The organism is Metalysinibacillus jejuensis, from assembly GCF_003057615.1.
Lineage (GTDB): Bacteria > Bacillota > Bacilli > Bacillales_A > Planococcaceae > Metalysinibacillus > Metalysinibacillus jejuensis.
This window is the reverse complement of the sequence record NZ_QAFW01000022.1, coordinates 1-41,204: the sequence shown is the minus strand read 5'-3', so window position 1 is coordinate 41,204 and position 41,204 is coordinate 1. Positions and strand designations below refer to the sequence as shown.

Here is a 41,204-nt window from a genome sequence, read left to right as displayed (position 1 = left end):
CTTGAAGACGACAAGGTAGATAGGTTCGGCGTGGAAGTGTGGCGACATACGGAGCTGACGAATACTAATCGGTCGAGGACTTAACCAACTACTTTACAAAAAACAATGAAGTTTATCCAGTTTTGAGTGAACACACTCAAAAGGTCTAGTGATAATGGCAAAGAGGTCACACCCGTTCCCATACCGAACACGGAAGTTAAGCTCTTTAGCGTCGATGGTAGTTGGGGTTAGCCCCTGCGAGAGTAGAACATCGCTAGGCAATAGAAAAAACGAGTAGCTCCTAAGAGTTACTCGTTTTTTGTTGTGGGAAAAATGTTATAATTGTAATGGTTTGGTTAAAGGAGTGAAAATTATTAATACAAAAGATTTGCGTATCCCTGTTAAGCGATATCGACCAGAGATAGAAGGGTTACGCACAATAGCTACATTGCTCGTAGCAATTTATCATATTTGGTTTGGCAGAGTATCAGGAGGAATTGATGTATTTTTCGTGCTATCCGGATTTCTCATTACTACATCGCTATTAGCGCGAGTGGAAAAAGAAGGAACAATTAACGTATTTGATTTCCTTTTGGGCTTAGCTAAACGTTTGTTTCCTCAAGCATTACTCGTGATTTCTTTTATTATGATAGCGGGGTTATTTTTCCTACCACCTCATATGTGGCAAAATTTAACGCCTCATATGCTAGCTTCTGTCTTTTATTATGAAAATTGGCGACTAGCCTTTGATGCGGTAGATTATTTATCAACAGATAGTGATACAAGTCCATTTCAACATTATTGGTCGTTAGGTATTCAAGGTCAATTTTATTTAATATGGCCAGTAGTTATTTTATTTAGTTATTTTATAGCTCGTAAAGTTTTTAAGAAGCCTGTCAGAAAGACTTTTCTTAGCGTTTTATTAATTATCTTTGTTACATCATTATCTTATTCTGTTTATAAAACGACTGTTAATCAGCCAAGGGCTTACTTTGATACATTTGCTAGGGCTTGGGAATTTAGTATTGGGGGCATTCTTGCTTTATTATTACCTTATTTAAAATGGTCAAATATTTTAAATGTAATTTTAGGATGGTTAGGTCTAGCGATTATTTGTTTAACAGGTGTTTTATTGCCTGTATCAACAGTCTTTCCAGGTTATTTAGCATTAGTACCGATAACAGGTGTCTTGTTAATTATTATTACTACAAATCACAACCCTACATACGGTGTACAACACTTACTAACTTACAAGCCACTTATGTATTTAGGTGGATTAACTTATGGCATTTATTTATGGCACTGGCCGTTACTACTATTTTACCAGCATTATAAAAACACCACGGTTTTAACATTAACAGAAGGTGTTATTTTATTAGTAGTTACATTAATATTATCCTTATTTTCTACGAAGGTTATCGAAGCTCGCATTAGGCCGCTATCAATACAAAACCAACGTATTAAAGTAATTAGCGTATTAGCAGCCTCTTTGGTTTTAACCGCTTTTATTGGGTTCATTGCATATAATAAAATAGATGCTGTGCAGGCTCAAAGTTTAATAGCCATGGGCAACACTGAAGATTACCCTGGTGCTATGGCTAAACTTTATGGCATAACACCATCAGAAGTCGAATCTTATCTACCTTCAGAAATAGATATTGTGCAAGATTTTCCTAGCTTTTATCAATATAAAGAGTGTTTAGGTAAAGATGGTGTTGATGTTAAGAAGTGCTCTTTTGGTCAAAAAGAGAATCCAAAATATGTAGTAGCAATGGTTGGAGGGTCTCACTCAGTACACTGGTTCCCTGCTTTAGAAATTTTAGCTGAACAACTTGAGTTTCGTATAGACTCTTACAATCATGATGGTTGCCGATTTACAGATCAAGATAAGGAAAAGCAATTGACTGAAACTTGTTTAGAGTGGAATGAAAATGTTATTGCAGCCTTGCAAGAGAATCCACCTGATTTGGTATTTACAACAGCTACATTAAATAAAAGAGCTGATATTCCTCAAGGTTATATTAACCAATGGACTAAATTACAAGACGTAACGACGATTTTTGCAATTAGAGATAATCCGAGAATGAAAGAAAATATCGCTCAATGCTTAGCTAAAACTACCAACCCTTTAGATTGTGCTATCCCTAGAGATGAAGGTGTATCACCTACAATTCCTTGGGAAACTACACCTAACATACCGAATAATGTGATTTTTGCAGATTTAACAGACTATTTTTGCGATGAAGAAATATGTCCGCCTGTAATAGGAAATGTTGTGATTTATCGAGATAATAATCACATTACGGCAACGTATGCAAAAACTTTAGCACCAGCACTAAAAGCACCACTAGAGAGCGCATTAAAACAAACAAAAGGTAGGTGATAGCGTGGCTATTTGGTATGAAGTACAACAAGATGAAAGCATAGAACAATGTTTAACAAGAATGAAGCAAGATGGTTATATCGCAGTGGCTAGAAGAGAAGAACCGATTTTCCAGCTTGTGGATGGAGAGCCGCAACTTCTGCGCCAAAAAATCGAATTTAAAGCGCTTGCAACCGAAGAATAAAGATTTTGTGTTAAAAATACGAACGATTATATGACTTTAAAATAAAATGTTCGTTTAATTCATTGACGAGATTTATTGTAGTTGATAAAATATGAGGGTAAAGGTTACGCCCCATATAATCCGAAGAATTGGCTTTGGAGTATCTACCTAGCACCTTAATGCTAGACTATGAGGAAAATCAGTCTTTGAGTTAAAGAGCACCTCGTGTTTAATCCTCAAACTACTGTTTTCTCATGGAGATGAAAATAGTAGTTTGGGGAATTTTTTTATGTAACGAAAAGGAATTGTTCAAAGGAGCGAATTATTCATGAATCCGAAAATCGGTATCATTATGGGTAGTACAAGTGATTGGGAAACAATGAAGCATGCATGTGATGTGTTAGATGAGTTAGGTGTTGCTTATGAAAAACAGGTGGTTTCGGCACACCGTACACCTGATTTAATGTTTGAATATGCAGAGGCAGCAAGAGGTCGTGGGATTCGAGTAATCATTGCTGGCGCAGGCGGTGCTGCTCATTTGCCGGGGATGGTAGCAGCTAAAACGACATTACCAGTAATCGGTGTTCCTGTACAATCCCGTGCGTTAAATGGTTTAGATTCTTTATTATCAATCGTTCAAATGCCTGGTGGTGTACCAGTAGCTACAGTAGCCATTGGTAAAGCTGGTGCAACGAATGCAGGGCTTTTAGCCGCACAAATCTTATCTACAACAGACGAAACAATCACAGCAAATTTAGAACAACGACGTGAACGTACGAAAGCACAAGTAATTGAAAGCTCAGGTGACTTATTGTGACAAAAGTGATTTATCCAGGGCAGACAATCGGCATTATTGGCGGTGGTCAATTAGGGCGAATGATGGCCTTAGCGGCTAAGGAAAGTGGCTTTAAGATTGCTGTACTTGAACCTACAATGGATTCTCCTTGTGGTCAAGTTGCGGATATTCGTATCGTAGCAAATTATGATGATGAGTCAGCTTTAGAAGAATTAGCTGAAGTAAGTGATGTTATAACATTCGAGTTTGAAAATATAGATTATGAAGGTCTAAAACGTTTAGGCCAAATTGCCAATGTTCCTCAAGGAGCAGAATTAGTACGCATTACGCAAGATCGTATTATCGAAAAAGCTTCATTAGTAGAAGCAGGTGTTGAAGTTTCACCGTATGTCGTAGCGCAAACTTATGAGGAGTTAGTAGAGCGAGTAGCTACTATTGGCTATCCTTGTGTGGTGAAGACTGCACGTGGGGGTTACGACGGTAAAGGCCAACAAACACTATACAATGAGAAAGATTTAATAAAGGCAAAACCACTCTTTGATCATGCGGCATGTGTAGCAGAGGCATTCGTATCTTTTACGAAAGAAATTTCAGTAATCGTACAGCGCAGTAGCAATGGCGATACGTACTGTCAACCGATCGGAGAGAACATTCATGTGAATCATATTTTACATGAGACGATTGTGCCTGCACGCATTGAAGAGACGACGGCACAAAAAGCAGAACAAGCAGCCATTCAAATTGCTAATGCCTTACAACTCGTAGGCACGTTAGCAGTGGAAATGTTCGTGCTTAAAGACGGTGGCATTTTAATTAATGAATTGGCACCACGCCCACATAATTCAGGGCATTATTCTATCGAAGCTTGTAACGTTTCACAGTTTCACCAACATATTCGTGCTGTCTGCGGCTGGCCATTACGAAAACCTGAATTATGGGCACCTTCTATTATGGTGAATGTACTAGGTCAACACGTTATGCCGTTAACCAATGCTATTGCTAAATATCCGCACTGGTCTATCCATTTTTATGGTAAAAAAGAGGCGAAAGAAAATCGTAAAATGGGACATGTCACAATCATGACAGAAAACATTGACGCGACATTAGAAGAAATTAACGCATCAAGTATTTGGTCTGAGTAACACCTGCTAAATTAGCAGTTACAATATATCCAATTTCTTAGGAGGAAATGAAAATGACGAAAGTAAATGTATATGTAAAACTTCGTGAAAGTGTTGTAGACCCACAAGGAACAGCAGCGAAAGAGGCACTTCAAGCGATGGGCCATAACACGGTGAAAAATGTTCGTATCGGTAAGTTAATCGAGCTAGAAGTAGAAAGCAATACAGTTGAAGCAGACGTTACTAAAATGTGTGATGAGCTACTAATCAACAAAGTTATTGAAGACTACCGCTTTGAAATCGAGGGGGAGTAATACAATGAAATTCGCAATTTTAACATTTCCGGGGACAAGTTGTGAAGTTGATATGCAACACGCGATCTCAACAGTAGTAGGTGGCGATTCAGAAATTATTTGGCATAAAGATGCTGATATTAGTAAGTATGACGGCATTATCGTACCAACAGGTGCAAGCTTTGGCGATTACTTACGCCCAGGCGCATTAGCAAAAAGCACAGAGTTAGCAAAGCAAGTAGTAGCTTTTGCAGCTACGGGTAAGCCTGTAATTGGTGTAGGAAGTGGTTTTCATATTTTAGTAGAGCTCGGTTTATTACCAGGCGCATTTTTAATGAATCCTTCATTGAAGTTCGAAACGGGCAAAGTGAATGTACGTGTTAATAATAATACAAAATTCACGTCAGCTTATGAGCAAGATACAGTCATTGCATTACCGTACGCTCAACAATTTGGTACGTATTATGTTGATGCGGATACAGCAAAACAATTACAAGACAATAATCAAGTTGCCTTCACATATACAGATGAGTCATTTAATAGTACAGCAGCAATTGCTGGTGTCATTAATCAACAAGGTAATGTTTTAGGCATGATGCCATTACCTGAGCGTGCAGTGGAAGAAATTATCGGTGGTACACAAGGTCTACCATTCTTTGCATCTACTTTGAAAAATTGGAGTGAACAATAATGCTTGAACCTACAGCGCAACAAGTAAAAGACGAAAAATTATACTTACAATTAGGTATGACTGAAGAAGAGTATGACTTAGCTGTACAAATGCATGGTCGTCTTCCTAATTACACAGAAATTGGTTTATTTTCGGCTATGTGGTCTGAACACTGTTCATATAAAAGCTCTACGCCTGTATTACGACGTTTCCCTACAAAGGGCGAGCGTGTATTACAAGGTCCTGGTGAGGGCGCGGGTATCGTAGACATTGGCGATAACCAAGCGGCTGTATTTAAAATGGAATCACATAACTCACCTTCTGCTATTGAGCCATTTATTGGTGCAGCAACAGGTGCAGGTGGTGTATTACGTGATGTGTTTTCGATGGGTGCACGTCCTGTTGCCTTAGTTAACTCATTACGTCTTGGTGATTTAACGGAGCCGCGTGACCGCTTCCTATTAAAAGAAGCAGTAGCAGGTATGGCAAGCTACGGTAACATTATTGGTGTACCAACGATTGCTGGGGAAGTTCAGTTTGACCAATGTTACTCAAAACGACCTCTCGTTAATGCGATGGCAGTGGGATTACTTAACCATGAAGATATGCAAAAAGGGTTAGCTTCAGGCGTAGGTAATACAGTATTATACGCAGGTGCTAAAACAGGCCGTGATGGTATTAATGGTGCTACGATGTCTTCTTCAGAAGTTGCAGTAGAAGAAAATGATGAATTACCAGTAATGCAGGCAGGAGACCCTTACCTAGAGAAACTCCTAATGGAAGCTTGTTTAGAGTTAGTACATCACGATGCTTTGATTGGTATTCAAGATATGGGTGCAGCAGGTTTAACATCATCATCAGCTGAAATGGCTGCTAAAGCAGGCTTTGGTGTTGAAATGAACTTAGATTTAATTCCACAACGTGAAGAAGGTATGACACCTTACGAAATGATGTTATCTGAATCACAAGAACGTATGTTAATCGTTGTGAAAAAAGGTAGTGAAGCTGAAATCATTGCGATTTTTGATAAATATGGTATTGAAGCATGTGCAGTAGGACATGTAACAGACGATAAATTATTACGCTTACTACACAAAGGTGAAGTAGTAGCAGAAGTATCTGTAGATGCGTTAGCAGAAGATAACCCTGTGTACAACAAGCCTTCACAAGAGCCAGCCTACTTTGCTGAGTTCCAAGCGATGGAAAATAAAGCACCACAAGTAACAGATTATAAAGAAACATTAGTTGCGTTACTGAAACGCCCTACGATTGCTTCTAAGGAATGGGTTTACAACCAATTTGATACGCAGGCGCGTGCTAATACAGTAGTCGCACCAGGTTCATCAGCAGGTGTCATTCGTGTAGCAGGTACAAACAAAGGCTTAGCTATGACATCAGATTGTAACTCTCGTTATGTATACCTTGATCCAGAAACAGGCGGTAAAATTGCAGTGGCAGAAGCGGCTCGTAATTTAATTTGTTCTGGCGCAGAGCCAATTGCTGTTACAGACTGCTTAAACTTTGGTAGCCCTGATAAGCCTGAAGTATTTTGGCAATTAGAAAAATCAGCAGACGGTATTTCTGAAGCATGTGTAGCACTAAATGCACCAATTATTAGTGGTAACGTATCGCTATCCAACGAAGTGAACGGTAAACCTATTTACCCAACACCAACATTAGGTATGGTTGGTTTAATCCAAGACTTAAATTATGTTGTAACATCTGATGCAAAACAAGCAGGTGACGCAGTGTATGTAGTAGGTGAAGCTAAGCCTGAATTTGGCGGTAGTGAGCTTCAACAAATGCTTGAAGGAAAAATTTCGGGTAAAGCACCAGCGTTAGATTTAGCTGTAGAAGCAAAACGTCAACAAGACGTATTAGCTGCAATTCGTAAAGGCTTAGTACAATCCGCTTCTGACGTATCAGAAGGTGGCTTAGCTGTAGCTTTATGTGAAGCTGTGTTTGGCAATGAATTAGGCCTAGATGTAACACTTACAGGTGAAGCAGTAACAGCGCTATTTAGTGAAACACAATCACGTTTTGTATTAACAGTAGCACAAGAAGATGTACAAGCATTTGAAGCAATCGTAACAGATGCTAAACAAGTCGGCGTTGTAACGAACAACAACACGATTACAATTAACGGTGAAGATGGTGTGCTTGTAACAGGTACGACAGCTGAGTTCCGTGACGCTTGGAAAGGGGCTATTGCATGCTTGCTGAAATAAGAGGCCTAAATGAAGAGTGTGGTGTGTTCGGTATTTGGGGAAACCCAAATGCCGCTCACTTAAGCTATTATGGCTTACATGCGCTTCAACATCGCGGTCAAGAAGGTGCGGGCATCGTCGTTTCTGATGGTCAGCACCTACGCGCGGTAAAAGGTGAAGGACTCGTCAACGATGTGTTTAATGAAGAGAAATTACGTTCAGTAGAAGGAGACCGTGCTATTGCACATGCGCGTTATTCAACAGATGGCGGCGCATCAGGAATTGAAGGGGTGCAACCTTTATTATTCCACTCATCTACAGGTAGCTTATCAATTGCACATAACGGCAATATTGTAAATGCCTCGCATTTAAAACAGTACTTAGAAAGACAAGGTAGTATTTTTCATACATCGTCAGATGCCGAAGTATTAGCGCATTTAATTAAAAAGAGTACACACTCACCATTTCGCGCTAAAGTGAAAAATGCTTTAGGATTATTAAAAGGTGCATATTCTTTATTAGTAATGACAAAGGATGAAATGTTAGTAGCACGTGATCCACATGGTTTACGTCCGTTATCTCTAGGTCAGTTAGGTGATGCTTATGTAGTAGCTTCAGAAACATGTGCCTTTGACTTAATTGGCGCTACTTTTGTGAGAGATATTGAACCAGGTGAACTTTTAGTCATCACAAGTGAAGGATTGAAATCTGAGCAGTTTGCAGACGTTACAAAACGTGCGATGTGCACGATGGAGTACGTCTATTTAGCGCGACCAGACTCAAATATTGATGGTATTAACGTGCATATGGCCCGTAAACGTATGGGTAAGCAACTTGCACGTGAATGCGCTCATATTGAAGCAGATGTTGTAACTGGTGTACCAGATTCGAGTATTTCAGCAGCGATTGGTTTTGCTGAGGAGAGCGGTATTCCGTACGAGCTTGGTTTAATTAAAAATCGTTACGTTGGCCGTACGTTCATTCAGCCAACGCAGGAGCTACGTGAACGTGGTGTAAAAATGAAGTTGTCGCCAGTTATTCAAGTAGTAAAGGGTAAACGAGTAATTATGGTAGATGACTCAATCGTTCGTGGTACAACTTCACGACGCATTGTTACGATGTTAAAAGAAGCAGGTGCTGCAGAGGTGCATGTCGTAATTAGCTCACCACCAATGACAGATCCTTGCTATTATGGCATTGATACATCAACGCATGAAGAATTGATTGCGTCTAATAATACAGTAGAACAAATCCGTGAAAAAATTGGTGCGGATTCATTAACCTTTTTATCCGTAGATGGGACAGTAGACTCGATTGGACGAGAGTATGAAGACGAAAACGGCGGCTTATGCATGGCGTGTTTCACTAAAAACTATCCAACGGAAATTTTCCCAGATACGATTTTACCACACGAAAAAGAACTGTTACGTTAAGGAGGAAATCTGCATGTCAAAAGCATATGAGCAAGCAGGCGTTAATATTGAAGCGGGTTATGAAGCGGTGAAGCGTATGAAGTCACACGTGGAGCGCACAGCACGAAAAGGTATTATGGGTACGTTTGGTGGCTTTGGAGGTATGTTCGATTTATCTGAACTTAACTTAAAAGAGCCAGTACTAATTTCAGGTACTGACGGTGTAGGTACAAAATTAAAGTTAGCATTTATGGTAGATAAGCATGACACAATTGGTGTTGACTGTGTAGCGATGTGTGTAAACGATATCGTAGCTCAAGGTGCAGAGCCATTATACTTTTTAGATTATGTAGCGCTTGGTAAAGCTGAGCCTGCAAAAATCGAGCAAATTGTTAAAGGTGTAGCGGATGGTTGCGTACAATCAGGAGCTGCTTTAATCGGTGGCGAAACAGCTGAGATGCCAGGTCTTTATGATGAAGATGAGTATGACCTTGCTGGCTTTGCGGTAGGTGCTTGTGAGAAAGCGGCTATCGTAACAGGCGAAAAAATTGCTGAGGGCGATGTATTAGTAGGTATTGCATCAAGCGGTGTGCATTCAAATGGCTATTCACTCGTACGTAAGATTGTGTTTGAAGATAACGGCTACGCTATTGATGCTGTAGTAGAAGGTTATGAAACACTAGGTAAAATTGGTGAAGCTTTATTAACACCAACAAAACTTTATGCAAAACCTGTAATGGAAATGTTAAAAGAAGCTGACATTCATGGTATGGCACACGTAACGGGCGGTGGTTTTTATGAAAACTTACCACGTATGATGCCAGGAGGTTTAGCTACAGAAGTTGACCTTGGTACATGGCCTGTGCTACCTATTTTTGAATTTTTAAAAGATAAAGGTCAGTTAGAAGACAAAGATTTATACAATGTCTTTAATATGGGGATTGGCTTTGTCATTGCTGTTAAATCAGAAGAAGCTGACAAAGTTATTGAGATTGCAAAGAAGCACGGAGAAAAAGCATATACTATCGGGCGTGTTGTGAAAGGCGAAGGCGTAATCTTCAATGGCGAGCATGACGGGAGTTTAGTGTAATGGCACCAAAGATTGCAGTGTTCGCTTCAGGTAGTGGTAGCAATTTTCAAGCGCTACATAATGCTATTGAAGCGCAAAAGTTAAATGCGGAACTCGTCGTAATGGTGACAGATAAACCGGAGGCATTTGTAGTGGAGCGCGCGAATAAAGTGGGTGTTGAGGCACTTGCTTTTTCACCTAAAACATATGACACAAAAGCGGCGTATGAACAAGCCGTTATAGCAGCATTGCAACAGCGTGGAGTAGAATGGATTGTTCTTGCGGGTTATATGCGCTTAGTCAGTGAAGTATTATTACAAGCGTATCCAAATCGCATCGTCAACATTCATCCGTCACTACTGCCATCATTCCCAGGCAAAGATGCCATTGGCCAAGCTATAGCACATGGTGTAAAAGTGACAGGTGTTACTGTGCATTATGTTGATGAAGGCATGGATACGGGACCTATCATTGCACAGCGAGCAGTTAATATTATCGAAGGTGACGTAGAGGCGACAGAAGCTGCTATTCACCGTGTAGAACATGAATTATATACAGAAGCGTTAAACCAAATTTTAAAGTGAGTATGAGGAGGAAAAGCGACGTGACGAAACGTGCGTTAATTAGTGTATCAAATAAAGAGGGCGTTGTAGAATTTGCGCAAGCCTTAGTCGAATTAGGATTTGAAGTATTATCAACAGGTGGCACACATAAGTTACTAAGTGATAGCGGTGTAGCGGTAACAGCGGTAGATCAAGTGACAAATTTCCCGGAAATTTTAGGTGGTCGTGTGAAAACATTAAACCCAATGATTCACGGTGGACTTTTAGCGAAACATGATGATGCTGAACACGTAGCGCAAATGAACGAGCACGGTATTGAGCCGATTCAAGTCGTTTGTGTGAATTTATACCCATTCGTTGAAACAATTTCAAAGCCTGATGTAACAATGGAAGATGCTATTGAAAACATTGATATTGGCGGCCCAGCAATGTTACGCGCTTCTGCAAAAAATCATCAGTATGTAACTGTAGTAGTAGACCATAACGATTATGCTACAGTGTTAAATGAATTAAAAACTGAAGGTACAACAACACTAGAAACACGCCGTAAGCTCGCAGCTAAAGTATTCCGTCATACTGCAGCATATGACTCATACATTTCAAATTATTTAACACAAGCAACAGGCGAAATGTATCCAGAAAACTTAACTGTTACGTATGAATTAAAGCAAAATTTACGCTACGGTGAAAACCCACACCAACAAGCAGCATTTTATCAAAAACATTTAGGTTCAGATTTCTCGTTGGCGTCTGCAACGCAACTGCACGGTAAAGAATTATCATATAATAATATTCAAGATGGCAACGCGGCGCTACAAATTGTTAAAGAGTTTGAAATGCCAGCAGCCGTAGCTGTAAAGCATATGAATCCTTGTGGTGTTGGTACAGGTACAACAATTGAAGAAGCATTTGATAAGGCGTATGCAGCTGACCCAACTTCTATTTTTGGCGGTATTATTGCGCTTAATCAAGAAGTCGATAGTGCAACTGCAACGAAGTTAAGTGAAATTTTCTTAGAAATTATTATTGCCCCAGCGTTCTCACAAGAGGCACTCGACATTTTAACGAAAAAGAAAAACATTCGCTTACTTACAATTCCGTTTGAACAAGCGAAAAAAGATGCATTTAATGTCGTGTCAGTAGAAGGCGGTTTATTAGTGCAAGAGCCAGATCGTTTTGGCTTTGCGGATGCAGAAATTAAAGTAGCGACAGACCGTGAGCCAACAGAGGCTGAGTGGGAAGCGCTAAAATTAGGTTGGGCTGTAGTAAAGCATGTTAAATCAAATGCGATTGTCGTGACTGATGCACAAATGACACTAGGCGTTGGTGCTGGTCAAATGAACCGTGTTGGAGCGGCTAAAATTGCTTTTGAACAAGCAGGCGAAAAAGCACAAGGTGCGGCATTAGCATCGGATGCATTCTTCCCAATGGGAGACACAGTAGAAGCCGCAGCAAAAGCAGGCATCACAGCAATTATTCAACCAGGCGGTTCTATTAAAGATCAAGAGTCAATTGATATGGCAAACAAATATAATATCGCAATGGTATTTACAGGCGTTCGTCACTTTAAACATTAATAGGGGATTACGTTTAAACAAATACGATAACAGCGCGATGTGTGAGGCATCGCGCGTTTTTTAACATAGGAGGGTTTTATCAATGAAAGTTCTTGTAATTGGTAGCGGAGGTCGCGAGCATGCGATTGCTAAGCAATTTGCACAATCCGCTTCTGTGGAAAAAGTGTTTGTAGCACCAGGTAATGATGGAATGAAGCAAGATGCAGAAATTGTGGCAATTTCTGCAACGGATTTTGCAGCACTTGCTACATTCGCGCAAGACAACGCCATCGATTTAACATTCGTTGGCCCAGAACAACCATTAGCTGAAGGCATTGTTGATTATTTTACTGCGCGTAATTTGCTTATTTTTGGCCCGACAAAAGTAGCGGCACAAATTGAAGGTAGTAAATCTTATGCGAAAGATATAATGAATAAATACAATATTCCTACAGCTGCGCATGCAACATTCACTGAAGCAACGGCAGCGGTGACCTATATTAAAGAGCAAGGTGCACCGATTGTAATTAAGGCGGATGGTTTAGCTGCCGGCAAAGGTGTAATTGTCGCGATGACAGAGCAAGAAGCAATTGAGGCAGTAGAAGACATGATCGGTAATCAACGTTTCGGTGAGTCATCTTCTCGTGTTGTCATTGAAGAGTTTTTAGATGGCGAAGAGTTTTCATTTATGTCATTTGTGCATAAAGGACAAATTTATCCGATGGTTATCGCACAAGATCATAAGCGCGCGTATGATGGAGATAAAGGACCGAATACAGGTGGTATGGGTGCTTACTCACCGGTACCGCAAATTTCACAAGACATTGTGGATGAAGCATATCGTACTGTAGTAGAGCCAACGGTAAAAGCAATGGAAGCTGAAGGGGCATCATTCACAGGTATTTTATATGCAGGACTTATTCTAACGAAAAATGGTCCAAAAGTTATCGAGTTTAATGCGCGCTTTGGTGACCCAGAAACTCAAGTAGTACTACCACGCATGACATCAGATTTTGGTGCATTTATGATGGCGTTAATGAAAGAGCAACCATTTGAATTAACGTGGTCTGACGAAGCAATGTTAGGTGTAGTAGTAGCTGCAGAAGGCTATCCTGGTGATTTAGAGAAAGGTAACCCTTTACCAGACCTTACACAACTCTCAACAGATGTCGCCGTTTATCATGCGGGTACAAAGCTTGAAGGTGAAACGTTTGTAGGCAATGGTGGTCGTGTAATTTTAGTCGGTGCTAAGGCTGCTACCTTACAACAAGCACAACAGAAAGTATATGATGCGCTTGAAAAGCATACGTGGGACAAATTCTTTTATCGTAAAGATATTGGCTGGCGTACATTTAAATAAAACGAGTGATAACTGAGGTGGGCTTTTGCCATCTCAGTTTTTTTGTTATATAAGTAAGAAGATAAAAATAATAAGGCGACCTTTTTATTTCGTGTGCAAAAAAGCTCGCTTATGTATAAAATATAGTAGTACAATACTGATAATTTTAAAAACTTTAACACTTTGCATTATGAAAGCGCTATGATACGATTAACTAGAACATTTTTATTGTAGTAGCATAGCAAAGTTGTGAGGAGGATGAGGTAAATGGTAGCACCTTTATGGAAAATAGATGAGTTGAGAGAGCATGTAGCAGTAGTCGACGGTAAAGTAGCACCTACATTAGTGTTAGCCAATGCGCGCTATTTGCATAGTATATTTAAAACGTGGATGACTGCTAATATTTGGATTTATAAAGATCGTATCATTTATGTGGGCGAGAAGATGCCGAGTGCTGATGCGTCAATAGAAGTTATGGACTGTACAGGCAAAACGATTGTACCTGGTTATATTGAGCCGCACGTGCATCCCTTTCAATTATATGGGCCTGATAATTTTGCGAACTTTGCAGCTCAAAGTGGTACGACTACATTTATTTCAGATAACTTAAACTTTTTTTTAGCGCTTAAAAATGAGCAAGCATTTGCTGTCATTGACCGATTAAATACATTACCTTATAGCTTTTATTGGTGGGCAAGATTCGACTCTCAAACAGAATTGCCTAATGAAGAGGAACTTTTTACGAGCACCCGAATTATCGAATGGCTCTCTAGAGATGATGTGTTATTAGGTGGCGAATTAACGGGGTGGACGAGGTTAATCCGAGGTGATGATCACATGTTGTCTCGCTTACAACTCGCAAAACGTCTACATAAAAAAGTAGAGGCGCACCTACCCGGTAGTTCACCGCGTACGCTAGCACGTTTGAAATTAATGGGAGCCGACGGTGATCATGAGGCGATGACAGCTGAAGAAGTAGAGAATCGTTTGCACCAAGGTTATGGTGTAACGTTACGTTACTCTTCAATTCGTCCTGATTTACCACTATTACTACGTGGCGTGCTAGAAAAAGAACTCAATGTTTTTGATCATCTCATGATGACGACCGATGGCTGTACACCACTTTTTTATGAAGACGGCATTATGGATAAGTGTATTCGTCTAGCATTACAAGAAGGGGTTGCACCAATTGATGCTTATCAAATGGCTTCTTACAATATTGCACGTTACTATGATATGACTAATTTACACGGTGTAATTGCTACAGGGCGCTTTGCTACACTCAATATTTTACGAGATGAATTTTCGCCGACGCCTGAAAGTGTCCTAGCTAAAGGGACATGGGTAAAGCGTAACAGTGAGAGTTGTTATGACACTTTAATTGAGTACCCAGAGTTTAGTGACTACAGTATAGACTTTGATTTAACATTAGATGATTTTCAATTTTCTACACCTGTTGGTATTACGATGATTAATGATGTAATTACTAAACCTTATACAGTAACGCTACCTACAGATGGCGACTTAGCTACGACTCATGATGAGAGCTATTTAGTACTCATTGATAAGAACGGAACGTGGCGTGTTAATACCTTATTAAAAGGCTTTGCTACAGCAGTTAAAGGTTTTGCTTCAACGTATTCAAATACAGGTGACATTATTATTATCGGAAAAACAATACGCGATATGATGCATGCTTTTGCAGAAGTGAAACGTATGAATGGGGGCATAGCGTTAGTTGAAGATAATAAAGTCATTGCTAAGTTACCGCTCCAAGTAGCAGGGGCCTTTTCGAATGAGCAATTAGACGTAGTAATTGAACAGGAGAGAGAGCTTCGCCAAGCCTTGACGGAGCGTGGATATGAAAAAGGTGATGCGATTTATACGTTGTTATTTTTAATGTCTATCCATCTACCTTATATTCGTATTACACCAAAAGGCATTTATGATGTTATGAAAGATAAAGTGTTACTACCAGCAGTAATGCGTTAATGAGGGAGCGTTTGTTGTGAGGAAAAGGACGATGGCAGTAGCTTTAATAAGTTTAGCGCTACTAGGAGGATGCAGTAGTAAAGAAGAAATACCAACACCTACTAAAAAAATAGAAGCTCCTGCCAAAAAGCAAGTATTTTATACGCCATTTACAGGGGAAGCGGTAGAGCAAGAAGCTACGTTACGCCCTGTTATCGTAACGATTAATAATCACCCTGATGCTAGACCACAATCAGGCTTAAATGCCGCAGATATTATTTACGAGATGGTAGCAGAGGGCAACACCACACGCTTTTTAGCGTTATATGAAAGTGAATTACCTGAACAAGCGGGGCCTGTACGTAGCGCGCGTTCATATTTTGTAGACATTGCTAAAGGCTATGATGCTTTTTATATTGCACATGGTTTTAGTCCAGAAGCTAAGCAAATGTTGCGTGATAATGTAGTAGACAACATAAATGGTATGGACTATGATGGTACACTGTTTAAGCGTGCTACAGACCGTGTAGCACCCCATAACTCTTATATTAGTAAAGATAATATAAAAGAAGCGGCAGTATTAGCGGGTGCAGATTTAACGTATAACGGTCGCACTTACCATGAGTTTTATCATCCTCAAGAAAAAGTGATTGAAGGTACAGAGGCAACGAATATAGCGGTTAATTTTGGAGGAGGCGCAGCATTTATGAGTGCGTTTACGTATAATCCGAGCACGGAAAAATATACGCGTACGTCTAACGGCTACCCTACTACAGATTTACTTGATGGTGAGCAAGTTGCGCTTGATAATGTAGTATTTTATGAAATGAATCACACTACAATTGATGAAGTTGGACGACAAGCGATTGATTTATATACGAGTGGCAATGCTCGTATTTATCAAAAAGGCATGGTGCGTGATGTGCGCTGGGAAATGCGTCAAGGCGTGCCGGTAGCGATCGAGCAAGATGGCTCTTATGTGAAATTAGTGCCGGGGAAAACGTGGATTAACTTTATTTCGACGACGCCAGGACTTGCGACAGCTGTAACGAACTACTAATTTATTGGAGGAACAAAACTATGCAAATCGAAAAAATTAGAGGGCATCAAACAGATCAATTATTTAAAGCTGTTTTAGAGCTGAAAAATATTGAAGAATGCTACGAGTTTTTTGATGATTTATGTACGATAAGTGAAATTCAGTCATTAGCACAACGCTTTGAAGTAGCTCATTTATTACGTTTAAAAAAGACGTATGAAACGATAAAAAAAGAAACAGGTGCTTCTACTGCTACAATTTCGCGCGTGCGTCGTTGCTTCGATTATGGTAATGATACGTATGATAAAATGTTAGGCCGTCTTTATCCAGACGAGAAGCCATTCCAAGCAAAATGATATAATAAGAAACGTTGATAAGTTCAACGTTTCTTTTTTTATGAATAACGAAAAAGGTGGTTAGTGTAATGGAATTTGATTACAAAGCGTGGCAACATGTTTTTAAATTAGACCCAGCAAAAACGATTTCGGATGAGGATTTAGCAGCTGTGTGTGAGTCCGGAACAGACGCTATTATCGTAGGAGGTACGGACAATATTACGTTAGATAATGTGCTAGATTTATTAGTACGCGTAAGGCGCTATGCTATTCCTGTTATGTTAGAAGCTTCTGCACTTGATGCCGTTACACCAGGTTTTGACTCCTACGGCATTCCTGTTGTATTAAATAGCACAGAAGCCAAGTGGATTACAGGCATGCACCAAAAAGCTTTAAAAGAGTACGGGGATATTTTAGTATGGGAAGAATTAATTGCAGAAGGTTACTGTGTGCTAAACCCTGATTGTAAAGTAGCTGCTCTTACTAAGGCAAAAACTGCACTAGATGTAGAAGACGTACGTGCGTATGCACGGATGGCAGAGCAGTTTTTTGCTTTACCTATTTTCTACATGGAATATAGTGGCCAGTATGGAGATGTCGCTAAAGTACGTGCAGCTAAAGATGTATTAACTAAAACTCGGCTGTTTTACGGCGGAGGGATTGCAACATTGGCACAGGCAGAAGAAATGAAGGCAGTAGCCGATACTATTGTAGTTGGCAATGTAATTTACGAAGATTTAAAAGCAGCGCTGTCAACCGTTAAAGTTAAAAATACGTTATAATAAGAACAAACATTCGTAGGAGAGTGATAAATATGGAGCATATTACATCAAGCCTGGTAGCAGGAATGAACCCTCAGCAAAAAGAAGCCGTTATGACAACGGAAGGGCCATTACTAGTAATGGCAGGAGCTGGCTCAGGTAAAACGCGTGTTTTAACGCATCGTATTGCCTATTTAATGGTTGAGAAACAAGTATACCCTTCTAAAATTTTAGCGATTACGTTTACGAATAAAGCCGGTGCGCGCTGTTCTCATACAAACTGATTCAGCAATGAACAATAAAAATGAGAGGTAGTTAACTACCTAACTCTATACCTGAATAGAAAGGTGAAAATCCTTTCCTAGATTTAAGGTTGGAAATCTTGCCTAAGCCCTGCGACATGCGTTAATTACTTACATAGTTAATGTATGAGAGCTCGCTGAAGTCGGCAAACTCCGCCTGAAATGGTGGGAAGTTGTCGGGGTGCTATAAGAGTGCTATGCCTAGAGAATGGTTAACCATTGGAACGAACCTGTGGAGGAAAGGCCCGTAACATATGCCGAATGACAAGGCATATGCTTTATATAACAAGGTTCAGTCGTGATTATGATAGGCGGCTTTATGATAATCATATTACACAAGTAATGTTTTATGTTCCTCCAACCGCGGAGCATAAAATGGCTGACGGGTCATAATAGGAGGCTAAGGTACTTATGTAAAGCTAAGGTATAGGGAACAGCGGAACCATAAAAGAAAATGGTAAAGAGGGTAAGCTCAGATGTTTCTAAACAGGAGGAAATGACTGTTGTATTTATGGGGCAGCAGCCTGTAGTAGTGATGAAGCAAAGTAATGTTTGTGGAGCGAAGGGGCATAGTCATAGTTTGCTATGATGGAACGCCGTATGATGGGAAACCTTCACGTACGGTGTGAAGTGGGGGAAAAGAGCGCCTACCATAACGGTAAAGTTGATGAGGCTGTCTCTTACCTATCACTATCGCGAGAAATGCGAGAACGTATTGATGCTATTTTAGGGGAAGGTACTAGTCAAAGTATGTGGGTAGCTACCTTCCATGCGATGTGTGTACGAATTTTACGTCGAGACATCGATAAATTGGGCTTCCCAAAAAGTTTTACAATTTTAGATGCAAGCGATCAATTAACTGCAATTAAAAATGTATTAAAGCAATTAAATTTAGACGCTAAGCGTTACGACCCACGCAGTTTGTTAATGACGATTAGCTCAGCTAAAAATGAAGGGATCACCGCTAAACAGTTCCGAGCGAATAAAAATGATAGCAATCCGTTCGAAAATGTCGCGGCAGATGTTTATGACGCGTATATGAAGTTGTTGCGCATGAATGCGTCTTTAGATTTTGATGATTTAATTATGAAAACACTAGAATTATTTAAGCAATATCCTGATGTTTTAACTTATTATCAAAATCGTTTTCATTATATTCATGTGGATGAATATCAAGATAGTGCGACACGTTGCTAAATGAAAAGTTTAGCCACTAGTAAAACTAGGAGAACTAAGAAACCTGACGAGTCGAATGATGCAGTAACGTGCAGAAAGGCTCGGTCTAATACTCCGAATTGCATCGCCACGGGCAGTCGAGGTGGTGTAATAAGCTCGGTGAAGACAGTCGAATATCACCCTCATTATAGGAAACTAAAGCATAGCTTTACGTGATAGATAGACTGGGGCTCTATAAAAATACACATGGTTAGTATGTCGTAAGGACTGACGAAATTCTGAATGTACGGCTCTAGAGATATACGCATTCGAAAGGGTGCGACCGAATACGGGGTTAGTGAGGTAAAGTAAAACTTATCTTTATGAAATACCTTATAGCGTTACAGGCGCTATCACGCTAACAGGGCTAGAGGAATGACCTACATGTATTATATGTACAGATAAGATTTCTTGGAACGTGGTAAACCAACTACTTTGAGCGATTGCCTGCTAGGACAAGGTATAAGGGAAACCTTTAGGATAACCTTATTTTAAGTTGGTGAAAGTGGTGGCACAGTACCAAAGAAGCCGTCATAATACGCGGTGGAGGGATAGCCACTAGTCTGCAATTATGCAGATGGAACGCCGTATGAGGGGAAACTCTCACGTACGGTGTGAATGGGGGGAAAAGCTAGCGCATAGACAAAAGCTTACCTATCCATATCCAATCATTCACAATATCAACTCGTAACCCTACTCGCAGCAAAATTTAAAAATTTATGTGTAGTAGGTGATTCAGATCAGTCTATTGTGCGCCCATAAGGTAAAAATAAATTGTGCAATTTGGTTGCACCTGAGCAGAAACAACTCAGCTATCAGCCACCTTATCTCAGCAGGAAACGAATGAGGGAGTGTAGCATGGTGGAAAAGCTTTAAGTTGGCTTATTCGGAAAAGCCACGACTAAAAAGCAAGATAGAAAAGAAAAGGATAAGGAAGAAAGCTAAACTGCTTGAAGAATAGACCGAGTGAGAAGATGATCGCTAACTAGGAAAGCCGAATGTCACCTAGTTGTAAGGAGCCGCAACACTTATAAATAGAAAGTGCTTGTGTTTGTTTCATTAACGCGCCTTACCACACTTTAATAAAAAGAAAGGTCGACCGTTCCTTCCGCTACCTTATCATTACCAGTTTATTTTGTACTAAATGGGGATAACCTACGTAGCATAGTGCTATAAGGTTACGGAGCTCTCGTAGTAGTCAGCGGTAGGGAAAGCCTACTACAAGGCGAAGGAGAGTAGCTTATCTTGTAGAGAACGAAGATGAAAGGGGCGCAATGCCTTATGCAAAGTTCAGAAGTTGTTCTACACAACCTATCCAAACAAGCTGTAAAGCAAGACCATACATTTCATAAAATTTACCGTCATTTATATAATGTAGATTTTTATCAAGCTACATTAACAGTTAAGCAAATGGACAATTTAATTGCGATGTTACGCGATGAATCTTATCAGCCGTTATGTGATGAAGTGCTAGATGACGCGCTAAATGAGGCGCTTACTCAGCTATTGCAAGCCATTTATCAGCCTGCTGCTAGTAAGGTATCACACACGGGTGCGACGAGCCGCCAGACAAAATTTCGTTATGTTAAACAAAATTTTACTCAAGCGACTTGGCTACTCAGCGGTGCTATTCGGCCATTAGATGACGCACTGCATCATACCTTAATCGATTGGCTTACGTTACGTATAAAGGACCAAAAGATGATTCGATTATTGTGGAAGTTACGTAAATCATACGAAAGTAAAAAAGGAAGCTTTCAATCGCTTCTTCAGCAATTGAACTTTTACTCGTTTGACGCTCGCGTAAAGTCGAACGCTGGAATCACAGCTTATGTAAGGCATAAAGGTGATTATTTACTAGCGGTTACAGGACATAAAAAAAATGCGCAAGCGGTGCACCAATGCTTGGTAAAAGAAGGTGCGTCCATTTGTATAATCAAGCATAGTAAACAAGGTGTGCCATTTTTACAGCACCATATTCGGGTGCGTAAGCGAGCAACATGTGACACACCACGTGTGCAACTATTAATACCTAAAGGTACGATTGAAAAAATTATCGTTCAGCAGCGTATTGTAAAAGATATAAATGCTAAATCCTGGGTACCGCTTCATCGTACAACACTCGTTACAGCACCAGCAGATGTGATTGTAAAGACGTATAATGAGCAATTAAGAAAATGGTATCGCATTTATCAGTATGCGGACAATGTCACACCTAAAATGCAACAGTTGCACTATATGATGGAGTACAGTTGCTTAAAAACACTGGCAAATAAATATAAAACGACGGTAAGTAAAATAAAAACGATGTATCGCGAAGGTAAAACATGGGGCGTACCAAATGGCACAGGTACAGCACGTGTGTATTTTTACAATGAAGGTTATGCGAGAAAGTCTGTTTTCAACAATGGATAGTTGATAAGTGGAGAGCCGTATACGCTGAGAGGTGTACGTACGGTTCGGGGAGAGGCAGCGCTTGCCTACTCTACTATCGTTGGCGTGGAGCCGATATTAAAAATATTTTATCATTTGAAAAAGATTACCCAGATGCCAAAGTAATTATGTTAGAGCAAAATTATCGTTCGACTAAAACGATTTTACATGCGGCTAATGAAGTAATTAGTAATAATACATCACGCTACCCTAAAGCATTGCGCACAGATAATGCCCAAGGTGAGCGTATTGTCGTATACCGTGCTTACAATGAGCAAGAAGAAGCACGCTTTGTCGTACAAACCATTCAAAGTTTAATGAAAAAAGAGCATTATAAAATGGGGGATTTTGCGATTTTATATCGTACGAATGCGCAGTCACGTGCGATGGAAGAAGTGCTCGTTAAGGCAAATCTCGCCTATCAAATTGTAGGTGGCACACGATTTTATGAACGTAAAGAAATTAAAGATTTATTAGCATACTTACGATTAATTGCTAACCCAGCGGATGATTTATCATTAGCTCGTATTATCAATGAACCGAAGCGTGCTATCGGCGCAACGACTTTCGAAAAAATTGCGACTTACGCTTTCGAGCGCGAACAGCCTATTTTTGATGCGCTCGGTCAATCTTTATTTATGGGATTAAGTGCACGTGCCGCTACAGCTGTAGAACAGTTTTATCAGCTGATGACAGAGTTAATGGCGTTGCAACATACGATGCCACTGACGGCTTTTGTGAAAGAAGTGATTAAGCGTACGGGCTATAAAGAGATGCTTGAGCGCGAAAAAACAATAGAAGCGCAGAGCCGTTTAGAAAATATCGAAGAGTTTTTAACGGTTACGCAAGCTTTTGAACAACGAGGGGAAGAGCAAACGCTCATTGCCTTTTTAACAGACCTCGCACTTATTGCTGATATTGATAAGTTAGAGGAAGAAGACAGTCAAGGTGAAATCATTTTAATGACGATGCATGCAGCTAAAGGGTTAGAGTTCCCTGTTGTATTTATTATTGGTTTAGAGGAAAATATTTTTCCGCATGCACGCACTTTAAGTGATGATGAAGAACTAGAAGAAGAACGACGCTTAGCATACGGTATGAAACGTTTGTTAGAAATCGCTAAAGGCGAAGGATTAACAGGGTGAGGTTATCTCATCTAACTCATGTTGCGATACCACGGCGGAAAACCGAAAATTTCCGTGACGCGATTGGAGGCTAATACTCCCACAAGCAAAAAGGTAACGATTTGTTTGAAGTTGGGTAAAGGCGCACTCAGTAGCCCTCATCAGAGGAAAGGTTAAACATACTGCGAATATAGTGCGGGCCGGGAAGCTGTATAAGGTTAGGCAACGAATCACTGTTTGACATCTCGTAAAGCGCACAATAGTAATGTTGATTACTATCTTCCAAAGCGACTAGCGTATGGGTTGTGATGGATAGAACGAAACGGTTGTTCTAAAAAGATAGTCGGGATAAAGGTGAAACCTACGTACAGTAATCTACCTAGCAACATGGGAACGTTTGAGACCCCTAACGTAACAGTAACGAAGCGGGATTGAACATTCATGAAAGCGAGTGAATAGGGGAGTCAGCGAGGGTATAGTACTGATGAAACTTTGTAATGAAAGTGGAGGGAAGGCCCTTAGTCTATCACATATAGATGGAACGCCGTGTGCGAGGAAACTTGCATGCACGGTGTGGGGTGGGGGAAAAGCTAGCGATTACTTCAAAAGCTTACCTATCACCATTAGGACTTACAAGAGCAGAACAACGACTTTATTTAACACATGCACAAACACGTGCGATTTTTGGGCGCACGAGCTATAATCCACCATCACGCTTTTTACAAGAACTACCTAATGACATTGTAGAAAGTATTTCAAAAGCACAGGCAACACCACCACCGTTTAACTCGACCAAAAAACGCCGCGTCAATTACACAGGACCAAGCGTTACTGAGCGTAAGTCGAGCTTAGAAGCAACAGGAGCTGCCGGCGAAGTTTGGCGTGTCGGTGATAAAGCAACGCACAAAAAATGGGGTACAGGAATGGTGGTAAGCGTTAAAGGAGAAGGCGAAAGTACAGAGTTAGATATCGCTTTCCCTAATGATGGTATTAAGCGATTACTCGCTAAATTTGCCCCAATTACGAAAGATTAAGGAGTGAGTGCAAATGAATGACATAGAAGCACGCATTGTACAATTAAATCAGCGATTAAAAGAATACGGCCATGCCTATTACGTATTGGATCAACCGCTTGTTGCGGACGGCGTGTACGATCAATTAATGCAAGAATTAATTGCACTTGAAACCGCTAACCCTTCATTAATTTTTCCTGATTCCCCAACGCAACGTGTCGGGGGTCAGGTGCTTCCTGGCTTTACAAAAGTGACGCATGATACACGGATGTTAAGTTTAGGCAATGCTTTTAATGAACAAGACTTACGTGAGTTTGACCGCAAAATTCGTGAGCAACTAGGAACAGTTAATTATGTGTGTGAATTAAAAATTGATGGTTTAGCTATTTCACTGAAATATGTTGACGGTTTACTCGTGCAAGGTGCTACGCGCGGTGATGGCACTACAGGAGAATTAATCACCGAAAACCTTAAAACGATTTACGCGATTCCACTACGCTTAAAAGAGCCAATTACAATAGAAGTTCGTGGCGAAGCATACATGCCAAAATCTTCTTTTCTACGTTTGAACGAGCAACGGTTAGCTAATGAAGAAGAGCCGTTCGCCAATCCACGTAATGCAGCTGCGGGCTCACTACGTCAGCTAGATCCTAAAGTGGCAGCCAAACGTCACTTGTCGACATTCATTTACGGTGTGGGAGGCGATACTGAAAGTTACGGTATCGCTTCTCATAGTGAAATGCTAGCGTATTTAGCGGAGCAAGGTTTACCGATTAATGATACGTCACGTCGTTGTGCACATATCGAAGACGTGCTTGCTTTTATTACAGAATGGACGGAAAAACGCGATGACTTAGCGTACGAAATTGATGGTATTGTAATTAAGGTTGACCGCTATGATCAACAGGAAGAGCTTGGCTATACTGCGAAGAGCCCACGCTTTGCTATCGCTTATAAATTCCCAGCTCAAGAAGTAGCAACAACATTACTCGCTATTGATTTAACGGTAGGACGTACAGGCGTTGTGACTCCTACGGCTATTTTAGCACCGGTACAAGTAGCAGGTACGACAGTACAACGTGCTTCATTGCATAACGAAGATTTAATTAAGGAAAAAGATATTCGTATAGGGGACCGCGTCATTATCCGAAAAGCTGGCGACATTATTCCGCAAGTAGTAGATGTTATTCTAGCAGAGCGACCAGCAGATAGCGTACCGTACGAAATGCCGGCGTGTTGCCCTGTCTGTGCTAGCGAACTCGTACGCATTGAAGGCGAAGTTGCCTTGCGTTGTGTGAACCCAAAATGTTTCGCGCAAATTGCTGAAAGCATTAAACACTATGTATCACGTAATGCAATGAATATTGACGGGTGTGCGACACGTTCTTGTGTCAGCAAGTAGTGGTCAACACTCCTTGGTAAAACACAGGAGCTAATTCACGAAATTAAAAAGGTGAATTAGTATAACTATTATTCCGATTAGTCAAATGAAGGCGTAACGTCCTGAAGAGCTAACGCGATACCGAATGGCATGGAAGTAGGCAAGTACAGAAATGTCATAAGCTCGGTGTAAAAGTGGGAGCACCTACCGTAACAGATAAAGCTGACGAAAGACAGTAGAGGTATATGTTGTAGGTCATACTGCGAGTGTCCGAATAAATATGGTGAGAATGCTTAAAAAGGTTAATTTTTTAACCTAAGCTGACGAACTTTCGAATGTACGAGTCTAAACAATAAATATATCGAAAGGTATATGCACGCTCACTGCGTGGTTAGTGTGGATAAGTAAGAATACCCGTTATGAAAGTCCATAACATGTTACAGGCATGTTCAAGCTAACAGGCTTAAAGAAAGCACCTAAGTTTATTCAAATGTGATAGGAATAATGGAACGTGGTAAGCCGTTAACGTGGAGAGCTTGCACTCTATGAAGCGTTGATAAGGAAAGTGCTAAAGCATATAACTTATCTTAATAACGGGGAAAGTGATGGCATAGTACCGACGAAACCATGATAATAAATGGTGGAGGGATAGCCATTAGTCTAGCTTGATAAAAGTGAACAATATAGTATAAAGAACTCATAAGTCGAAGAACGCAACGATAATTTTTAATCAATTGAAGATATATACTAACAATCATAATTGTTCTAAAGCGTCTTATTTTATCAATAGTTAGATGGAACGCTGTATGAATAGAAATATTCGCGTACAGTGTGAATGGGGGGAAAAGGTGGAGATAACTTCAAAACCTTACCTATCCATATTAGGTGAACGTGCTGTGGAACAGTTGCTAACAGCCGGGCTTATACATGATGTTGCTGATTTATACGAGCTAAACAAAGCAGATGTCATCGCCTTAGAGCGTTTTGGGGAGAAGTCAGCTACGAAGCTACTAGAAGCGATAGAAGCTTCTAAACAAAACTCTTTAGAGCGCTTATTAGTAGGTTTAGGCATTCGACATATTGGCGAAAAAGCAGCCCAAATTCTTGCGATGCATTACGAGACGATGGATGCGTTAATGGCAGCGACGGCAGAAGAGCTGACGACTATTTTTGAAATTGGTGACAAAATGGCAGAATCTCTCGTTGCTTATTTTTCGAATGAGGGAGCGCGAGATGTTATCGAACATTTGCGCAGTAAAGGCGTCAATATGACATATACCGGTAAGCGCCAAGCGACAGTTGAACAAGGAGGCGTGTTTACTAATAAAACGATTGTTTTAACAGGTAAACTTACGCAATTGACACGAAGCGAAGCAAAGGCGAAAATAGAAGAATTAGGTGGTACTGTGACAGGCAGTGTCAGCAAAAAAACCGATATTGTTGTGGCGGGGGAAGATGCGGGATCAAAATTAACGAAAGCCGAGCAACTTGGTATCGAAATTTGGACGGAGCAACAACTTCTTGAACAACTATAAGGAGGAGAACGTAGCGTGAAGTGGAACCGGTTTGTACCGATTATAACAGCTGCGATGGTAATGACCGCATGTGCCTCACCCCAGCAAGTTGGGGATGAAGAAGTCGTACAAGAGGCCGAGAAAAAAGTAGAAACGACAAAAATTCCGAGTGTGCAGTTGAGTGATGATTATTATAAAACATTGCTTCCTGTCAAAGAAAGCGCGAGTCGTGGCTTAGTCGTAACTAACCTATATACAAAGTATGATACGCGTGAAGTAGAAACGGGGCTTATGCGATTATCACAACGTGAGTACCCAACGAGTGACTACTTCATTCAAGAAGGCCAGTATTTAGCTAAAGGTACTGTGCAAAACTGGTTAGGACGTAGCAATAAAACAGAGGAAGGGCTTAACCCTTCTGATGAGGGACTGAGTCCTGAGCAACGTGCCATACAAGCACCGATTTATTTAGCGCATATTGTAGAACAAGATTATTTAACAAAAACCAAAGATAATAAAGTCACGCTTGGTGGTGTCTCAATTGGCTTAGCGTTAAATAGCATTTATTATTATCAAAAAGAGCAGTACGGGGAATACTATGAACAACCGATTGAAGATAGCAAGTTACAACAAGAAGGCAAAAAAATTGCTGAAGAAATTTATAAGCGTTTGCGTGGAAGAGACGAACTGAAAAATGTACCAATTATGATTGGTCTATATAAGCAAAAGGCAAGCAATGATATTGTCCCAGGTAGCTATATGAGTTACAGCATTGGCAAAGCAGATGCCAAAAGTTTAGGTGACTGGACAGACATTGACGAAGAATACGTCTTATTCCCGTCGAATGATAATAAAGATGAGCATCGTGCAATGAATACAAGTTTCCAAAATTTTAAGTTGGAAGTTAATAAGTATTTTTCCAATACGACGAGCGTAATTGGACGAGGTTTTTATCAAAATAAAGATATTAAAAAGCTCAGCTTAGAAATTCCTATTCAGTTTTTTGGTGCAACAGAAACAGTGGGCTTCACCCAATTTGTTGTAAGTGAAATTCCTAAGCATTTCCCTAATAATATTTTATTAGAAATCTCCATTAAATCGATGGATGGTCCAGAGGCATTGATCGTACGCAAGCCTGATGAGAAAATGCCGTTTGTACACATGTATAATGAATAAGCCGTGTTGCCCATCTAATAAGGGTGGGCAACACCTTTTCACGTTGTTGAAAGATTTTTGTATTTTTACGCAACGCGCTGTTTTTTACATTAAAAAATGGTATCATAAAAGGCATGGTTACTGAATTCGGAGGTGTGAAAAATGACAAAACTAACAACGGAAGAAGTTAAGCACGTAGCGACATTAGCACGTCTTGCAATTACTGAAGAAGAAGCGGAAAAGTTTGCGGAGCAACTTGGTAAAATTACAGGTTATGTTGAGCAACTTAGCGAACTAGATACAACAAATGTAGAACCAACGACGCACGTATTACCACTTGTAAACGTAATGCGTAAAGACGTAGCGGAAAAAGGTCTAGATCGTGACAAAATGTTACTAAACGTAAAAGAACACGAAGATGGACAAGTAAAAGTTCCAGCAATTATGGACTAATTAAAAGGAGGCTATACGTTCATGACGTTATTTAAACGTTCAGCTCAAGAGTTGCAAGCTGCTATACATAATGGCGAGCTAACAATTGTTGAATTAACGAAAGAAGCGTTTGCGCGCATTGAAAAATTAGACGATAGCGTAAAAGCGTTTTTAACACTTAATAAAGAAGCAGCATTAACACAAGCTGAAGAAATGGATAAAGTGCCAATGGCAGAACGTGGTCCATTATTCGGTTTACCAATCGGAATTAAAGATAATATCGTAACAGAAGGCATCGAAACAACATGTGCTTCTAAAATGCTAGAAGGCTTTATGCCAATCTATGACGCAACTGTTATGGAAAAAATTAAAGCAGCCGGCATGATTATTATCGGTAAAATTAATATGGACGAGTTTGCGATGGGTTCTTCAAACGAAAACTCGGCATTCAAAACAACTACCAACCCATGGAATAGCGCACATGTACCAGGCGGTTCTTCAGGTGGCTCGGCAGCGGCAGTAGCAGCAGGCGAAGTACCATTTGCACTTGGTTCAGATACAGGTGGCTCTATCCGCCAACCAGCAGCATATTGTGGCGTAGTCGGTATGAAACCAACTTACGGTCGCGTATCGCGCTCAGGTTTAGTAGCGTTTGCATCATCACTTGATCAAATTGGTCCTATTACAAATAATGTTGCAGATAATGCTGCATTACTTGAAGTTATTGCAGGGCTTGACGCTAAAGATTCTACATCAGCAAATGTTGAAGTAGCAAAATACACAGAAGCACTTACAAATGATATTAAAGGCTTACGCGTAGCTGTACCTAAAGAGTTTTTAGGTGAAGGTGTTGGCGAAGCAGCTAAAAAGTCAGTAGAGGAAGCAATTGAAGTACTTAAATCTTTAGGCGCTACCGTAGAAGAAGTGTCATTACCACACTCTAAATATGCATTAGCAGCTTACTACATTTTATCTTCTTCTGAAGCTTCTTCTAACCTTTCTCGTTTTGATGGCATCCGTTACGGTTACCGTACAGAAAACGCGAAAAACTTATTAGAGCTTTATACAAAATCACGTGCTGAAGGCTTTGGTGACGAAGTAAAATTACGTATTATGTTAGGTACGTACTCATTATCAGCAGGTTCTTATGATGCTTATTATAAAAAAGCACAACAAGTACGTACATTAATTAAAGAGGATTACGACAAAGTATTTGAAAACTTTGATGTAATTATTGGACCAACAACACCAACACCAGCATTTAAAATTGGTGAAAATGTAGATGATCCACTAACGATGTATGCTAACGATATTTTAACAATCCCAATGAACTTAGCTGGCGTACCTGCTATTTCAATTCCATGTGGTTTTGAAGCAGGTCTACCATTAGGCTTACAAATTATTGGTAAACATTTTGACGAGGCAACTATCTACCGCACAGCTCACGCGTTTGAGCAAGCGACAGCATTCCATAAGCAAAAGCCTCAAATGTGGGAGGGAAACTAACATGAACTTTGAAACAGTTGTCGGTTTAGAAGTACACGTTGAGTTAAAAACCAATTCAAAAATCTTCTCACCAGCACCAGCGCACTTTGGTGCTGAACCGAATACAAATACTACAGTAATCGACCTTGGTTACCCTGGCGTATTACCTGTACTAAACGAAGAAGTAGTTAACTATGCAATGCGTGCAGCGCTTGCATTAAATATGGAAATCGAACAAGAAACAAAATTCGACCGTAAAAACTACTTTTATCCAGACAATCCGAAAGCTTACCAAATTTCACAATTTGATAAGCCAATCGGTAAAAATGGCTGGGTAGACATTGAAGTAAACGGCGAAACAAAGCGCATCGGTATTACACGTCTACACATGGAAGAAGATGCGGGTAAATTAACACACGCAGGCGACCATTCATTAGTTGACTTTAACCGTCAAGGTACACCGCTTGTTGAAATCGTTTCTGAGCCAGATATTCGTACAGCTGACGAAGCTTACGCATACTTAGAGAAAGTAAAGTCCATCATCCAGTACACAGGCGTTTCTGATGTGCGCATGGAGGAAGGTTCATTACGTTGTGATGCCAACATCTCAATTCGTCCTTATGGTCAAGAAGAGTTTGGTACAAAAACAGAGCTTAAAAACTTAAACTCATTTAACTTTGTACGTCGTGGTATTGAGTTTGAAGAAAAACGCCAAGCGGAAGTATTAACTTCAGGTGGCGTTATTGAGCAAGAAACACGTCGCTATGATGAGAAAACAGGTAAAACATTATTAATGCGTGTTAAAGAAGGTGCGGATGATTACCGCTACTTCCCAGAGCCAGACTTAGTACACTTATCAATTAGTGATGAGTGGCTTGAAGAAGTACGCGCTTCTATACCTGAATTACCAGACGCTCGTAAAGCGCGTTATGTGAGTGAACTAGGTTTAACAGACTATGATGCAGGTGTACTTGTTGTGTCTAAAGATATTTCAGACTTCTTTGAAGCGATGATTGCTGAGAAAGCAGATGCTAAATTAGCGGCTAACTGGCTAATGGGCGATGTTTCGGCTTATTTAAATGCAGAGCAAAAAGAATTAAAAGATACAGCATTAACGCCGCAAAATCTTGCGGGTATGGTGAAATTAATTGCTGATGGCACCATCTCTTCTAAGATTGCTAAAAAAGTTTTCACAGAGCTTGTGAAAAATGGTGGCAAAGCAGAAGACATCGTAAAAGCAAAAGGCTTAGTCCAAATTTCTGACCCAGCGGTATTATTACAAGCAGTAACAGAAGTGCTAGACAACAACCCACAATCAATCGAAGACTTTAAAAATGGTAAAGACCGTGCGATTGGCTTCTTAGTTGGACAAATTATGAAGGCAACAAAAGGTCAAGCGAACCCACCTCTAGTAAATAAAATTTTACAAGAAGAAATCGCTAAACGATAATAATCAAAGCCGACAACTACATCTGTTGTCGGCTTTTTTAATTGTCAGAAACCGCTTTTTGATGCACAATAAAAGGATAATGATTGAGGAGGCGTTGACTTTGAAAACAGAACAACAGTATTTTGAAGAAGCAAAACCAATCGCAACGTATATGCAAGAGATGACAGAGCTTAAAGATGATAGCCATGCCATCTACGAAAAATTTGATGTGCCGCATGATGGTTTTATTGAGCGCTTAGCTGAGCAAGACTGGCATATTCTCGCAATTACTGAGGATTGGTGCGGTGACGCCATGTTGAATAATCCAATTATTCGTAAAGTGACAGAGGCAGCTAATGTGCCGATGCGTGCTGTACTACGTGATGCGGATACTGATTTAATTGATCGTTATTTAACAAATGGTGGTCGCGCCATTCCTATTTATATTATTTTAAATGCAGCAGGAGAGGTTGTTGCTACATGGGGCCCCCGTGCACCTGAACTTCAGCAAGAGGTCATGGACAAACGTGCCGAGCTGCCAGCACAAGACGACCCAACATTTAAAGAAGCACAGCTGGCTATGTATACAGCCATTCGCAATGAAAATGTAACGACGCCAATGAAATGGCAATATGTATATCAAGATTTTAAACGCGTAGTAGAAAAAGCATTCGTTAAGTGAGTGCGAGGAGAGACGAACATGAAACGAGCACGAATTATTTATAATCCCACTTCAGGCCGCGAAATTTTTAAGCGTCATTTGCCTGAAGTATTAGAGCGCCTTGAAGTCGCAGGCTATGAGACATCTTGCCATGCTACGACATGTGAGGGTGATGCAACGCAAGCTGCGAAAGAGGCAGTACGCCGCAAATTTGATATTATTATCGCTGTTGGTGGCGATGGTACATTAAATGAAGTAGTAACAGGGGTAAGTGCTTTTGAAGAACGACCAAAAGTTGGTTTAATCCCAATGGGTACTACAAATGATTTTGCGCGCGCTACTCATATTCCTCGCACGATTGATGAGGCACTCGATATTATTATTAAAGGAGAAACAATGCCTATCGACGTCGGTTTAGTAAATGACGAGCGTTATTTCATTAACATTGCTGCAGGTGGTCGCATTACCGAGCTAACGTATGAAGTGCCGAGTAAAATGAAAACTGTGTTTGGTCCACTTGCGTACTATTTAAAAGGCATTGAAATGATGCCATCAGTTAAAGCATCACATATGCGTATTGAGTATGATGATGAGGTATTTGAAGGTGAGACCATGATGTTTTTATGTGGGCTCACTAACTCTGTCGGTGGTTTTGAAAAGCTAGCCCCAGATGCGATTTTAAATGATGGTAAGTTTACGTTAATCATCCTAAAAAAATGTGGCATTGCGGACTTTATGAAATTAGCAACAATGGCTTTGCGTGGTGTGCATTTACAAGACGAGCGTGTGATTTATACAAAGGCTAGCCGTATTAATGTAACTTCACTAGAGGAAGTTCATCTTAATTTGGACGGCGAGTATGGCGGCGATGCCCCAGCTAAATTGGTGAACCTAAAGCAACATATTGAGTTTTTCGTACCTTTAGATCAAATGTTAGAAGAAGAAAGAAACTATAAAGTTTTGTCATAACATAGCAGGCTATTTAGGAAGTACACAACTTTCTAAGTAGCCTTTTTGTTAGCATTATAGGAGAAAAAACAGTACGTGTATGAGAGGGGTTGTAGCTTATCTGCTATGCCTTTTTTACCTATCATTATGGTACAATGTAGGGATTGAAATGGAGGAACGAAGCATGTCTACACCTGTAAAAAAGAATGAGCAATTAACGGTTTATATAGAGGATCTTACGCATGATGGCAATGGCGTAGCTAAGGTAGATGGCTACCCACTATTTGTACGCGATGCACTACCGCAAGAAGAAGTTAAAATTCATGTAGTAAAAACATTAAAAAAATACGGCTTTGCTAAAACAATTGAGGTCATTACACCATCACCTGACCGCGTTGAGGCGCCTTGTGAGTATTTCGCACAATGTGGTGGCTGTCAGCTACAACATTTGTCTTACGAAGGTCAACTAAAATGGAAACGCTCGATGGTTGAAAATGTTATGAAACGCATTGGTAAAATTGATGTCCCTGTACATGAAGTAAAAGGTATGAATGAGCCGTGGCACTACCGCAATAAATCACAAATTCCTTTTGTGCAAAGTGCAACAGGATTAGCTGCAGGATTTTATCGCCCGCAATCACATGATGTGGTAGATATGGAGCGTTGCTTAATTCAAAGTAAGGAAGCAGATGCCGTATTAGCAAAGCTCAAGTATGACTTGGCTCGCCTAGATGTTACAGCCTACAATGAACAACAACACCGCGGTGTACTGCGTCATGTCGTAGTGCGTACGGCACGCGCGACGGGTGAAGCTATGGTTGTATTAGTAACAGCACAAAAAAAATTACCACAGCGTGACGCTGTAATTGAAGCGGTGCGCAAGGCAATCCCAACAGCTACTTCAATTGTGCAAAATATTAATAGTGCCAAAACCAATGTTATTTTTGGTAATGACACACAAACGTTGTGGGGCAAAGATACGATTGAAGATACTATTGGTGATGTGCGTTTTGCGATTTCAGCACGTTCATTTTACCAAGTTAACCCTGTACAAACAGAGGTGCTTTACAAGCAAGCGCTTGATTATGCACAACTTACAGGTAACGAAGCAGTAATTGATGCGTATTGTGGCATTGGTTCGATCTCATTATTTTTAGCACAACAAGCTAAATTTGTAATGGGTGTAGAAATCGTACCGCAAGCCATTGAAGATGCTAAAAAGAATGCCGCACTTAACGGTTTAACAAATACGTTATTCGAAGCGGGTGCAGCAGAAGATGTTATTCCACGTTGGTTTAAAGAAGGCAAAGAAGCAGACGTACTTGTTGTAGATCCACCGCGTAAGGGCTGCGATGAAAAATTGATCGCTACTATTTTAAGCGAGCGCCCTAAGCGTGTAGTTTATGTGTCATGCAATCCCGCAACACTTGCGCGTGATCTTCGCCTACTTGAAGACGGCGGCTATAAAACGCAAGAAGTGCAACCAGTAGATATGTTCCCGCATACTACGCACGTGGAGTGCGTAGCATTGATGTCTAGGTAAGTGTCTAATTAAAAAAACAATTGGCAGTCATAATAAACTCTTGCTAACTTCACCACCAATTCTGTAAGAATAAACATTTGCTTTTTCAATTTAAAATTCATCAAAAATTCGGGTTTTCCTCACCAGGAGCCCGAGCTTTTCATGTCTTTTTCCAATAACTTTTCAATACAGTTATGTTCCTAACCCATTGATATTACTAGCTTTGTCCAATATCCGATTCAATACTAATTCAATAACAAATCAATACTTATCCAATAATTCCTCTTTGTTCTTCATCTCTTATGTCCATTACTTTTCTTCAATCCATTCCTAAAACTATTGTTTATTGCAAAATAAAAGTGCAGACTAGTGCAAAGAATTTGTACAGAGTCCTGCACGATTTTTGTGCATAAAAAAAGACTTGCCAGCCACCCCAAGTCCCTCTACTGTTTTAGGTGTCGAAGCCGAAACAGGGAGGAAAGAAAGGATGCTAGCAATGTCTGAAGTTAATTGTATCAAAACATTACGAAATGAAAAAGGATTATCAATTACAGAAATCGCAAAAACAATGCAAGTTAATTGGCGCACCGCTAAGAAATACGGCGATGGGGATCAGCTCCCTCAAGAGAAAACCCATTTGAAAAAAGGCATGATGTACGATGAAAAATGGGGCGAAATTGTAATGGACTGGTTAGAAGAAGATGTAAAGCTGAAGAAAAAATTGCGCCGTAAAAATAAAAAAATATATGAGGACCTAGTAAAAGATGGATTCCAAGGTTCTTACAGAACGGTGTGTAATTTTATTCAAGAATGGAAAGCATCACAAGAAGATGAGGCAGATAAAGGCTATGAACGTTTAGATCATCCAGAAGGAGAAGCACAGGTAGACTTCGGTATCATGGAGGCCGTTCATGATGGTGAGTACATGCATTAATCATGTCCTTTCCAGCAAGTAACACAGCCTTTGCCGTACCAATGCCAAGTGAAAATTTAGAATGCTTTTTAGGTGGATTACAAGTGTTATTTAAACAGGCTGGAGGCGTTCCGTTAAGTATTCGAATTGATAATCTAACACCTGCGGTGAGGAAAGTGAGAAAAGGCGATTCAGAAGCGCAATTAACGGATGCCTTTCGACATTTCCAACAATATTATGGATTTAAGGTTCAAGTGTGTAATCCACGCAAAGGGAACGAAAAAGGTCATGTAGAAGGCAAAGTGGGATATGTCCGTTATAACTTCTTTAGCTTACCGCCTGTCATAAAGGATTTTGAAGACTTAACCAATCAATTAGAACAACAATTAATAGCTGATCGCCAACGTATTCATTATAAAAAAGAGGTGCTGATTGATGAGCTATGGCAGCAGGAGCAAAAGCAATTAATTAAATTACCTGAGGCGCCGTATCCTGTATTTAAGCAGTTTTCAATCAAGTTTAATAAATATAACGAGTTCAAGCTGGATGGGCATTTGATTCATGTACCGAAAGCGAAGAATTACGTACAGCTTTCTTGTGTGACGTACTGGGATTCATATAAAGTCATCACGAATGACGGTGAGATAGTATTATCGGATGCCCGTCCTTATATGAAAAAACGTCGTTTTATTCCGTGGCAAGATATTTTAAAGGATTGGTTGAAAAAACCACGTGTCGTAGGTCATTCGCGTTACGCAACGTATCTACCAGTACGTGTGAAAGAGTATTTAACCGTACCTTCGCTGGCATTAAGAAAGCAACGAATTAACGAATTACCAACGCTTCTACTTACCCATGATATGAATGATATTGGGCAAAACTTTTATAGCTATATTGGCCGTGAGACAGAAGAAACAGAACACCCTTACGGTGTAAATTGGACGGAATATGACGCTTTATCGCCAAAAGGAACGGAGGCGTTGCATCATGAATGAAGCGATTTTAACACTCTGTAAGCAATTAAGATTAGCCCATGTGGCTGAGGCAATTAAAGAAGTGCCATTTACCGATCCAGAGGAATATATGTATCAAATTTTATTGAAAGAGCAGCAAGGCAGAGAACAGGCAAAAATAGCCCGTAACTTGAAGCAAGCTCGCTTTATCGATACGAAGACGCTTGAAAGCTATCAGTGGCATAAAGATATTTGTTTACCTAGCCATTTAACGAAAGATGAATTAGAGCAATTGAATTTTATTCGTAGAAAAGAGAACGTCATTTTAGTGGGCGCACCTGGCACAGGCAAAACCCATTTAGCTTCTGCACTTGGCCGAAAGGCTTGTGAGCAAGGATATGAAGTACGTTTTTATCGCGTTTCGCATTTGGTTGAAGAGTTAGAGCAAGCGCTGTATGCGGGGAAATTAAAGCCATTTAGAAGTAAATTAGAAAAAGTCGATTTAATGATTTTGGATGAAATGGGCTATCTCCCTTTCGGCAAAGAAGGAGCAAAATTACTGTTTCAAATTATTTCAGAGTTCTATGAACAAAAGAGCCTGATTATCACGTCAAATCTAGAATTTAGCCAGTGGAACCGCATTTTCTCGGATTCACGTTTAACGGCAGCTCTGGTGGATCGTTTGATTCACCACGCCCACATTATTTCATACACGGGCCAAAGCTTCCGTTTAACAAACGCATTGTCGAGAAAATATTGGGTGGCAACACTCTGTATTTTTCGTTGCAATTCTCTGCACTTTTCTGTTGCAAAACACAATTAGCTGTACCAAAAGTTAAAATACTTAACTTTTGGTACAGCTTTTTTTATTGAATTAAGTAGTGTAAGACATTTTTGTTTGTGAATTTCACTACAAAAAATGTTCTGAAAAGCCGCAGAATTAAGCTTTTTTATCCAATATTAGGATTAGAAATCCATAATATGAATGGTTAGAATTATTTAATTGATAACAAACTATTAATTATTTGTATATCTCTTAATTTTAATTTTTAATAAAAATATTAAAATTTAGTATTTACAATACTAAATTTATGTATTATATTTAATTCAATAAATCAAACAGGAGGTTTTTCATATGGAAAATAATTTTTTTAAAATTCGAGATGAAATGAGAGCTATTCATTCGAGAGGAAACGTAGAGGTAGAATTAGTAATATGGGGTACATTGTTAGCGTTATATAAAGAACAAGGTGAAAAAATTTCACAACTTCTTAAAACGAATGATGCAACAGAGCAAATAAAAGGGTTAATCAGTAATTTATCAGTTGAAGACCAATTCAAAGAGGTAATGGTGCAGCAGTACAACACAACCTTTACAGTGAATTATACAAATGCACTAGTTAGTATTTTATTGAACTTTGAAAACATGATTAAAGAAAATCAAATCGGTACTATTTTCGATAACATAATTGAAAACATCGGTATGAATACAATGAGTGGTCAACATATGACACCAGATGCAATTAACGCAATTGCAATCAATTATTTAAAGAGCGAATTACCGGTTACATTTTATGATGGAACAGCTGGATATGGACAAACGGCTATAAGGTTTGCGCAAGCTAACACTAATTCGAATTTAGCATTGCAGGAAATTAATCCATTAGCGGCAACTGTATTACGTTTACGACTTTATTTAAATGACATGAATGGAGACGTGGTGTTAGGAGATGTAATTTCAAATCCGGCTTTCATTCAAAATGAGCAATTGATTAAATTTGATCGAGTATTTATGTCACCGCCATTAGGGGGAGTCTTTAACGAACATGTTCAAAATCTGATTGCTAATGATCCATATAATCGATTTTCATATGGTATTCCACCGAGATCAAAAGGTGAATTAGCATTTTTAAGCTGTGGGTTAAGTGCAACTAAGGAAGATGGAAAAGCGGCGTTCTTATTATCACCGGGTGCATTTTTCCGAGGCGGTCCAGAAAAAGAAATTCGTCAAAGGTTAATTGATTTGGATTTAATTGAAGCAGTTATTGGTTTGCCATCATTATTACAACCATATACAGCAATTAAACCAGTGTTATTGCTTTGCAATAAAAATAAATCCGAGGAACGTAAAGGCAAGATTTTAATGGTGAATGCTGAGGATTTAGGTACTTCTAATAAGCGTGAAGTTTTATTAAGTGAAGAAGATATGCATTTAATTAATGAAATCGTTAGTAAGGGACTGGAAACAGACGGAATTAGTAAATTCGTAGAAAGAAACGATATTCAATTAGCACAACTGACACCAAGCAACTACGTTTTCAAGCAACAAACACAGCTACATGAAGTAGGAGAAGTAATGGTGGAAATGGATGGATTAAATAAAATCGTCACAAAGCCATTAGCAGAGTTAGTGAAAATTTATCGTGGATACAATGCATCGCCAAAAGACGAATCAGAGAATGGCGAATACGCAGTTGTTAAAATTTCCAATGTTCAAGATGGTGAACTAAATGTTGACGAATTAACACGCTATTCGATTACAAATAATGCTAAAATTGAAGCAAACCGTATTCAACAAGGAGATATTTTATTATCGGTGCGCGGTGTGAATCGAAAGACAGCGTTATTTACAAGCAATCGTGATGATGTATTATTATCTCAAAACTTTGCCGGTATTCGTTGTGGTGAACTTGTAGATCCTGAGTTTTTAATGATTTACTTCGAGTCACCAGTAGCACAATATTATTTTGAAAAACATACAGTTGGAACAACTATTGCAACATTAGCTATTAAAGACTTAGGCCAATTGCCAGTGCCACTTTTACCATTAAATGAGCAGCGAAATCTTGTTGAAACATATAAAGTAGAGCAACAGGCGATTAAAGAACAGCTTGCACAATTACAAGCGCGCCAAACACAATTAAAATTACAAGCATACGAAACTATGGGAATCGATAAAGCCTTTACGATTTTGTAAAGGCTAGTACCCTAAAAGAAAGAAGGAAAATGAAATGATCACAGGCGAATTAAAAAACCAAATCGATAAAATTTGGGAAACGTTATGGACGGAGGGGAACGCAAACCCTTTAACAAATATTGAACAAGTTACGTATTTGTTATTTATAAAAGATTTAGATGAAATGGAATTAACGAAAGAAACTGAAGCGGAGTTTTTAGGCTTACCGTACGAAGGTGTTTTTTCAAAAATGCCAGAGAGCTTCAATGAAACACAAAAAGAGCATTGGACAAAAATGCGTTGGACACAGTTTAAAAACTTACCAGCACAAGAAATGTTCGATGTGATGACAGTAACAATTTTCCCATTCATTAAAACATTAGGTGCAGAAGATAATTCAGCATTCTCAAAATATATGAAAGATGCTTCATTCCAAATTAATAAAGCAGCTACATTACAAAAGGTAGTAACAGCTATCGATAATTTAAAAATGGTTGATCAAGATACAAAAGGTGATGTGTACGAGTACTTATTATCCAAGTTAGCGACTTCTGGCACGAACGGTCAATTCCGAACACCGCGTCATATTATTAAAATGATTGTTGAATTAATGAAGCCAACACCAGAGGATACAATCATCGATCCGGCGATGGGGTCAGGAGGTTTCTTAGTTGCAGCGAGCGAATATTTACGTAAAAACAAACATGACTTGTTTTTAATGCCGGATTTAAATAAACACTTCCATAACACAATGTTTTACGGAAATGATATGGATCGTACAATGTTACGAATCGGTGCAATGAACATGATGTTACATGGTGTAGATGCACCGAACATCGACTATTTAGATTCGTTATCAGAAGAAAATGATCAGAAGGAAAAATACACATTAGTATTAGCAAATCCTCCGTTTAAAGGCTCTTTAGATTATGAAGCGGTTTCAAATGACTTATTAAAAGTAGCGAAAACGAAGAAAACGGAGTTATTATTCTTATCTCTTATTTTACGTATATTAAAAGCGGGTGGACGTGCAGCGGTCATCGTGCCAGATGGCGTGTTATTTGGTAGCTCAAATGCCCATAAAGCTATTCGAAAAGAAATTATAGATAACAATAAATTAGAAGCTATTATTTCAATGCCGTCCGGTGTATTTAAACCGTATGCAGGGGTTTCAACAGGAATTATGATTTTTACGAAAACAGGTACAGGCGGCACGGATACTATATGGTTCTATGATATGAAAGCAGACGGCTACTCATTAGATGATAAACGCGCAGAAATTGAAGCGAATGATATTGGTGATATTATTAAACGTTTTGGCAATTTAGCTGATGAAACTGAACGTAAACGTACGGAGCAATCGTTCTTTGTGCCAGTAGATGAAATTCGTGAGCAGGGGTATGACTTGTCGATTAATAAGTATAAAGAAATTGAGTATGAGGAAGTTGAATATAAATCACCTGTAGAAATCGTTAATGATATTGAATGTTTAGAGGAAGAAATCATTAATGGGTTACAGTCTTTAAAAGCTTTATTGAAAGGGTGATTTAAATGGAACATAAAATTCAAGATTTATTTGAGTTCATTAGGAATGGAGCAAATATTAAGCAGGGAGAACCGGGCGGCTATCCGATAACACGTATTGAAACGATCTCATCAGGTGAAATCAATCGAAATAAAATGGGTTATGCAGGGCTTACTGACTTAAAAAAATATGAAAACTATATTTTAGAAGACCAAGATCTTTTAATGTCACATATTAATAGTGAAAAGCATTTAGGTAAATGTGCAATTTATCATAAGAAAGACAATGAAATTATTATTCATGGTATGAATTTATTAGGTTTAAGAGTAAAGAAGGAAATGATTTTACCTAAGTTTGCTGTTTATTTATTTCAAACGAATAAGTTCAAAAAATCATTAAGTAAAATTATAAAAAAATCTGTTAACCAAGCAAGTTTTGCTGTAAACGATCTAAAGAAAAGTGAACTACCCACCACTTAACTTCGTTTGAAGTGGGGGCTTCTCGCTTCCACGAACATCGCTTGCAAGCAAGTCTTATGTGTTCTCCACGAGCGTGAATTCGGGGCATTCCAACCCTACTGATACGC

30 protein-coding genes, 2 rRNA genes, 7 pseudogenes and 1 riboswitch are annotated in these 41,204 nt (G+C 39.5%); all 39 genes and pseudogenes read left to right on the top strand.

The annotated features are described in order from the left end of the window. Nucleotides 1-88 (top strand): 23S ribosomal RNA (locus DDE80_RS08595); the annotation flags it as partial. Nucleotides 89-144: 56 nt separating this feature from the next. Beyond that, nucleotides 145-259 (top strand): 5S ribosomal RNA (rrf, locus tag DDE80_RS08590). Nucleotides 260-298: 39 nt separating this feature from the next. Beyond that, complete coding sequence (locus DDE80_RS08585; protein WP_235612306.1) at nt 299-2,362, top strand: acyltransferase family protein; 2,064 nt, start codon at nt 299-301, stop codon at nt 2,360-2,362. A 4-nt stretch (nt 2,363-2,366) separates the two neighbouring features. After that, complete coding sequence (locus DDE80_RS08580) at nt 2,367-2,546, top strand: NETI motif-containing protein (protein WP_108307253.1); 180 nt, start codon at nt 2,367-2,369, stop codon at nt 2,544-2,546. Nucleotides 2,547-2,637: 91 nt separating this feature from the next. Next, nucleotides 2,638-2,735, top strand: a riboswitch (purine riboswitch). Nucleotides 2,736-2,853: 118 nt separating this feature from the next. Continuing rightward, nucleotides 2,854-3,342: a 5-(carboxyamino)imidazole ribonucleotide mutase gene (gene purE / locus DDE80_RS08575; RefSeq protein ID WP_108307252.1), complete on the top strand. Its 489-nt coding sequence runs from the start codon at nt 2,854-2,856 to the stop codon at nt 3,340-3,342. After that, nucleotides 3,339-4,463, top strand: coding sequence for a 5-(carboxyamino)imidazole ribonucleotide synthase (purK, locus tag DDE80_RS08570; protein WP_108307251.1), 1,125 nt, complete (start codon nt 3,339-3,341; stop codon nt 4,461-4,463). The genes purE and purK overlap by 4 nt, the downstream gene beginning before the upstream one ends. Nucleotides 4,464-4,516: 53 nt before the next feature. Then, a complete protein-coding gene (gene purS / locus DDE80_RS08565) occupies nt 4,517-4,756 on the top strand; it encodes a phosphoribosylformylglycinamidine synthase subunit PurS (RefSeq protein WP_108307250.1) in 240 nt (79 codons plus the stop codon). A 4-nt stretch (nt 4,757-4,760) separates the two neighbouring features. Beyond that, nucleotides 4,761-5,426, top strand: coding sequence for a phosphoribosylformylglycinamidine synthase subunit PurQ (purQ, locus tag DDE80_RS08560; protein ID WP_108307249.1), 666 nt, complete (start codon nt 4,761-4,763; stop codon nt 5,424-5,426). Further along, nucleotides 5,426-7,633, top strand: coding sequence for a phosphoribosylformylglycinamidine synthase subunit PurL (gene purL / locus DDE80_RS08555; protein ID WP_108307248.1), 2,208 nt, complete (start codon nt 5,426-5,428; stop codon nt 7,631-7,633). Before purQ ends, purL begins: the two co-directional genes overlap by 1 nt. After that, nucleotides 7,618-9,045, top strand: coding sequence for an amidophosphoribosyltransferase (purF, locus tag DDE80_RS08550; protein WP_108307247.1), 1,428 nt, complete (start codon nt 7,618-7,620; stop codon nt 9,043-9,045). Before purL ends, purF begins: the two co-directional genes overlap by 16 nt. A 13-nt stretch (nt 9,046-9,058) precedes the next feature. Then, the gene (purM, locus tag DDE80_RS08545) at nt 9,059-10,114 is read left to right on the top strand and encodes a phosphoribosylformylglycinamidine cyclo-ligase (RefSeq protein WP_108307246.1); all 1,056 of its coding nucleotides are present in this window, start codon (nt 9,059-9,061) and stop codon (nt 10,112-10,114) included. Next, on the top strand, nt 10,114-10,677 hold the full coding sequence (purN, locus tag DDE80_RS08540) for a phosphoribosylglycinamide formyltransferase (RefSeq protein ID WP_108307245.1): 564 nt from the start codon (nt 10,114-10,116) through the stop codon (nt 10,675-10,677). The genes purM and purN overlap by 1 nt, the downstream gene beginning before the upstream one ends. A 20-nt stretch (nt 10,678-10,697) precedes the next feature. Beyond that, nucleotides 10,698-12,233, top strand: coding sequence for a bifunctional phosphoribosylaminoimidazolecarboxamide formyltransferase/IMP cyclohydrolase (purH, locus tag DDE80_RS08535; RefSeq protein ID WP_108307244.1), 1,536 nt, complete (start codon nt 10,698-10,700; stop codon nt 12,231-12,233). Nucleotides 12,234-12,315: 82 nt separating this feature from the next. Further along, nucleotides 12,316-13,572 (top strand): phosphoribosylamine--glycine ligase, encoded by a 1,257-nt coding sequence (purD, locus tag DDE80_RS08530; RefSeq protein WP_108307243.1) that lies wholly within the window; start codon nt 12,316-12,318, stop codon nt 13,570-13,572. 246 nt (nt 13,573-13,818) lie between these two features. After that, nucleotides 13,819-15,543, top strand: a complete 1,725-nt coding sequence (locus DDE80_RS08525; RefSeq protein ID WP_108307242.1) for an adenine deaminase C-terminal domain-containing protein — start codon at nt 13,819-13,821, stop codon at nt 15,541-15,543. A 31-nt stretch (nt 15,544-15,574) separates the two neighbouring features. Continuing rightward, nucleotides 15,575-16,582 (top strand): DUF3048 domain-containing protein, encoded by a 1,008-nt coding sequence (locus DDE80_RS08520; protein WP_108307241.1) that lies wholly within the window; start codon nt 15,575-15,577, stop codon nt 16,580-16,582. Between the two features lie 20 nt (nt 16,583-16,602). Continuing rightward, complete coding sequence (locus tag DDE80_RS08515) at nt 16,603-16,917, top strand: YerC/YecD family TrpR-related protein (RefSeq protein WP_108307240.1); 315 nt, start codon at nt 16,603-16,605, stop codon at nt 16,915-16,917. A 68-nt stretch (nt 16,918-16,985) separates the two neighbouring features. Then, nucleotides 16,986-17,678, top strand: a complete 693-nt coding sequence (gene pcrB, locus DDE80_RS08510; RefSeq protein ID WP_108307239.1) for a heptaprenylglyceryl phosphate synthase — start codon at nt 16,986-16,988, stop codon at nt 17,676-17,678. A gap of 32 nt (nt 17,679-17,710) precedes the next feature. Beyond that, a pseudogene (locus DDE80_RS08505) lies at nt 17,711-17,914 on the top strand (UvrD-helicase domain-containing protein); the annotation flags it as partial. A 738-nt stretch (nt 17,915-18,652) separates the two neighbouring features. Continuing rightward, nucleotides 18,653-19,141 (top strand): annotated as a pseudogene (locus DDE80_RS08500) (UvrD-helicase domain-containing protein); the annotation flags it as partial. Between the two features lie 696 nt (nt 19,142-19,837). Then, nucleotides 19,838-19,930 (top strand): annotated as a pseudogene (locus DDE80_RS15300) (UvrD-helicase domain-containing protein); the annotation flags it as partial. A 525-nt stretch (nt 19,931-20,455) separates the two neighbouring features. Continuing rightward, nucleotides 20,456-21,589, top strand: coding sequence for a group II intron reverse transcriptase/maturase (locus DDE80_RS08490; RefSeq protein ID WP_161952302.1), 1,134 nt, complete (start codon nt 20,456-20,458; stop codon nt 21,587-21,589). A gap of 74 nt (nt 21,590-21,663) precedes the next feature. After that, a pseudogene (locus DDE80_RS08485) lies at nt 21,664-22,701 on the top strand (3'-5' exonuclease); the annotation flags it as partial. A 653-nt stretch (nt 22,702-23,354) separates the two neighbouring features. Continuing rightward, nucleotides 23,355-23,765: pseudogene (locus DDE80_RS15135) on the top strand (ATP-dependent DNA helicase PcrA); the annotation flags it as partial. A 13-nt stretch (nt 23,766-23,778) separates the two neighbouring features. Further along, nucleotides 23,779-25,116: pseudogene (ligA, locus tag DDE80_RS08475) on the top strand (NAD-dependent DNA ligase LigA); the annotation flags it as partial. A gap of 890 nt (nt 25,117-26,006) precedes the next feature. After that, nucleotides 26,007-26,660: pseudogene (locus tag DDE80_RS08470) on the top strand (helix-hairpin-helix domain-containing protein); the annotation flags it as partial. A gap of 15 nt (nt 26,661-26,675) precedes the next feature. After that, nucleotides 26,676-27,815, top strand: a complete 1,140-nt coding sequence (locus tag DDE80_RS08465; RefSeq protein WP_108307232.1) for a CamS family sex pheromone protein — start codon at nt 26,676-26,678, stop codon at nt 27,813-27,815. 141 nt (nt 27,816-27,956) lie between these two features. After that, entirely contained in the window at nt 27,957-28,247 is a 291-nt protein-coding gene (gene gatC / locus DDE80_RS08460) for an Asp-tRNA(Asn)/Glu-tRNA(Gln) amidotransferase subunit GatC (protein WP_108307231.1), read from the top strand. A 21-nt stretch (nt 28,248-28,268) separates the two neighbouring features. Next, nucleotides 28,269-29,732, top strand: a complete 1,464-nt coding sequence (gene gatA / locus DDE80_RS08455) for an Asp-tRNA(Asn)/Glu-tRNA(Gln) amidotransferase subunit GatA (RefSeq protein ID WP_108307230.1) — start codon at nt 28,269-28,271, stop codon at nt 29,730-29,732. 1 nt (nt 29,733) lies between these two features. Further along, nucleotides 29,734-31,161, top strand: coding sequence for an Asp-tRNA(Asn)/Glu-tRNA(Gln) amidotransferase subunit GatB (gene gatB, locus DDE80_RS08450; protein WP_108307229.1), 1,428 nt, complete (start codon nt 29,734-29,736; stop codon nt 31,159-31,161). 100 nt (nt 31,162-31,261) lie between these two features. After that, nucleotides 31,262-31,822 (top strand): thioredoxin family protein, encoded by a 561-nt coding sequence (locus DDE80_RS08445; protein WP_108307228.1) that lies wholly within the window; start codon nt 31,262-31,264, stop codon nt 31,820-31,822. Nucleotides 31,823-31,840: 18 nt separating this feature from the next. Then, on the top strand, nt 31,841-32,770 hold the full coding sequence (locus DDE80_RS08440; protein ID WP_108307227.1) for a diacylglycerol kinase: 930 nt from the start codon (nt 31,841-31,843) through the stop codon (nt 32,768-32,770). 163 nt (nt 32,771-32,933) lie between these two features. After that, nucleotides 32,934-34,292, top strand: coding sequence for a 23S rRNA (uracil(1939)-C(5))-methyltransferase RlmD (gene rlmD / locus DDE80_RS08435; RefSeq protein ID WP_108307226.1), 1,359 nt, complete (start codon nt 32,934-32,936; stop codon nt 34,290-34,292). Nucleotides 34,293-34,758: 466 nt separating this feature from the next. Beyond that, complete coding sequence (locus DDE80_RS15680; protein ID WP_345788846.1) at nt 34,759-35,205, top strand: hypothetical protein; 447 nt, start codon at nt 34,759-34,761, stop codon at nt 35,203-35,205. Between the two features lie 83 nt (nt 35,206-35,288). Beyond that, nucleotides 35,289-36,179 carry a hypothetical protein gene (locus DDE80_RS15675; protein WP_345788845.1) on the top strand — a complete coding sequence of 297 codons (891 nt, stop codon included), beginning with the start codon at nt 35,289-35,291 and terminating at the stop codon, nt 36,177-36,179. Beyond that, nucleotides 36,172-36,960: an IS21-like element helper ATPase IstB gene (gene istB, locus DDE80_RS08425; RefSeq protein WP_108307225.1), complete on the top strand. Its 789-nt coding sequence runs from the start codon at nt 36,172-36,174 to the stop codon at nt 36,958-36,960. Before DDE80_RS15675 ends, istB begins: the two co-directional genes overlap by 8 nt. Before the next feature lie 312 nt (nt 36,961-37,272). After that, complete coding sequence (locus tag DDE80_RS08420) at nt 37,273-39,114, top strand: N-6 DNA methylase (RefSeq protein WP_108307224.1); 1,842 nt, start codon at nt 37,273-37,275, stop codon at nt 39,112-39,114. Nucleotides 39,115-39,148: 34 nt separating this feature from the next. Further along, nucleotides 39,149-40,639: a type I restriction-modification system subunit M gene (locus DDE80_RS08415; protein ID WP_108307223.1), complete on the top strand. Its 1,491-nt coding sequence runs from the start codon at nt 39,149-39,151 to the stop codon at nt 40,637-40,639. A 5-nt stretch (nt 40,640-40,644) separates the two neighbouring features. Next, nucleotides 40,645-41,097, top strand: a complete 453-nt coding sequence (locus tag DDE80_RS08410; RefSeq protein ID WP_108307222.1) for a restriction endonuclease subunit S domain-containing protein — start codon at nt 40,645-40,647, stop codon at nt 41,095-41,097. Nucleotides 41,098-41,204 lie beyond the last annotated feature (107 nt).

What these genes read in the sequence shown, in the direction of transcription:
- istB (WP_108307225.1), top strand. Translation starts at nt 36,172, where the DNA reads ATGAATGAAGCGATTTTAACACTCTGTAAGCAATTAAGATTAGCCCAT.
- purN (WP_108307245.1), top strand. Translation starts at nt 10,114, where the DNA reads ATGGCACCAAAGATTGCAGTGTTCGCTTCAGGTAGTGGTAGCAATTTT.
- DDE80_RS08415 (WP_108307223.1), top strand. Translation starts at nt 39,149, where the DNA reads ATGATCACAGGCGAATTAAAAAACCAAATCGATAAAATTTGGGAAACG.
- pcrB (WP_108307239.1), top strand. Translation starts at nt 16,986, where the DNA reads ATGGAATTTGATTACAAAGCGTGGCAACATGTTTTTAAATTAGACCCA.
- purS (WP_108307250.1), top strand. Translation starts at nt 4,517, where the DNA reads ATGACGAAAGTAAATGTATATGTAAAACTTCGTGAAAGTGTTGTAGAC.
- DDE80_RS08520 (WP_108307241.1), top strand. Translation starts at nt 15,575, where the DNA reads ATGGCAGTAGCTTTAATAAGTTTAGCGCTACTAGGAGGATGCAGTAGT.
- purQ (WP_108307249.1), top strand. Translation starts at nt 4,761, where the DNA reads ATGAAATTCGCAATTTTAACATTTCCGGGGACAAGTTGTGAAGTTGAT.
- rlmD (WP_108307226.1), top strand. Translation starts at nt 32,934, where the DNA reads ATGTCTACACCTGTAAAAAAGAATGAGCAATTAACGGTTTATATAGAG.
- DDE80_RS08410 (WP_108307222.1), top strand. Translation starts at nt 40,645, where the DNA reads ATGGAACATAAAATTCAAGATTTATTTGAGTTCATTAGGAATGGAGCA.
- gatC (WP_108307231.1), top strand. Translation starts at nt 27,957, where the DNA reads ATGACAAAACTAACAACGGAAGAAGTTAAGCACGTAGCGACATTAGCA.
- purL (WP_108307248.1), top strand. Translation starts at nt 5,426, where the DNA reads ATGCTTGAACCTACAGCGCAACAAGTAAAAGACGAAAAATTATACTTA.
- DDE80_RS08490 (WP_161952302.1), top strand. Translation starts at nt 20,456, where the DNA reads ATGCAAAGTTCAGAAGTTGTTCTACACAACCTATCCAAACAAGCTGTA.
- DDE80_RS08515 (WP_108307240.1), top strand. Translation starts at nt 16,603, where the DNA reads ATGCAAATCGAAAAAATTAGAGGGCATCAAACAGATCAATTATTTAAA.
- DDE80_RS08420 (WP_108307224.1), top strand. Translation starts at nt 37,273, where the DNA reads ATGGAAAATAATTTTTTTAAAATTCGAGATGAAATGAGAGCTATTCAT.
- gatB (WP_108307229.1), top strand. Translation starts at nt 29,734, where the DNA reads ATGAACTTTGAAACAGTTGTCGGTTTAGAAGTACACGTTGAGTTAAAA.
- gatA (WP_108307230.1), top strand. Translation starts at nt 28,269, where the DNA reads ATGACGTTATTTAAACGTTCAGCTCAAGAGTTGCAAGCTGCTATACAT.
- purE (WP_108307252.1), top strand. Translation starts at nt 2,854, where the DNA reads ATGAATCCGAAAATCGGTATCATTATGGGTAGTACAAGTGATTGGGAA.
- DDE80_RS08440 (WP_108307227.1), top strand. Translation starts at nt 31,841, where the DNA reads ATGAAACGAGCACGAATTATTTATAATCCCACTTCAGGCCGCGAAATT.
- purD (WP_108307243.1), top strand. Translation starts at nt 12,316, where the DNA reads ATGAAAGTTCTTGTAATTGGTAGCGGAGGTCGCGAGCATGCGATTGCT.
- purF (WP_108307247.1), top strand. Translation starts at nt 7,618, where the DNA reads ATGCTTGCTGAAATAAGAGGCCTAAATGAAGAGTGTGGTGTGTTCGGT.
- purM (WP_108307246.1), top strand. Translation starts at nt 9,059, where the DNA reads ATGTCAAAAGCATATGAGCAAGCAGGCGTTAATATTGAAGCGGGTTAT.
- DDE80_RS08525 (WP_108307242.1), top strand. Translation starts at nt 13,819, where the DNA reads ATGGTAGCACCTTTATGGAAAATAGATGAGTTGAGAGAGCATGTAGCA.
- DDE80_RS15680 (WP_345788846.1), top strand. Translation starts at nt 34,759, where the DNA reads ATGCTAGCAATGTCTGAAGTTAATTGTATCAAAACATTACGAAATGAA.